The sequence below is a fragment of the Amycolatopsis pithecellobii genome (assembly GCF_009707865.1).
Taxonomy (GTDB): domain Bacteria; phylum Actinomycetota; class Actinomycetes; order Mycobacteriales; family Pseudonocardiaceae; genus Amycolatopsis_E; species Amycolatopsis_E pithecellobii.
The window spans coordinates 1-57,671 of the sequence record NZ_WMBA01000015.1; the positions used below are offsets into that span (position 1 = coordinate 1).

Below are 57,671 nucleotides of genomic sequence, written 5' to 3' on the forward strand. Positions count from 1 at the left end.
CCCGACAACAACCCATCCCCGACCCCGACGAGGCCTGATAGGCAAAAAAACTGCGGCGGCACAACCCTTCCGGGATGTGCCGCCGCAGTGAGAAGACGCTTACGCCTTGCGGTGGAACGTGATCGGCAGCTTCTCGACCGAGAGACGCGGCCACGTCTTGCGCTCGATCTCACCGGCGAGTTCGAACGATTCGGTACGCGCGAGGAGTTCCTCTACGGTCACGCGCATCTGCATCCGGCCCAGCGGCGCACCGGGGCAGGTGTGGGCGCCCTTGCCGAAGGCCATGTGGCGGCGCTTGTCCTCCCGGTCGATGTCGAACTTGTCCGGGTCGGTCCAGGCGTTCGGGTCGAGGTTCGCCGAACCGTAGCTCACGAACATCGGGCATTCGGCCGGGATGGTCTGCTTGCCGATCTGAACCTCGCGCTTGGAACGCCGCGGCTGGATCTGCTGCGGAGTGTCGATGCGCAGGCCCTCTTCGATGGCGTCCGGAATCCGCTCGGGGTGCTCCCGGAGGTACTGCTGCAACTCGGTGTCGGCGGCGAGCCGCAACACCAGGTTGGCGATACCACTCGCTGTGGTGGAACGGCCCGCGAGGATCAGCGCGATGATGAGGCCGACGGCCTGCTCGTCGCTGATCGGCTCACCGTCCAGCCCGGCGGTGACGATCCGGCTGATCGGGTCATCACCGGGGTTCTCGCGACGCTCCTTGACGAGCTTGGCCAGCCCGGGGACGGCGCTCTCGAACAGTTCGACCGGCAGGCCCTTGCCCGGCTTGCGCATACCCGACCTGGTCTGAACCTCCATTTCGGACGACCAGTTGTCGTAGAACTGCCATTCCTGTTCCAGCTCGATCAGTTCGACGAGCGTGCGGGTCGGGAAGGCGTAAGCGAACTCGGCACCGAAATCGGCGGTCCCGGAATCGATCAGCGACTCGAGCATCTCAACGGCGATCGGCCGCATCTTCGCCTCGACGTCGGCGACGCGCTGCGGTCGGAAGAAAGAGTTGAACAGGCGCTTGTACGCGGCGTGCTCCGGCGGGTCGGCCATCAGCGGCAGGATGCGCGGCATTCCCTCGGGCACGGTGACACTGCTGAAGGTCTCCGGGTCCAGCGCGGCCTTCTCGACCTCCTCATAGGTGAAGATTCCCCACAGAGAGCCGCCTTCGCCATCCTCGTAGAGGGCGACCGCGTCCTGCTCGATGATGGGTTCGTAAGCGGGCAGAGCGCTGTCCACGCGACCGTGCGCCAGATCGCTCATCGCCGTTTCAGGGGCCCATTTCAACGTCATTGTCGTTTTCTCCTGTTCGTTCACGCGGCGGTGGACGTGCCGCTCTGCAGGCGTCGCCGGTACTGCAGGTGCTTGTCGTTGGCGTTGACGGTGATCGCCCCCGTCAGTTCTCCCTCGCGGTGCAGCTCCACGACCAGCTTGTGCCGTTCCGGTTCGTCGAGCACGACCTCGGCCGTGTCGGCACCGCGCACCAGCCCGACCGCGCGCAGCTTGCAGTCGTACTGATCGGACCAGAACGTCAGAACAGGTTGGTAGCGCGTGGGTTCGTCACCGTAGAGGTTGGTCGCCGCCGTGATCGCCATCTCCGCGGCGTTGGTCCAGTGTTCGACCCGCACCGGCTCGTCACTGAGGGGATGCGGCCAGGCGGCGACGTCGCCGGCCACGCCGATCTCCGGGTGGCCGACCGCGAGACAGCGGTCGTCGGACAGCACGCCGCCGTTTTTCAGCGTCAGCCCGGAATCGAGCAGCCATTCGCTGTTGGGCAGCGCGCCGATGGCGACCACGAGGAGATCGGTCGGGAGCGTCTGCCCGTCCGAGAGCCGGACGCCGGTCACCCGGTCGCTGCCGAGCACCTCGTCGACACCGGTCCCCAGGTGCAGGTCGACGCCGGCGTCCCGGTGCCATTGCCCGGCCCGGGTCCCGACCTCCGCGCCGAGTATCGCCATCGGATATTCGGCCACGTCGACCAGCGAGACCTCCAGCCCGAGCCCGCGGAACGTCGCCGCGATCTCGCAGCCGAGGAAGCCGGCGCCGATGATCACCGCCCGCTGGTGGTTGTCGGCGGCCTTGCGCAACGCCAGCGCGTCGTCCAGCGTGCGTAGCAGATGCACCCCGTCGAGTTGCTGGGGAAGGGATCTCGGCCGGCACCCGGTCGCGATGAGCAACTTCTCGTAGGGCAGTTCCGTGTCGTCGAGCCGGACGACGCGGCGTTCGACATCCAGGCCGGTCGCGGTGCGCCCGAGCAGCCAGGTGGCATCGAGGGCGTCGACGTTGAAGAAGGCCCGCTCCTGATCGAGCGCACCACCCAGCAGTTGTTTCGACAAGGGCGGCCGGTTGTACGGGCGATGGGGTTCATCGCCGACGATCGTCACGTCGCCGGCGTAACCGAGCCGGCGCGCTGCTTCCGCGCCCCGCAGACCGGCCAGGCCGGCGCCGACGACAACGAGCCCCGCCACCGATCAGCCTTCCACGATCAGTGCGGCCACCGGGCACAGCGCCGCGGCTCGGGTGACCTTCTCTCGCAAGGCTTCGTCCGGCTCGGCCACGAGCAGCTCGACGGTCTCGGAGTCGTCGGGGAGGGTGAAGACTTCGGGGGCTTCGATCACACACTCGCCATGCCCGTTGCACAGTGCGGCGTCGACGGTGACCTTCATGTGGCACTCCTCTTCTTGCTTCGCAGGACCTGCGGCTGCGCTGCGGCGCCAGGCGTCGAGCTCGTTCCCACGATAAACTGTATACATATTTTTTGCCCGGTCAAGCTGCCAGGACCCGACGCATGAAGGGCTCCTAGATCCTCGTCGACCGGCCTTCAACCACCACTCATAACTGTATGCAGTTATAAGCCGCCGGGCAAGTGGTGCTTTGGCGCGGACCGGCCGACCGGCAAGCGTGGCCACGGCTTGCGTTCGATCTCGCCGGCGAGTTCGAACGATTCGGTACGCGCGAGGAGCGCAGGGCCATCTTCGATGGCGTCCGGGATTCGCCCGGAGTGCGGCGGTGACGATCCGGCTGATCGGGTCATCACCTGGGTTCGGGTGGCGCTCTCGATCAGTTCCCCGGGCAGGCCCTTGTCCGCCCGGTCATCGACGAGCGGGCGGGCCGGGAAGGCGTAAGCGAAATCGGCGCTCCCGGAGCTGATTAGCGATTCGAGCATTTCGACGGCGATCGGCCGCATCTTCGCCTTGATATCGGCGACGCGCTGCGGGTGGAAGAAAGAGTTGAAGGTGCTTGTAGGGCGTGTGTTCGGGCGCGTCGGCCATCACCGTTTTCTGCTGTTCGTTCAGGGTGGCGGACGTACGGTTTCAGGGTGGCGCACCACGTCGACCGCGTGGAGCTTGTAGTCGTATTGACCTCGGCAAAGCTGTATACATATTTTCGGGAGTTCCGAGAGTCTCGTTGACCGACCTCCAATTACCAGCTATAACTGTATGCAGTTATAGGGCGCGGCTTGAGCTGGGGGAGGGACCGTGACTGAACTGGCATATCCGCCGGGTCGCCGTGGGCGCAAACCCGTTCCGGTGCCGGACGGGATCCAGCCACTGGCCATCACGAACCGGCGGGAGTGCTCCCCCGCGGTACACGCCTACCTGCGTGACCTCATCCTGACCGGCGTGCTCCGCCCTGGCGACGTGCTGGCCCAGAGTTCGCTGGCTCCCGCGCTGGGGGTGAGCCGGACTCCGGTGCGGGAGGCCATGCGGATGCTGATGGAGGAGGGGCTGCTCGACGGTCAGGTCAACCAGCAGGCCAGGGTGAGCGGTTTCGACACGGACGATCTGGACAGCGTGTTCGCCGGCCGGATCGTGCTCGAAACGCTCGCCATTCGCGCCACCGCGGGGGATCTCGGGCCTGCGGACGCGGACGTGATGCTCAAGGCACTGGTGCGGATGGCGGAGGCACCGGACCGCCGGGCGTGGCATCTTGCGCACCGCGCGCTGCACGACCAGGTGGTGCGCTCGGCACCGCCGCGCCTTCGGGAGCTACTGGGATCGTTCGGCGACAGGTGCGAGCAGTACATCGAGTTGCTGCGCTCCAGTATGGATTCCGAGCAGCTGGACACCACCCGGTTTCGCGAACACCAGACGCTGGTCGAGGCGGTGCGGGAACGGCGTTTCCGGGACCTGGAAATCGAAACCGCGTTGCACCGCGCCCGGACGGCCACGTTGCTCCTGAGCGAGATCGCACCCGAGTTCGACCCCGTTTCGGTCGAGTCCGCGCTCGGCATCGTGCGCGGCCGGTGCCCCTGAACTCAGTCGGCCAGAACGCGGGTGAGGACCTTGAGCGCGCGGTCCCGGTGTGCGTCGAGCGCGGCGACGACCTCGTCGATTGCCTTGCGGCGCACCGCGTCGAGGATTCCGTCATGCGCCTCGACCGCGTTTTCCCGTTCCTCCGGCGAGTTGTAGTACATCGCCCGGTAGGCCTCGGTGGAATCCCACAGCAACCGGATCAGGCGCAGCGTGTGGGTCTGCTCCGGCGATTCCAACAGTCCGAAGTGGAATCGCCGGTTGGCCGCCAGCTCCGCGGCCACGTCACCACGCCCGGCCGCTTCGGCGCAATCGCGGGCGGCGAGGGCCACCCGCTCGATGGCGTCAGCGTCCAAAGTGGGCAGTGCGGTCCGGACGGCCCGCTCTTCGAGTAGCCGGCGCAGCGCGTAGATCTCTTGCAGGTCCTCGATCCTCAGCTCGGTGATGAAGTATCCGCGCCGTGGCCGGTAGACGACCTGGCCTTCCTGTTCCAGGGACCGCAAGGCTTCGCGGACCGGAGCGAGGCTCACCCCGAGGCTGCCGGCGATCTCCTCCTGCAGCACGCGCTGGCCCGGCCGGTAGCGGCCATCCACGATCGCCCGGCGCAGCTCGTCGAGCGCGTGCTGCGCGGTCGTTCCCGGGCCGGTCACCGGAACGCGTCGATGCCGGTGAGCGCGGCGCCGATGACGAGGGAGTGCACATCGGCGGTGCCCTCGTAGGTGACCACGGATTCGAGGTTGTTCATGTGGCGGATCACCGGATACTCCAGGGTGATCCCGTTGGCGCCCAGTATCTGACGTGCGGTGCGGGCGACTTCCAATGCGGAGTTGACGTTGCCCAGCTTGCCCATGCTCACCTGTTCCGGCCGCAGTTTGCCGGCGTCCTTGAGCCGGCCGAGATGCAGTGCGAGCACGGTCGCCCGGTTGACTTCGAGCGCCATCGTCGCGAGTTTCTGTTGCTGGAGCTGGAAACCGCCGATCGGCTTGCCGAACTGGACGCGGGTCTTGCTGTAGTCGATCGCGGCTTCGAGGCAGGCGCGTGCGGCGCCCGCGGCGCCCCAGATGATCCCGTACCGCGCTTCGTTGAGACACGACAACGGACCGCGCAACGACGTCGCCTCGGGCAGGATCGCCGACGACGGCAGGCGGACGTCGTCCAGCACCAGTTCCGAGGTGATCGACGCGCGCAGGGACAGCTTCTTGTGGATGTCGTTGGTCGTGAAACCCTTGGTGCCCTGGGGAACCAGGAACCCGCGGACGCCTTCGTCGGTGCGTGCCCACACGATCGCGACGTCGGCGAGTGAACCGTTCGTGATCCACATCTTCCGTCCATTGAGGACCCAGTCGGCACCGTCACGGCGGGCGTTGGTGCGCATCGATCCCGGGTCCGACCCGGAATCCGGCTCGGTCAGGCCGAAACAGCCGACCGCCTCACCGGCCGCCATCCGCGGCAGCCATTCCTGCTTCTGCTCCTCCGAGCCCCAGCGGTGGATGCCGTACATCGCGAGCGAGCCCTGCACCGACACGAGGCTGCGAATACCGCTGTCACCGGCCTCCAGTTCGAGGCAGGCAAGGCCGTATGCGGTGGCGCTGGTTCCGGCACAGCCGTAGCCCTGCAGGTGCATGCCGAGTACCCCCAGTTTGCCCAGCTCCCGGACCAGTTCGCGGGGAATCCGTCCCTGGTCGAACCAGTCACCGACCTCCGGCAGCACGTGCTCGCCGACGAACGCCCGGACCGTGTCCCGGATGTCGCGCTCCTCGTCGGCGAGCGCATGGTCGACGGACAGGAAGTCCAGCGGGGTGGTCATCTCGGTCGCTCCTTGACCTTGTGCTCACGGACCCTTAGCGTGCGAATCCTCGATTTTCGAAACTCGAGGGAGATGCTCGCATATGTCCGCCGCCCTTGCCAACCTCCGCGTGCTCGACTTCTCCCGGGTGCTGGCCGGGCCGTTCGCCACGATGATGCTCGCCGACCTGGGCGCGACGGTCACGAAGATCGAACGCCCGGGCACCGGCGACGACACGCGCGCGTGGGGGCCGCCCTATGACGAGCGTGGTCAGGCGACCTACTTCCAGGCCGCCAACCGGAACAAGGACACGCTCACGCTCGACCTCTCGGATCCGGGTGACCGGGCCGAAGCGCGGCGGCTCGCGTTGTCCGCCGACGTGCTGGTCGAGAACTTCCGGCCGGGGCTGATGGCAGAGTTCGGCCTCGACGAGGACCAGCTCCGGCCCGGCAACCCCGGCCTGATCTACTGCTCCATCACCGGTTTCGGGCGCGGCGCCGGGGCCGGTCTGCCTGGCTACGACCTGCTCGTGCAGGCGCTCGGCGGACTGATGAGCGTCACGGGTGAGCCCGCTGGGGAACCGCAGAAGGTCGGCGTGGCCATGGTCGACGTGCTCACCGGGCTGTTCGCGACCACGGGCATCCTCACCGCGCTGCATCACCGGACACGCACCGGCGAGGGGCAACGGATCGACGTCGATCTCCTGTCCTGTCTGCTCTCGGCGCTGGTCAACCAGGCCAGCGCCTACACCTCCGGTGGCGTCGTACCCGGGCGCATGGGCAACCAGCACCCGAGCATCGCGCCCTACGAGCCGATTCCTTGTGCGGACGGGGAAATCGTGCTCGCGGTCGGGAACGACCGCCAGTTCGCCGAGCTCTGTGACGTCGTGGGCGCACCGGAGCTGGCCGCCGACGAGCGGTTCGCCACGAACACTGCCAGGGTGCGGCATCGCGCGCGGTTGCGGGCGGAACTGGTGCGCCTGCTGGGGGCGAGGCCTGCCGCGGGCTGGGTCGAGGAGCTGACCAGCAGACGGGTGCCGGCGGGGACGGTCAACGATGTCGCCGGCGCGTTCGCACTCGCCACGAAGCTCGGGCTCGCGCCCGTCGTGGAGCTGCCGCGGGCGGATGGCAGCACGGTGAACTTGGTGCGCAACCCGATCGGTCTGTCCGTCACGCCGCCGGTGTACCGCACCGCGCCACCGGATCTCGGTGCCTGACGGCGCCGGTGTTTGTCCGGTTCCCGGCAAGGGGTAGACCTGAGTCGTGTCGAGTGATGTCGTGGTGGTCGGGTCGGGGCCCAACGGGCTGGCCGCCGCGGTGCTCCTGGCGCGCACCGGGTTACGGGTGGAGGTGCGCGAGGGCGCGGACCAGCTCGGCGGTGGGATGCGGTCGCAGGCGCTGTTCGATTCCGAGGTCGTGCACGACATCTGTTCCGCGGTGCATCCGCTCGGCGCCGCGTCGCCGTTCTTCCGCGAGTTCGACCTGGCAGGCCGGGGGGTCGAGTTGTGCCAGCCGGAGATCGCTTACGGGCACCCGCTCGACGGTGGTCGTGCCGGTCTCGCCTACCGGAGCTTCGAACGCACCTGTGAGGCGCTCGGCGTGGACGGGCCGCGATACCGGAAGCTGATGCGGCCTCTTGTCCAGAACTCACCGGCCGATGCGCTGATGTCCGATCAGCGTTCCGTGGCGTTGGCGCTGATTCCGTTCGCCGCCGGGGTTCTCGCACAGGGCACGCCGCTCGCCCGGCATTTCTTCCGCGGTGAGGCAGCGGCCGCGATGCTCGCGGGTGTCGCGGCACACGCCGGGGCGAAGCTGCCGGGATTGCCGGCCGCGGGGATCAGCCTGCTGCTCGGCCATCTCGCGCACACCACGGGCTGGCCCATCGTGCGCGGCGGTACCCAGCGGATCGCGAACGCGCTCGCCGACGATCTGCTCGCCCACCACGGGATGATCCACATTGGACAGCCGGTGAGCGATTTACGTGAGCTGGCAAACTTTCGTGCCGTGCTGCTCGATGTCGGCCCGCGGAACCTGCTCGACCTCGCCGGCGATCTGTTGCCCGATGGTTACCGGCGGCGGCTCGAACGGTACCGGTACGGGCCGGGGTCGGCGAAGGTGGATTTCCTGGTGTCCGAACCGATTCCGTGGACGAACACCGAGCTGCGCCGGGCTGGGACGGTTCATCTGTGCGGGAACCAGGCTGCGGTGTACGCGAGCGAAAACGCCACCGCGCAAGGGAAACTGGCGGGCGAACCGTATGTGCTCCTGTCGGAGCCGATGGTCGCCGACGAAACCCGTGGCCTTCCTGGGAAACGCCCGGTGTGGGCGTATTGCCATGTGCCGAACGGAAATCCGGTCGATCCGACCGCGCTGATCCGGCGGCAGATCGAACGCTTCGCGCCCGGTTTCGGTGACACCGTGCTTGCCAGTCGCAGCGTGAATGCCTTGGCGCAGCAGGAATACAACCCGAACTATGTCGGTGGTGACGTCGCGGCCGGTGCCGTCGATCTCCGGCAGGTTGCCGGCCGGCCGGTGCTCGCGTGGAACCCGTATCGGACCCCGCTGCCGGGCGTGTATCTGTGCTCGGCAGCCACCCCACCGGGACCGGGGGTGCACGGGATGGCCGGTTACTTCGCGGCGAAAAGCTTGCTGCGCAACGAGTTCGGCGTTCGCTCGCTGCCGTCACTCGCGCCGGACAAGGAACGGGTCCAGTAACCCGGGCACGGCGTCGTGGGCGAGCGCGATCGCCTCGGCGGCTGGCACCTCGGCGCAGGTGTAGTGCTGGCGTCCCGCCGCCGTGGTCGCGGTGAGCGAGACCAGTCCCGCGCGGCGTTGGAAAAACGAGCGGTGCACCACCCAGCCGATCACGCCGTCCGAGGACAGCATGTACCGGCGCCGCACCAGACTGCCGTGGCGGAACACCAGCCGGCGGTCCAGCAGCCGGTGGCCGAGGTTGCGGAACCGGTCCTCGGCGAGCAGGGCGCCGGCCGGGAACAACGCGAGCGACAGCTGCCACGGCCACGCAGGCCAGCGGGCGAGCCACCACAACAACACGAACATTCCGGTCACGATGGCCGCTACCAGGAACGCGCGGCTGTAGCGGCGTCGGTGGGCTTTGCGGCCGTGGCGAAGGAGTTCGTGCACGGGCGGGACGGCGTCGCCGATGACTTCGCCCGCGACCCGTTGCGCCTCGGCCAGCGGCGCGGGTGGGAGCAGGACGGTGCCGCCGTGCTCGGCGCCGCGGCCGACGCGCAACCCTGTGGTGATCGCCATGCAGCGGGCCCCACCGGCGGCACGCAGCAACAGCGGTTCACTGATTTCGGCGCCACGTAAGCGCCGGACCTCGATCGTCGTCGATCGGCTGGTGAGCAGCCCGCGTGTCACGTGCAGTGTGCCGTTCGTGCGCACCAGCCGGAAGTTCCAGAACGCCAGGATGTAGGCAAGCGCGGACAATACCGCGACGAGCACCACCACGAACGCGGTGATTTCCACGACCGCGACGGGAACCGGCAGCGACGAGAGCTGGTTGATGATCGAGCGCAGCAAACCGAACTCGCCCGGGGCGACGCGGGTTTCGTTGAACAGGTTCACCAGTGAGCCGGCCACTACCCCGATGGTCGCGATACCGGACAATGTGAACGGTCCAAATCGGACCCAGCGAGGTTCCAGGCGGGCCATAATTTTGGCGTCGGTTGTCGGCTGCTCGAGGGAAACCTTGCGGTGCAACAGTTCCTCGCGCAACCTGGCTGCTGCCGGGGCGGCGAGCGCGTCGAGGGTGACGCCCTCGTTGTGCCGATCGGACCGGCCGGTGCCGATGACGACCCGGCTCAGCCCGAGAATCCGTTGCAGGGGATGGGCGGTAAGGTCGACCGAACGGACTCTGTCGCGGGGCACGGAAAGTTCGCGGCGGCGCAGGAGTCCACGCCGGACGCGGATGTGAGTGGGCGTAACCTGGTAGGTGGTGGTGAACCAGCGGAGGAGCCCGCCGATAATGGCGATGCCAAGGCCGATGAGGCTCCAGATCGGGCCATGCCCCCCGCGGCCGATGACCAGCACGCCGAGCAGGACGGGCAGGAAGCGGATAATCTCCTGAACCGGGTGCACCGCAAGCATTTTCGGGCTGAGACGGTGCCAGGGTACGGTGGTTTCCAGGTCTGGGTGGCGAGTTGTGGTGCTGTGCTGGGGCACGCTCATGTCGCGTCCCCGACGGTTGCCTGTGTTCTGGCGGCAAGCTCGGCTGCAAGACGTTGTGCAGTATCAAGATCGAGACCGTGGATGTGCACAGGCCCACGTGCCGATGCCGTGGTAACGGTCAGATTGGCCAGCCCGAACATCCGTTCCAGCGGGCCACGTTCGGTGTCGACGGTCTGGATGCGGGAGACGGGTGCGATCCGGCGCTCCTGGTTGAACCAGCCGGACTGGGTGTACACGACCTGATCGGTGGTCTCCCAGCGGTGCACGCGGTAACGCCACTGCGGCATGATCAGCAGATGCGCAATGGCGACCCCGGCGGTGACGAATATTGCAATGGTCAGCGGAGCGCCGCCGCCGCCGAGAAGCAGCCAGAGCAGTTCACCGACCAGCGGAACAACCCACCCCAGCGCCGCCCGGGACGCCCAAAACAAGACGGCACGGCGAGCCACCAGGTTCACCGGCGGCCGCAGATCCAGCACAGGTTCGGTCACACCCCCACAATGCCAGCAAAAAGAGGGTAGGAACTACCCAACTCGACCACCTTGCCAAGGTGAGGTCCCGTTGGGCCAGTTATCCCGGAGCCAGCCCGCCGGCGAGGCAATCTTTTTTGTCGCGCTTCGCGCGATGCCTGTGGTCGCTTCACGTGCGGAGGTGACCGGGCGCTGGGCGCCCTCGTGGGGGGACCCACCCCCGCCCCACTTCGCCTGAGTGTTGCGGAGGCTTCGTGTTGGTCCGGGGGTGGGAGTGGACGGTGGGTCCGTTGGCGGCTTTTCGTTGCCAGGCGGTGGTTCTGCTCGCCAAAAAATACTGTCACCCCAGGTAGGCTTCCAGTGTCAAGTCCAATGTGGTCGGTAGGTCCCGGTCTACCAAACCGCCCCAGAGCCATAGTTCCGCTAAACCGTGCAGTGCTGCCCAGAGGGAGGCTGCCAGCGTTCGGGGTTCGGCGCCTGGACGCCAGCCTGTTGCTTGTGCGTCCGCGACGAGGGTGGTGAAGCGGGCGAACAGTGCCTGGTCCAAGGCTGCCGTATCAATGAGATCGTGCCGGAACATCAGCTCGAACATCGCCGGGTTTTGTTGTGCGAACTCGATGTAGGCCCGGCAGGCCGCGAGCAGTCGGGCTTGGGCGCCACCAGCCGGGAGGGTGACTTCGGCGAGTTCGGCGAAACCTTCGCTCGCAACCGCCGAAAGTAATTCGGCTCGACCGTTGAAATGGCGCAACGGTGCACCATGCGAGACCCCGGCCGCCCGTGCGATGCGCCGCAAAGTGACAGCTTCGACGCCTTCCGCGGCCAGGAGTGCGACCGCGGTCGTGATCAGGCGCCGCCGGGGATCGGGGTCCACGGGGTCATCTCATCGAGAACCGGCAGCAGCTCCGGACGTTTCGGCGTGAAGCCATCGCCGGGCGAGCGGCCCGTCAACCAGTTGCGGGTGCGGCTCACGGCTACCGGTACCACTTCCCGCCACATCCAGGATGCGTGCGCCCGCAATCCCGGGTGCAGCGGCTCTCCTGGCAGCGGTTCCAACCACGCCGGATCGAACGGGATTTCCAGTCGAGCCAGCAAATGCGCCGCCAGCCGACGGTGCCCGGGCTCGGAAAGATGCAGCCGGTCCGGGCCGAAATAGCGGAGATCCTGCACATCCTCATCGGCGAGATCCACCAGGATTGCACCATGGTCCGCCGCCGCGGTACGGATCGCCGCGTTCAATGCATCGATCCGCGGCCGGACCCGCAGCACACCCGGGATCCGGCTCGACACATCGCTCAGGGTGAAAACCACGACCGTCGGCACCGACCTGGTCAGAATGCGAACCGCCGCATCGACCCGTTTCGCCACGACCTCTGCCCGGAAGTTTCTCGTCATGACGTCGTTCGCGCCGCCGAACAATGCGACCAGATCAGGCTGAAGATCAAGCGCGGACGGGATCTGTTCGACGACGATCTGATCCAGTCGCCGACCCCGCACCCCGAGGTTGGCGTACCGGAGCTGGGGGTTGACCGTGGCGAGAGCCGCCGCGGCCAGGTCCGCCCAGCCCCGGTATGTCGTGCCGTCCGGATACGGGTCGTGCAGCCCCTCGGTGCAACTGTCCCCGAGGGCAATGAATCGTTCGTACTGCATTCAGGTCTCCGTCATGAGTTGTTCACCCAAGAAGACCTTGTTATCAAAAATTGTAGACAGTGTCTACAGTGCTCACTTCCAGTCGACCTGTGGTGACCGATAGAAGTCGATCCCCTCGGCCACCCAACGTGGACCCTGGCCGGCCAGCCGCGCCCGGTAGGAATCCCAGTCATGCGTGGACCGCGGTGACCAGCCGATCTCGGCGATCCCCGCCAGCCGCGGAAAGGCCATGAACTCGATCGCGTCGCTGTTGGTCAGCGTCTCCGACCACAACGGCGCCTCGACGCCGGCCACCTGTTGCTCGCTCACGCCTTGCACTGCCGTCGCGGGGTCCCAGTCGTACGAGTCCTTGACCTCGACGTACCCGGCCCAGTGCAGGCCGAGCGGGCTGTCCGGGTTGTACTGCATGTCGAGGTACGCCTTGTTCGCCGGCGACATCAGGATCTTGTTGCCACGCGCCGCCGCCGCGGCCGTCGCGTCGTCCTGGCCGTCGGTGTCCCAGAATTGTGGCACCGCGCTCACCGGCGGGTTGACCTTCGCGATCTCGTGCCAGCCTTGCGCGAGTTTCCCGTATTTCGCGACGATCGGCAGGACGTTGCCCATGAACTTCTGGTAGTCCGCGTCGGTTGTCGCATGCGCCTCGTCACCGCCGATGTGCAGGTATTTTCCGGGCGTGAGCGCCGCCAGCTCGCGGATCACGTCGTCGAGGAACTTGTACGTGATGTCCTTGTCCACACAGAAGGAGCTGAAACCGACGTCGATCCCGGTGTACAGCGGCGGTGCCACGCCGTCGCAGTTGAGCTCCGGGTACGAGGACAGCGCCGCGTTTGTGTGCCCGGGCATGTCGATCTCGGGGATGACCGTGATGTGCCGTGACGCGGCGTAGGCCACGAGGTCCCGGTACTGCTCCTGGGTGTAGTAACCGCCAGTGCCGCCGCCGACCTCGGTGCTGCCGCCGTGGATCGCGAGGTTCGGCCGGCTTTTGATCTCGATGCGCCAGCCCTGGTCGTCCGCGAGGTGCAGGTGCAACCGGTTGATCTTGTACTGGGCCAGCTGGTCGATGTACAGCTTGACCTGGTCCGGCGTGAAGAAATGCCGCGCCACGTCGAGCATCGCGCCGCGGTAGCCGAACCGCGGGTAGTCGGTGATGCTGCCGCCGGGCACGACCCAGCGAGCCCGCTGCACGGACTTCGACTCGATCGACGCGGGCAGCAGCTGCCGCAACGTCTGGACACCGGCGAACAATCCGTCGGTGGTGTTCGCGCGGATGGTCACGCCGCGCCTGGTGACGTCGAGCCGGTAGCCCTGGTCGCCGACTCTCGCGGTCGGGCCGAGGTCGAGCTCGATCTTCGAGCCGCCCGCGAACGGCACCACGGGCAACCGGTATCCGGTGGCCGGCCGCAGCAGGTCACCGAGATAGCCGGCGACCTGCCGGGCATCGCGGCCGGCGACGATGGCGGTCGCCGGGTCGAGCCGGAAATCGGCTCTGGGGTTGGGTTTCGCGTCAACGGGGATGGGGATGATGTCGGTCAGCTGCCGGCTGGGCTGGTCCGCGCTCGCCGGTCGGGCGAAAGCGGGGAGCGCCAGCAAAGCCGCGCCGAGCAAGATGGCCAGGGACACGCGTCTACGCATCGGGCACACTCCGGCTGTCGGGAGTAGCGGATGTCAAAGGTATAGACCATTACCTCCGCGTAGGCAATGCCTCCCCGATGCCCGATCGGGCAGCCGAAGCCGGATTCAACGCAGGATAGGTCGCAGCGCGTCCAGCACCGACGGGTCCTCGATGGTGGACGGCACCGGCTCGTTGCGCCCTTCCGCGATACCGCGCATCGTCTTGCGCAGGATCTTGCCGGACCGCGTCTTCGGTAGCGCGTCCACAATGGACACTTGGCGGAATGCCGCCACCGGCCCGATTTCACGGCGCACCGCGGCGACGAGCTCCTCGCGCAGCGCGTCCTCCTCGATGTCCGCCCCGGCCTTGAGCACGACCAACCCGCGCGGCAGCTGGCCTTTCAGCTCGTCGTGGACACCGATCACCGCGCACTCGGCCACCGCCGGATGTGCGGCCAGCACGGCTTCCATCGACCCGGTCGACAACCGGTGACCGGCCACGTTGATCACGTCGTCGGTGCGGCCCATGACGAACAGGTAGCCGTCCTCATCCTGGTAACCGGAATCGCCGGTCAGGTAGAAACCCGGGTACTGCGACAGGTACGAGTCGATGTAGCGCTGGTCGTCGCCCCACAACGTCGGCAGAGTGCCGGGCGGAAGCGGCAACCTGATCGCGATCGCGCCTTCGTGCCCGGCGGGCACCGGCTCACCGGCGGGGTCGAGTATCCGCACGTCATACCCCGGCAGCGGCACTGTCGCCGAACCCGGCTTCACCGGCATCGGCTCGACACCGCGCGGGTTCGCCACGATCGGCCAGCCGGTTTCGGTCTGCCACCAGTGATCGATGACCGGGGTGCCGAGTTTTTCGTGTGCCCAGTGGTAAGTCTCGGGGTCGAGCCGTTCCCCGGCCAGGAACAGGGTCTTGAAATGAGTCAGGTCATAGGCCTGCAACTCGCGGGCGTCCGGGTCGACGCGTTTGATCGCGCGCAACGCGGTCGGCGCGGTGAACAACGCCTTCGCGCGGTGCTCGGAGATGACCCGCCAGAACGCGCCGGCATCGGGGGTGCCGATCGGTTTTCCTTCGTACAGCACGGTTGTCGCCCCGATGAGCAACGGCCCGTACACGATGTACGAGTGCCCGACGACCCAGCCGACATCGGACGCGGTCCACCAGATGTCACCGGGCTGGATGTCGTAGGCCGCGCCCATCGACCACGCCAGCGCGACCGCGTGCCCGCCGTTGTCACGCACGACGCCCTTCGGTTTCCCGGTGGTGCCCGAGGTGTAGAGGATGTATAGCGGATCGGTTGCCGCGACGGGCACCGGGCCGACCGGCTCCGCGGACAGAGCAGCCCAGTCCACGTCGCGCGAGCCCAGCTCAGCGCGCGCCGCATCCCGTTGCAGCACAACGACTTTGTCCGGCTGATGCGTCGTCGTGGCGAGCGCAGCGTCGATGATCGGCTTGTACTCGACGACCCGGGTCGGCTCGACCCCGCATGAGGCCGCGACGATGACCTTCGGCTTCGCGTCCTCGACGCGGGCGGCCAGCTCCTTCGGTGCGAAACCGCCGAAGACGACCGAGTGCACGGCGCCGAGCCGTGCGCAGGCCAGCATCGCGATGACGGCCTCGGGCACCATCGGCAGGTAGATGATCACCCGGTCGCCTTTGCCCACCCCGAGCGAGCGCAGCGCACCGGCGAAACGCGCGACCTCGTCCCGCAGTTGCGCGTAGGTGTACGTCCGCTTACCCGACGTCACGGGCGAATCCCAGATCAGCGCCGCCTGTTCACCGCGACCGCGTTCGACATGCCGGTCCAGCGCGTTGTACGAGGTGTTCAGCTCGCCGTCGGGAAACCAGCGGTAGAGCGGCGGATTCGTCGCGTCGAGGGCCTGCCGCGGGGCTCGCACCCAGTCGATGGCTTTGGCCGCGTCGAGCCAGAACCCGTCCGGGTCGGTGAGGCTGCGCTGGTACTCCTCCGCGTAGGTGCCCATGAGACAGACCTCCTCGTCATTGAGCCGGTGCCTCCCACATCATGGCTCAAAGCGCGGAAATCAGCTCGTGTACCGCGGTGACGGTTTTCGTGACAGGGCCGCTGACCTCGGACACTCCGGTCAGCAGCTCCTTGATTTTTTCCCACCGTGACCGCACTTCCGCGGGTTTCGCCGCACCGGATGCGACGTCCTCCCGCAGCCGGGTGAGCTCCGCCTTCGCCTGAGGCGCTTCCTCACGCAACTGGCCGAGCAGTTCGGCGAGGCGCGGGTTGTGCACCGTCGCGCCGCTGAGATCGCCACTCACCTTGCCGCCGACGTTGAAGGCGCCGTAGTTGTCCCCGCCGATGTTGACGTTGTTCATTTCTCCGCTCCCGCCCGCACGGTCGCGCCGCTCATGTCCCCGCTCACCTTGCCGCCGACGTTGAACGCCCCGAAGTTGTGCTCGATGGTGACGTCGTTGTTCACGACCATCTCTGCCTGGCGTTCGAAGGTGGCGGGCGAGTAACCCGAGTCGCGCAGGATCCGGCTGATCGCCGGGATCAGCCTGCTGTGCATGATCTTTTCGTACCGCTCGATGTCGACGAGCTGGAAATAGTTCGGCACCTCGTTGGCCGCGGCCATCTCGCGCAACGTGCGCAGGGTGCCGTACGCGTCGGGGTTGATGATCTCGCGCTCGCGGCGCAGCGGGCGGATCAGCCCGAGGGTGTGCACGGTGCGGCCGAGGATCGACGCGGGCAGCTTCACCCAGCGCAGCAACGCCTGCCCGAGCGGCACGGCGATATTGGAGTTCAGCTTGTCGACCGCGCGGTATTCCTCGCGGACCGGCGGTAGCACACACGGCGTCCATTCCAGGTACAGCGTGGTCTCGTCGACCGCCGCGTGCAGGAAGCTCGACATCACCAGGTCGCGGTCCCACGTCTCGACCTGGAAGCACAGGTAGTAGCGCGCCCATTCGCGTGGTTGACGGCGCAGGGCTGCGACCTCCGTGGCCGGCAACGTCGAGTTCGGCGGAAAGTCCACATGGGACAGATAGAGATCCGTGGTGGAATCGGGCAGGTGGTCGATGAGCTCCGACGCCGACGCGTACACCGCGTCGATGATTTTCAGGCTGCGCAGGCGCTGATCCGGAGAAAGCGCGTTGCTGGCCTGGAGCGCCGACATCGCTTCGCGCACCCGGTCGTACAGGGAGATCGTGGTGAGCTCGTCGAACGGGGAGCCGTCCGGTTTCGTGTCCTGTGACAGTTTTTCCAGCGGCAGCGCCATGGACCACGGTTCGCGGTGCAGCCCGGCGCCGACGAACGGGTTGTAGCCGCGATGCACGATCAGCGGCGCGCCGCCGGCGGTCTGCGGTGCCGGTGTGCGGTAACGGTCGAGATTGCCGAGGAACCGGCGTGGACTCACCGCGAGCAGTTGCTCCTCCGCGTCGGTCGGGCCTGCTGGGGGCCGGTTCCTTGTGCCGTAACCAAAGCGGGTCCGCAGGACGTTCCACACGAACAGCCGGTCGAGAATCAGGACCACGCCGATCAGCACCAGCGGGATCAACGCGTACGGCCACAGTTGCGCGGGCGGCTCGTACGGGTAGACGTCGTCGTAGTAGTACCGGTCGCGTGAACTGGAGCCGAAGGCCCCCTGCAGCGCGCCGGAGGCCAGGCTGCCGATCAGCAGGATCCCCACGATGACCGCGATGACGCCGCCGGCCTTGCGCGTCCTGGCGGCGGTGGCGAGCTTGGTGCCGGTGCCGGTGCCGGACTTGCCGGCGGCGACCAGCATCGACGGGATCGCGGCGGCGACGCCCACGATGAGCCAGCCGTAGAGCAGCCAGGTGCCCCACGCCAGCCAGATGAACAGGCCGGCGAGGACGGCGAGCGCGCCGTCGCGGTACTTGCGGCGGGTGCGGGACGCGATGGCCTCGACGAGCACGTTCGCGGGCTGGAAACCCGGCGATGGCGGGACCGGCCGGGTCGGCTCGACGACGAACTCGCGGATCGCGGCATCCGCATAGCGGAAGTCGACGTGCGCGGCGGCGCACAGGTAGCGCGTCGTGTCGTCCTGCGGCACAGCAGTGTCGGGCACGGTGGACATCAGCTTCTCCCCAGTACTTGTCCGTGTGCGAACGAGCGCCGAACGTAACACGAGGAGCCCCTATGGGTAACCGCTATTGGGGGAAACCAGGGAGAATCCGGGCGGCAACCTGCCGGTCGGGCCCCGCGTCCCAAGGACGAATAGGGTGGAGGCCCGAAAGGAACCCAGCAGGAGGGACCGGCGGTGAACGCTTTCGCGAGCTGGTTGCTGTCGCTCGCGCACACCTTGTTCAACCCGGGGTTCTGCCCCGGGGACTGGGTGTGGGCAACAAGCGCGGCCGGCGCGCTCATCGCGTTGGTCCCGGTGCTGGGCGCCGTGATCGTGGCGATCATGCGCAAGTTCACCGGCAACACCTACGACGCGGCCACCATCAGCGTGATCGCGGTGGTGGGCCTGGTGACGGTGTTCCTGGTGCCGTGGCTGCTGGCCAACGGCGTTTCGGCCTCGTTCCGCGCCGCGGCCGCCGGGCAACCATCCGGGCTGTCCGGCGCCGAACTGGGCACGCTCAACCGGGACTACTGCGGTTTCATCGGGCGGCAGAGCGAGTACCTCGGCGGCGGGCAGAACGTGTTCGAGACGCTGTTCTACCCGTCGGGCAACAGACTTGCGTACGGCTACTACCTCGGTGCGCTCATCGGCCTGCCGGTGGTGACGCTGTTCTTCATGATCTTGCAGGCCAGGTCCGCGATGCGGCGCGGGCAGAAGTGGCCCGGCCGCCTGCTGTGGGTGCCGTACGTGCTGTTCGTGGTGCTGAGCTCGACGGTCGAGGCCAACACGGCGGTGCACCTATGGCTCGGTTTCCTGCCGGTCGCGATCCTGGGCCTGATCCCGATCGCACTGGTCGGGCCGCCGCCGTGGGCGGTGATCAACCGGCCGCGGCGGGAACGCAACCCGGAACCGCCGCCGCGGCCCACGCCGCCGCCTCAGCAACCGCCGCCTGCACCGCCGAAGAAGGACTACGCGCCCACGGCTCTCGCGCCCGCGGAGCAACTCGCGTCCGCGCCCGGTCCGGTGCCTGTCCCGCCAGGCTCGACGTCGAACGGCAGTGAACGGTACCGGCGGGTTCGCCGGCTCGGGCACGGTGGCTTCGGCACGGTGTGGGAGGCGGTGGACAACCAGCTGGGCCGCACGGTCGCGTTGAAGATCGCGCACGCACCGGACCGCGACACCGAGGAACGCATGCGCCGGGAAGCCCGCGCGCTCGCGATGGTGAGTCACCCGAACTGCGTCAAGGTGTACGACCTGGTGGAGGAGCCGGACGGGCTCGCACTGGTGATGGAATACCTGGAAGGTCAAGCGCTGGCCACGGCGGTGGACGGTCAGGGCCCCCTCGACGACGTCGCGGCCGCACGTCTGTGGGCGACCACGGCGGGAGCCCTTGCGGCTGCGCACGACAAGGGGGTGCTACACCGGGACATCAAGCCGTCGAACATCATCCTCGACCCCGGCGGTCTGCCACACTTGATCGACTTCGGCATCGCCCGCAGCCGCGGCGATTCGACGATGACCGCCACCGGCATGATGATCGGCACCCCGGACTTCGTCGCCCCGGAACAGGCAGCCGGTGCGGCGGCCTCGCCGGCTTCGGACGCCTGGCAACTCGCGGCGACGGTTTCCTATGCGCTGTCGGGCTATCCACCGCGCGGCACCCGCGAAAGCCCGATGGCGGCGCTCATGGCAGCGGCGAGGGGCGAACCGGCTTCCCGCCTGCCACAACGCTCCGCACACGCCCGGCTGCTCATCGCCTCCCTGGACAACGAACCTCGCCGCCGTCCCACCCTCAACGTCATCCAACGGGAAATCGAAGGCTGGCTGGCCCGAGCAGGAAAATCCCCAGACGGCCCAGTGACGAGAATCGTGCCAAGAAACCAAACCTCAGCAACAAGAGCCCTACCCCCGCGACGCTAACCCGCGCACCCGCGAGTTGCGCGTTCGCGACCCGCGAGTTGAACGTTCCCGACCCGCGAGTTGAACGTTCCCGACCCGCGAGTTGAACGTTCCGCGTTCGCGAGTTGCGCGTTCGCGACCCGCGAGTTGCGCGTTCCGCGTTCGCGAGTTGAACGTGCGGGCCTGCGAGTTGACCGTTCTTGGATCGCGAGTCGCGCGTTCCTGTCGCGGGCAACGCTCAACTCGCGCGTTCGCAACGCTCAACTCGCGCGCGGGCAACGCTCAACTCGCGGGTGAAGGGGTCAGTGCTTATCGCCAGCTTGGGAGCCATAGTTCGGCTTGCCAGTGTGCGCCTGAAATGGGGTCACCGTTCAGGATTGGCCATAGCCAGGCGAAGTTCGCGACGACCAGGCCGACATAGAGTGCCACCACCAATAGTCCCGTGCCTCGACGTTCGAAGCCGCGTTTTGCGCTGCCCAGTATTTGGCCTAGTGCGAGGGTGAGGCCGAGGGCGAGAAATGGTGCCATGGGCGTGGCATAAAAGTAGTACATCTGCCGGTCGATATTGGTGAACCACGGGAGGTATCCGGCGAAGTAGCCGACCAGCACGACGGCGTAGCGCCAGTCGAACCGGAAGAACCAGCGCCACAAACCCCAGCCGATCATGGGGAACGCCAGCCACCAGGTCGCCGGGGTGCCGATCAGCATCGTCGACTGTACGCAGTCCGAGGTGCCACAGACAGACGTGCCGGATTCGTAGTAGTACAGCATCGGGCGCAGGCCCATCGGCCACACCCACGGTTTCGACTCCCACGGGTGCGGGTCGTTCTTCGGGGTCACCAGTGTTTCGTGGAAGTGCAGCACGTTCATCGAGTAGTCACCGAGTGAACGCAAACTCGCCGGAATCCAACCCCAGAAACCGGGCGCGATGTCCTTGATTTCCACATAGTGCCGGTCGGTGGCGGACTCGCTCGCAAACCAAGCCCACCAGCTCGCCAAATACAGCAGTACCGGAATGGCGACCATCGCCCATAATGCAGGCGCGACATCACGGCGCAGTGTGCCCAGCCACGGGCGCTGCACACCCGCCGCGCGCCGGGCCGCGACGTCCAGGCCGACGACGAGCAAGCCGAAGAATGCCATGTAGTAGAGCCCGGACCATTTGACGGCGAACGTCAGCCCGACGCACACCCCCGCCGCGAACCGCCACCAGCGGAAGCCCAAGCGTGGCCCCCACGGGGACTCGTCCGCCCAGCCTTCCCGCACCGCAACAGCGAGCCGCTGCCGCACCTGGTCCCGGTCGACCAGCAGGCACGCGAACGCCGCGAACGAGAACAGTGCGATGAAAATGTCCAGCATCCCCATCCGCGACTGCAGGAAAAGTACGCCGTCACAGATGACGAGGATGCCTGCGATCCCACCGAGCAAAGTGGACCGAGTGAGCCTGCGCGCGGCCCGCACCACCAGTATCACGATGATCGTGCCCGCCGCCGCCGAGCTGAACCGCCAGCCCCAGCCGTCGTAGCCGAACATCCACTCGCCCAGCGAGATCAACTGTTTCGCCAGCGGCGGATGCACCACCAGCTCATACCCGGCGTTGTCCTCGAACCCGCCGTTCCGCAGCATCTGCCACGCCTGCGGAACATAATGCTTCTCGTCGAAGATCGGGGTGCCCTTGTCGGTGGGGAACCCCAGATTCTGGAACCGGGTGACCGCCGCGGCAAGGCCGAGCACGATGGTCACCATCCAGCCACGCAACCGGTCCGGCGGCATCGGGCGCCCGAGCAGCGTCGCCTCGCGGTCCGTCGGCGGGCGGGGCAGCTCGACCTGAGCAGGATGCGTCAACAGGGCGGTCACGGGAACCGATCGTAGATGCCGCCCCTAGAGTGGTCATGTGCCGCTCGTTCTCGCCGCCACGCCGCTGGGCGACTCGCGTGACGCGTCCCCGCGCCTGGTCACCGCACTGGCCGCGGCCGACGTCATCGCGGCGGAGGACACCCGGCGCCTGCGCGCGCTCGCGGCGGCGCTGGACGTCACACCCGGCGGCCGCGTGGTGAGCTTCTACGAGGACGTCGAGACAGCGCGGTTGCCGAAACTCCTGGAATCGTTGCACGCGGGCGAGACCGTGCTGCTCGTGACGGACGCCGGAATGCCCAGCGTCTCCGACCCGGGCTACCGCCTCGTCGCGGCATGCGTCGCCGAGGACCTGCCGGTGACTTGCCTGCCCGGGCCGTCCGCGGTGACCACCGCGCTCGCCGTGTCCGGGTTGCCCAGCGACCGGTTCTGCTTCGAGGGGTTCGCGCCGCGCAAGAACGGCGAGAAGGCCAGGTGGTTCGCGGCCCTGGCCAGTGAGCAGCGCACCGTGGTGTTCTTCGAATCGCCGCACCGGCTCGCGGCGACCCTGGCGGAGGCAGCCGAGGCGCTCGGCGAGCGCCGTGCGGCGGTCTGCCGTGAGCTGACGAAAACTTACGAAGAGGTCCGCCGTGGCACGCTCGCCGAACTCGCCGAGTGGGCCGCAGGCGGAGTGCGCGGTGAGATCACCGTCGTCCTCGAGGGTGCGCGCCCGGCGGCGGTCAGCGTCAGCGACCTCGTCGAGGAGGTCGCCGCCCGCGTCGCCGCGGGGGAACGGCTCAAGTCCGCCGCGGCCGAGGTCGCCGGTGTCGCCGGGGTTTCGCGGAAAGAGCTCTACGACGCCGTCCTCGCCGCCCGCCGCGGCTGACTCAGCAACCGCTCCAACGGCGCCGCCTTGTGGAGACATTCCTCCCACTCGGCGCGCGGATCCGAGCTCGCGGTGATCCCGCCGCCCACCCCGAGCGCGATCCGCCCGCCGGTGATTTCGAAGGTCCGGATCGCCACGTTCAACTCCAGCCCGGCGACCGGCGACAGGAGCCCGATCGCGCCCGTGTACACCCCGCGCGGTTGCGGTTCCAGCTCGGCGATGAGATCCAGCGCCCGAATCTTCGGCGCGCCCGTCACCGACCCCGGCGGGAACGCCGCTTTCAGGAGATCCTCGTCGGTGCCGCGCAGCCGACCCTCCACAGTGGACTCCAGATGCCACACCCCTGGCGCGGGCCGTACCGCGAGCAACTCCGGCACCCGCACGCTCCCGACCTCGCACACCCGCCCGAGATCATTGCGCACCAGGTCGGTGATCATGACATTTTCCGCGACGTCCTTCACCGACTCCCGCAACCGCGCACCCAGGTGCTCGTCGGCGGGACCGCGTCGCGGGAGGGTGCCCTTGATCGGCCTGGACTGGACGGAAACTCCGTGCCGTGCAAGGAAAAGCTCCGGAGACAGGGACACGACGGAACCCCAGTCGCCTTCGAGATAGGCGGCCCGCCGTGGGGCGAGGGTGTGCACCCCAGCGGCGAACAAGCCCGCCGGGTCGCCGGAGAAGCGGCCGGTGAACCGCGTGCAGATGTTGGCCTGGAACAGTTCCCCGGTTTCGATCGCGTGCATGCACGCCTTCACCGCCTCGATATGCGGCAGCGGCCGGTCGAGTTCCGTGGATTCCCACGTCAGCGGCGGCGGTTCCGCGGACACCAGATCCTCGAACTTCGCGGGGTCCACGTCGGGAGTCAGTGCTTCGAACCACCACTGGCCGTCGGCGTCGAGACGCAGCACATGATCGGCCCAGCCCCAGACCGCGCGCGGGATGCCCGTCGAACGGCCGGACGGGTCGGCCAGATCGTAGGACAGGTAGCCGAACCATCCGCCGCCCACGCCATCCCCCGGGACGGCGGGCAGGTCCCGCAGCGGCGCGAACGGATCGTCAGCCGGTTCCAGCCGTACCTCGGGGGCGAGCACGGCCTGCGCACCGAACCATTCGCCACACAGGCCGGCCGCCGTGCCGACTTTCCGTTCCCGCGCGCGTACCGTCAGTGACGCCAAGACTTCGCTCGCGGTCCGCTTACCTCGCAAGGGTTTCCTGACGAACCGCACCCGGACATTCTGACTGAAGAAATGCCCGGGTCAGCGGCGGGTCGTGTGAAATCGGTCCCATCGGCGGCGATGGCGCCGGGTTCCCGGGTGGAGGCGCCCCGAGGAGGTCGACGCCGCGAAGGCCGGGCATGGTCGCCCGGCCTTCGCGTTGGAACTCAGCCCTGTTTTGCCGCGGCCTCCACGAACTCCGTGGTGTAGGTCTTCGACAGGTCGATGGAATCCTTGCGCGGTTTGACGTTCGTCGAGAACGAGGACAGCACCTCTAGCACGTTCTTCGCGCCGTCGGCGTCCATCTTCCCGTCGGCGTTGAACATCCCGATGCTGTCCTTAATGGACTTCACATACAGCGCCTGGTCGCCACCGCGGTAGGACGGCGGCATCTTGGCGGCGATCTCCTCCGCGCTGTGCTGGCTGATCCACTTGAGCGTCGCCACGAAGGCGTTCGCGAGTTTCTGCACCACTTCCCGGTTCCGCTGCACGAAATCGCAGTTGAGGTACAGCGACGTCGCCGGGTACAGACCACCGAGCGCCGCCTTGGTGCCTTCGGCCGTGCGCATGTCGTAGAGCACCTTCGCCTTGCCCGTACCGGTCAGCTGGGCGATCGTCGGGTCCGTCGTCATGCCGCCGTCGATACCGCCGTTGTCCAGGCTCGCGATGAACGTCTGCCCGGCCCCGACCTTGACCGGCGTGTACTGGTCGGCCCCGACACCCGCCTTCGCGGCGAGCGCCTTCGTCAGGAAGTCGGTGGAGGAGCCGAGCGAGGTCACGCCCAGCTTCGCGCCCTTGAAGTCGGCGGAGCTGTTGATGGCGGCCTTCGTGCCCACCATCTCGGCCTCACCGGGAATGTTGGCCATCTGCACCACGCTCTGGATGCACTGACCTTTGGCCTGCAAGTCGATCGTGTGATCGTAGAAACCGACCACGCCGTCGACCTGCTTCGCCACGAGCGAGGTTTCCGCGGTGGCGCCCGACTGTTCACCCTGCAGTTCGACGTCGAGGCCCTGCGCGGTGAAGTTGCCCAGCTGCTGGGTCAGCATCGCGGGCAGGTAGATGACCTTTTCCAGGCCACCGACGATGATCGTCACCTTCGGCTTGCCACTCGCGCCGGTCTGCGCGGTCCGCGAGTCCTGGCACGCGCTCGCCCCGGCGGCGGCCAGCGCGAGCGCGACGATCGCGCCGGTGATACGGCGAATCCTCATTGATCCGGGTGTCCTTTCTAGACGGTTGAGCTGCCGGTGATCGACGGCCGCCAGCGCAGCAGCCGGTTCTCCAGGTGTCCGATGCCCCATTCCGCGAGCAGTGCGACCACGGTGATGATGATCATGGCGGCGTAGATGCCCGCCGAGTCGAACGTGCCTTGCGCATTCGCGATGAGGAAACCGATTCCGGCCTTCGACCCGGCGTATTCGCCGACCACCGCGCCGATCAGCGCGAAGCCGAACGCGGTGTGCAAAGAGGACAGAATCCACGAAGTCGCGCTCGGCAGCACGATGGACCGCAACACGGCCAACCGTCCCGCGCCGAGGATGCGCGCGTTGTCGATCAAATTGCGGTCCACTTCGCGAGCGCCGGTGAAGGCGTTGAAGAACACCGCGAAGAACACCAGCACGATCACGGTCGCGACCTTCGACGCGAGCCCGAGACCGAACCAGATCACGAACAGCGAAGCCAGCACGATGCGCGGCACCGCGTTGGCCGCCTTGATGAACGGGGCGAGCACATCGGCGAGATACTGGCTGCGGCCGAGGAGCACACCCAGCACAACACCGGCGAGCGCGCCGAGCACGAACCCGAACACCGCCTCCTCGACGGTCACCCAGAGCTGATACCAGATCGAGCCGAAGTCGGTGCCCGTGGTGAACCAGCCGGCCAGCCGGTTCCAGATCCGCGACGGCATCGAGTAGAAGAACGGGTCGATCCAGAACCGGGCGGCGAGCTCCCAGCTGCCGAGCCAGGCGACGACGATCACCAGCCGCAGCAGCCACGTGTTCGCGCGCCGCCGCCGGACGTTTTTCCGTTGCCGGGAAAGGATCATCTCCTCGGTCTCCGGCTGCACGAGCACCGGGATCACCGTCTCAAGCGACATCGGTCGTTCCCTTCGTGCGTGCCTTCTCCACCTCGCCGCGCAACGATTCCCAGACCTCGCGGTAAATCCGCAGGAAGTCCTCGGTGAGGCGGAGTTCCTCGACCTGACGCGGACGTGGCAGGCCGATCGTGAACACATCCTTGACGGTGGCCGGGCTGCTGGTCAGCACGACGACTTTGTCCGCCAGCGCAATGGCTTCTTCGAGGTCGTGGGTCACGAACACGACCGCCGCGTCGCTGCCGGACCACAGGCGCAGCAGTTCGTCCTGCATCAGCGCCCGGGTCTGCACGTCGAGCGCCGAGAAAGGTTCGTCCATCAGCATGATGCGTGGTTCGGTGACCAGCGTCTGGGCGAGTGCGACGCGTTTGCGCATCCCGCCGGAAAGCTGGTGCAGGTAGTACTTTTCGAAGCCGGCGAGGCCGACCCGCCCGACCCAGTCCGCGGCTTGCCGGCGCGCCTCGGATTTCGACATCCCGCGGAACCGCGGGCCCGACGCGACATTGTCCAGCACCGAACGCCACGGCATCACCGCGTCGTTCTGGAACATGTAGCCGACACCGTCCGGAATGGACGTTACCGGTTCGCCGTTGACCCGCACCTGCCCCGCGGACGCCGGTTGCAGCCCGGAGACCAGCGACAGCGTGGTGGACTTGCCGCACCCGGTGGGTCCGACGACGGCGGCGAACTCGCCGGGTTCGACGGTCAGGTTGAGATCACGAACCGCGGTGTGCACCGAGCCGCTCCCACTCGGGAACCGTTTGGTGGCACCGATCAGCTCGATCAGTGGTGAGGACATCGGGTGACTCCTTCGTCACTCGAGGGAAAACCGTGATACGCACGTTAAGAAATCGCTGCGCGCCGGTGAAGCTTGTCCGCGTTCTGCGTGCGCACTGCGCGTTCTCCACGTTTTGCGCATTTTCCTCATGGTCTTGACCAGCGCTTGTAGTCTGCGGCGCATGGACAACGGTGTCTTCGGCCGGATGCGGTTCTCGCGCCAGATCCTGATCCTGCAGATCGGCGTCGTGGTGCTGCTGCTGGCTGTCGGGCTCGGCCTGGTGAGCTGGTTGCTGTGGGGCACGTTGCGGGATCAGTACGGCGAGCGCGCGCTCGGGATCGCACACACGGTGTCGGTCGATCCGGGCGTGGTCGCGAACGCCGCCGCCCGGCGGTCGGGTGGTGAGCTCGAGGATCTGGTGCAGGCGGTCACGCGCCGCACCGGGGCGCTGTTCGTGGTGATCACCGACGACAAGGGCATCCGGCTGGCACATCCGGATCCGGGCCAGATCGGCAGGCAGGTCAGCACGGATCCCTCCGAGGCGCTCGCGGGTAACGACGTGGTCAGCGCCGTGCAGGCCGGCACATTGGGGGTGTCGGTACGCAGCAAGACGCCGATCTTCACCGCGGACGGGCGGGTCGTCGGCGAGGTCAGCGTCGGCTACGAAATCGGTGCGGCGACCGGAGACTTGGTGCGGCTCACGCTGACCAGTTCGGCGTTCGCGGCCGGCGCACTGGCACTCGGCGTGGCCGCTTCCGCGTTGCTGACCCGGCGGCTGAACCGCTTGACGCACGGCCTCGAACCGCGTGAGCTGACGGAACTGCTGTACGAGCGGGAGGCCGTGTTGCACGGGATAGGCGAAGGCATGCTCGCGGTGGACTCGGCCGGCCGGGTTTCGGTGCGTAACGCCGAAGCCGAGCGCCTGCTCGGAAAAGCGCTTCCGGTCGGAGAGAAAGTGTCCGAATTGGACCTTTCCCCGCGCCTCGGCAAGGCGGTCGAGGAAACGGTGGACAATCTCCTTGCGGTAGCCGGAAACCGGGTGCTGGTCGTCAACTCACGCGCGGTGCGGCACGACGACCGCGACCTCGGCACCGTGCTGACCTTCCGTGACCGCACCGATCTGGACGCGCTGACGCGTGAGCTCAGCGCCGTCCGGTCCCTTTCGGACGGTCTGCGCGCGCAGCGGCACGAGTTCAGCAACCGCCTGCACACCCTGTCGGGGCTGCTTCAACTGGGCCACCACGAAGAAGCCGTCGAATACCTGCAAGCGCTGACCGACACGTCGGTCAGCGCCGACGGGCTCGGAGACTCGGTGAGCGACCCTTATCTGCGGGCGCTGGTGTCCGCGAAGATCGAGCAGGCAAGGGAAAAGGGCGTGACACTCCGGTTGGCCGACGACTCCTGGGTGCCGGCGAAGGTGACCGACCCGATCGCGGCCAACACCGTGGTCGGCAACCTGCTCGACAATGCCGTGCACGCCGCACGGATGGGCACGCGTGACCAGGCGAGCGTCGAGATCACATTGCTGCGGAACGGGTCCACCCTCCATGTGTCTGTTGTGGACAGTGGAACCGGGGTTGCCGCCGAGGTCCGGAAAACTCTGTTCGACGAAGGTGCGTCGACGAAGCTCGCTCCCGGTCACGGGCTGGGCCTCGCGCTGGCCCGGCAGGCGGCACGGGTGCGCGGCGGAGATGTGTGGCTCGCGGATCCCGGCGGCACGGACCGGGGTGCGTTGTTCGTGGCGGCATTGCCGGAGACACTGGAGGACGCATGAGCGACAATCGCGAAGCCATGCTCATGCAGGCCGACCGGGTGCGGGTGTCCCGCAAGACACTGGAGGACGCATGATTCGCACGCTCATTGTGGACGATGACTTCCGGGTGGCGGGCGTGCATGCGGGTTTCGTCGCGCAGGTGCCGGGTTTCGCGGTGGCCGGCACCGCCCACACCGCGGCCGAGGCCCGCGCACGGGTGCGTGAGCTGGCGCCGGATCTGGTGCTGCTGGACGTTTACCTGCCGGATGAGCCGGGCCTGAACCTGCTGCCGGAATTGCGAACCGACACGATCATCCTTTCCGCCGCGACGGACACCCACTCGGTGCGCGCGGCGATTCGTGCCGGCGCGCTGAACTATCTGATCAAACCGTTCACCACGCGCCAGCTCGCCGAGCGCCTCGCGGGATACGCCCGATATCGCCAGCAGATCGCCGACGATCGCGATCTCGGGCAGGCTGACATCGACCGCGCGTTCCGGGTGCTGCACGAACAAGACCGTGCCACGGCACCGAAAAACCAGTCGAGCGCGACGGCGCGGCTGGTGGCCGAGAAACTGCGGCAGGCCGCGCGTCCCCTGTCGGCGGCGGAGATCGCGTCCGAACTCGGCGTCGCCCGCGCGACGGCGCAGCGCTACCTGACCGCGCTGGCCGAAGCAGGCACGGTCGAGATGCGGCTGCGGTACGGCGCCACCGGCCGCCCGGAACACGAATACGGCTGGAACGGGTGATTCACCCGGCGTGTCGTGGCAAGGCGCCTACCCTGGAGTGGCATGAAGATCGAACGGACGGAGCTGGTCGCCAAGATCACCGGGCCCGGGTCGGTCAATGCCACCGACCGGCGGTTCGCCGTGCACGGAACCGATCTCGGGATCCTGTGGGACGCCGGGGACGGGCGCGTCTTCGTGCTTTTCGGGGACACCTTCGGTGAGGGCCGTGCGCCCCATGGCGGAGGGCCGAACAGCGCGGACTGGCGCTGCAACGTGCTCGCGTTCTCCCGCACCCGCGATCTTTCCCATGGCCTGGCGCTGGACGGGTTCATCCCGCGCACGGACGGCACCGCGGCGCAGGTCATCCCGCGGGACAAGCGGCGCGACGAGATCACCGTGATCCCCAACGCGGGTATCGCGATCGACGGGGTGCAGTACGTGCAGTACATGTCCGTCCGCGAGTGGGGCCCGCCGGGGCGGTGGCACACCAACTACGGCGGCCTTGCCTACTCCGAGGACGGTGGCGTGACGTGGCAGAAGCCGCACGGTTCGCGATGGATCAACCGGGCCGAGCGCGACGATCCGTTCCAGCTGGGCGCTTTCGCCCGCGACGGTGACCACGTCTACCTGTTCGGCACCACCAACGGCCGCCACGGTGACGCCTACCTCGCGCGTGCCGAGATACCACAGATCCTCAACGCCGGTGCCTACGAGTATTTCACCGGCGGAGGCTGGGCATCCGACGAGTTCGCCGCCGTGCCGGTGTTACCCGGCCCGGTCGGCGAACTGTCCATTGCCTACAGTGTCTACTTGGGACAGTGGCTGGCCATGCATCTCGACGATCCCGGCGGCGCGATCCTGCTGCACACCGCCGACCGTCTCGAAGGGCCGTGGTCCACGGGCGAGGTCGCCGTCCCCGGCGCGGAATTTCCCGGCCTGTACGGCGGCTACCTCCACCCGTGGGCCCTCGACGGGCCGGACATCTACTATCTGATGTCCCAGTGGGGCCCGTACAACGTGTTCCTCATGCGTTCTCGCCTCGCACCTGGCTGACCACCGCGCGCGCGGCGGTGGCGAGCATCGTCGTGTCGTTGGACACCACGACGAATCCCGCGCCCTGCTTGATCGCGTCGACCGCCGGGGCGGCGGCGCCGAACGCGAGGCCGCACGGCTTGCCCGCCGCGGCCGCGTGCCGCACCGTCTGCGCGATCATCTCCTTGACGGCCGGGTCGGCCGGGGTGGTGCCCATGGACATCGACAGATCGGCGGCGCCGACGAACACCGCGTCCACCGCGGGCAACGCCAGGATCTCCGGTGCCGCCGCGATCGCCTTTTCGCTTTCCAGCTGCGGAATGCACAGCACGTGCTCGCCGAGGTACTCGGCGTTCGGCCGCAGCCCCCACCGCCCGGCCCGGCTCGTGCCGCCCGCACCGCGGTCGCCCTCGGGTGGGAACCGGGTCGCACGGCCGACCGCACGCGCCTCTTCGACAGTGTCCACATGGGGCACCAGAATGCCTTTCGCCCCGGCATCCAATATTTTTTGGATGGTCGACGGCGTCCCGTCCGGTACCCGCACGAGCGGGGTCATCCCCAGCGCGGACGCGCTGTTGATCAACCGGTACGCGGTTTCCAAGGTGAGCGGCGCATGCTCGAGGTCGACGATGACGAAGTCGAACCCGGCGTACGCCATGATCTCCACCGGTTCCGGCCCGGCGATCTTCAACCAGGTGCCGAGCGGAACCGTTCCCTGATCAAACATCCTGCGGGTACTCCTCGGCGTTGAGCACCCAGCCCGGCTGTGCGGAGAAATCCTTGCGGGGCGGGGAGAAGATGTCGATCAGCTGGTTGCGGCCGGGGTTCACCGCGGCCGAGGTGTGCACGGTCGGCGGCGGGATCACCGTCACCGAAGGGCTTCCGACATGCTCGTGGTCATCCTCCCGCCAAGTTCGCGAGTCCGTCGTCCACGGGGTGCGGATGTGGTGCACGTACTCGCCTTCGACGGCCAGCGAGATCTGCTCGAAGTCGTCGTGGTGATGCGGTGACAGCTTCGAAGGATCGCGCGGACCTTCTTGCAGGGGAAGGAAGTTCACCATGAAAGCGCGGGTGCGGAAGATACGCCCGAACCGTTTCGGGTCCTGGGGCACGTCCGCCAGCGGGTACACACGCAGCTTGTTCTCCGCCGGCGCGGGCCACGGGGTGAGCGGCGTGACCCGCGGATGTGGTGTGGCGTAAGAAGAAGCGTTGCGTGCGCGGTCAGCCCAGCCCGGTTCGTCCCACTGGACCAGCCGCACCAGGTCACCGTCACCGGCGGACACGACCTCGCTGACTCCGGGTGGGATCACGATCAATCCCTGCCCCCGCAACGAAACCTTCTCGTCACCGGCGACGACCTCCGCCGCCGAGTTGTCGTGCACCAGCAACAACACGTGCTCGAAGGTGAACTCCGCCCTGCCGAGTGACTCACCGACGGCAGGCTGGGTGTAGGCCAGGATCATGTTCTGTGCGCGGGTGATCCAGGTTCCCCGCTCCTGGCCGGAAAAATCGTCGTACTCCGGCGCGGCGATGTCCGAGACGGCCTCGTTGCCGCCGAGTGCCGCGCGCGGATCGTCCTTTGTGTACATGGCCACCGCTCTCAGTCGAGTCCGATGAGGTAGGACGGGTTGTCACGGGTCATCCGCTGCAGGTCCTTCTCCGGCAGGCCGAGGTCGAGCAGCGCCCCGCACACCCGCAGGTAGGCGTCGACCGGCGCCGGGTTCGTCTTCTGCCCGAGGTCGGAGGACAGCACCGTGTGCTCCGGCCCGATCCGCTCGATCCACTCCAGCAGCGACTTCGGGTCCCAGCGCATGTTCCCTTCGGGGTCGTACATGCCGACCTCGTGCTCGATGAACGCGCCGAGCTCCACGAACTCCAGGCACTGCTCGGGTTCCGCGCCGATCACGAAGTTCGGGTGGTTCACGATCAGCCGCCGGATGCCCTTGCGCTTGGCCTCCTGGAACAGCTGCCGGATGTACTCGGGGTACATGTGCCCGCCGGACAGCAGCGCGCCAGTCTCTTCGATGACGTCGAGGATCTCGCCGACCTCGGGCTTGAGCTCGCCGCGCTCGTCGATGATGTCGATCCGCTCGCAGGTCAGCGGCACGGTCTCGGTGGGGAAGCCGGCGCCCTCGGGGTGGCACTCGATGTGCCGCCCGGACGACATCGTCGGGAACCAGACGACCTTGCCGCCCATGCGCAGCGACATCCGCACCGCGTGCGGGTTCAGTCCGCCGACGAAGCTGTTGAGCGCGATCCCGCCGTACACCTCTGTCTTGAGTTCACGCAGCCGCGGCGCCATCGCCAGCAGGTCCATCACGGTGTTGTGGTGATGCGACTTGGCCACGATCGCCCGCATGCCGAGCCGTTCCTGCGCGTCGCGGGCGGCCTCGACGTGGTCGAAGCGACGCGGGAACGGGCTCGGCCCGGAGTGGCAGTGCAGGTCGACGCTGCCCTGCAGCACCTTGGCGACCGCGTCCGACGTCGTTGTCATCAAGTACTCCCTCTGTCAGTCCCCTTGCTGTTCACAATCCAGATTGCATTTTCGTATTACGAACGTCAAGGGGTCATTGCCCGGGAGTGGCCACGTATGTACAGTCGGGTCGTTCGCGATCCAAACCATGCTTGCGCGATGTGAACATCAATGGCGATCCTCATTGCAAGGAGCACCCATGACCGAGACCTCCGCCGAACGAGGCGCTCCGGCCATCAGAACCCACCCCAAGGCCAAGGCCGCCATCCGGGCAGGCGTGCTGGCCTACTTCGTCGACCAGTTCGACATCTACCTGCCCATTATCGCCCTCGCCCCGGCGAGCGCCTACTTCCAGTCCACAGGGGTGAGCGCGGGGACCGCGGCACTGCTCAACGCCTTCGTCTTCACCTCGACGCTCATCGCGCGGCCCATCGGCGCGGCGATCTTCGGCCACTTCGCCGACAAGCAGGGCCGCCGCCACACCACGTTGATCGCGGTCGCCGGATTCGGGATCACGACCGCCCTCATCGCGGCACTACCGGGCTACCAAACCGTCGGCATCGCCGCGTCCGCCCTGCTCATCGCACTGCGGTTCGTGGCAGGCATCTTCCTCGGCGGTGAGTACACGACCGCGGTGCCGCTGGCCATGGAATGGAGCCCGCGGCGCCACCGCGGCATCGTTTCCGGCACCATCACCGCCACCTCGCCCTTCGCCTACGGCCTGGTCGCCGCGATCACGCTGATCCTGCTCAACGTCATGCCCTCGGCCGACGTGCATTCGGCATACGCACAGTGGGGCTGGCGGATTCCGTTCGTGATCGGGGCACTACTGGCTGTCGTACTGTTCCGCGCCTACCGTCGCGAAGTCGAAGAACCCGCGACCGCGCGCACGCAAACCGGTTCGCCGCTGGTGTTGCTGTTCAAGGGTGAGCACCGGCGCGCCATGCTGCAGGTGTTCGTGCTGATGACCGGGACCTGGCTTGCCACGAACATCGCGGTGTCGCTGCTGCCGTCGCTGCTCAAGTCGAAGGTGGGGCTGACCAGCAAGCAGGTCACGTTCACGATGATGATCGCGGAAATCGTGGTCACCGTGATGTACCTGGTGGTGGCGACGTTGTCCCAGCGCATCGGCCGCCGCCCGTTCTACATCGGGTACGGGCTGGCCATGGCGATCGTCGGATCGTCGTGCTACGCGCTGATCCAGCACATGCGTGGCAGCGGGCTGTTCGCGGTGATCGTGGTGACCGCGGTGATCCTCGTGTTCACGATCTGCACGTTCGCGCCGATCGCGGCCTACCTGACCGAGCGCTTCCCGGCGAACATCCGGGCCAGTGGTTACGGTGTCGGCTACAGCCTCGCGCTGATCATCCCCGCGTTCTACGCCTTCTACCTCGACGGGCTGCAGAGCTTCATGTCCGCGACGCTCGCGCCGGTCGTGCTGCTCGTGATCGCCGGTCTCCTGATCAGCATCGGCGGATTCGCCGGGCCAGAGACCAAGAACGTGGACATGGGCCATACGGTGTGAGGCAACAGGTGGCGGAGAGGGAGTTCGCAGTGATCGACGGTTCGGCGTCCTCGGGCGATATCCAGGCGGTCAGCCGGGTGGGGCAGATCCTGGGACTCTTCTCCGTGGAGCGCCCGACGACGACGGTCGCGGAAGCGGCCGAGCAGCTGGGCCTCAACCGCAGCACGACCCACCGGTACTTCACCTCGCTCGTCGCCGCCGGTCTGCTCGAACGCACTCAGGAGCCGTCGCGGTTCGCGCCCGGCGGCCTCCTGATGCAGCTGGGCGCGGCGGCGCTGGCGCGGCGGCGCGTGCTCGACATCGCGCCGCCGTTCCTGCGGCGGGTCAGCCAGTCGACGCACCTCACCACGGTCATCAGCCTGTGGGGCTCGTCAGGGCCGGTCGTTTCGCGAACCGAGGAAGACCACACGCGGGCGGTGCTGGTGACTGTGCGGGTCGGCACTCAGCTGACGTTGCGCTCGGCGCAGGCGAAGGTGTTTCTCGCGTTCCTGCCGGACCAGCTGCGCGTGGAACGGTTGCTGGCGACCCTGTCGGAGAGCGAACGCGACGAGCTCGTCACGCAGCTCGACGAGGTCCGGCGCACGGGCGTCGCGACCGATCACCTGGCGGACTCGGGGATGAACGCGGTCGCGACGGGCGTGTTCGACGAGTACGGCATCTGCGCGACGATCGCCGTCGTCGGCACCACACGGACCCTGCCCCTCGACGGCCCGTACCGCCACGACCTCGTCACGGCGGCGGCGCAAATCTCCGAACGCATGGGCGGCGCCATCCCCGTCGCCCAATCCGAACAAGGCACAGTCGCCTAGAGACCGTTTCGAAGTGGTTTGCATAGCGGTGCGGGTAGCGGAACCCCAGTCCCGCGCGAGTTGCGCGTTCCCGCCGCGCGAGTTGCGCGTTCCGGCCGCGCGAGTTGACCTTTCCCGCTGCGCGAGTTGCGCGTTCCCTGCGCACGCAACGCTCAACTCGCGCGCTCCGAACGCTCAACTCGCGCGCACGCAACGCTCAACTCGCGCGCTCCGAACGCTCAACTCGCGCCGGCCGGCCAAGCTAGATCAAGACGTCGGCGATGGTCAGCGGGTAGACGATCGCGTCGAGTCCGATCGGGCCGGTGAGCCCGGGTGCGACCGGGGCGGCGCCGTGTTCGTGCATGCCGAGCCGCGGGTGGAACCAGCCGGGGCGGCCGGGAATCCCGTTGTGCCGCCGCACCCACAGGATGACCTCCGAGTCGGCCCATTTGTCCGGATGCAGGTCGTGCAGCCAGGCGTCATGGGTGGCGTAAACCAGCACCCGCCGGATCCCGGCCGCATTGCGCACCGCCTTGATCCACGCCTTGATGAACCGGTCGTTCACGCCGACCGCGTCCACGTCCAGCGCCGGCGCGAGCGAGCCCGGCCCGAACACGCCGAGCTGCTTGCCCAGCCGGACACAGTGTTCCGCCTGGTCCTGCGGCGCGCCGGGGCGGGCATAGTGCCGGATCCCGGCTCGCACCCCGGCTTGCTGCGCCGCGGCGATCTGCTTTTGCGCGCCGGTATCGCTCCAATTGACGTTCTCGGTCACCGTGATCGACGCGAAAACGATCGCCGCGGAACGGACCATGTCCCAATCGGCCACGGTCGCGTGCAGCGACAGGTTGATCCCACGCCCGTTTTCGTCCTCGCCCAAAACCTCCACCCTCGCACTCCCCAGAGCGTTGTCCAGCCACTCTAGGTGCGAAAACGGCGAGATGTGGGAATTTGCGACTGGCGCGCCAGTCGTGGCGGGTCCTCGGCTCAGCCGAACCATTCCTGGTGAAGCGAATTCAACCAGTTCGCCACGTCGGTGGCGCTGGAAAACCTGCGCGAGGTCAAGTATTCGAAGTCATCCGGCGGCAGTAAGTGACCACGAATTGCCGCATCCAGTTCCGGTCGCAGCCATCGGGCGAGTTCGCTGTCCGGCGAGCTGCGCAGCACCCGGGCCGTCTCGCCGAGATCTTCGTCAGCGCCACAGAACCCGGTGAGGAAATCTTGCAGCCGCTGACTGATCCTCATCGGTCGCTCCTTCGCACACGCATCATCGTAGGGAGTCACGGGTTGCCCGCTCTCGGAACGGGATAGCACGTGTGCAGCACCCAGCCGCCGCCCGGCCGGGCCCGGTAAACGGCGACGACCTGCGCGCCGGCGCCGAACCGGGTCGGCTGGACACGGGTGGCGTCCGCCCGGTGCCCGGCGACGCCGCTGCGCCAGGCCGGGCCGAGTACGTCGGCCAGCCGAACTCGGACCACCGGACGCACGGTCTGCGGCGGCTCGCCGCGCCGGATCGCGTCTTCCGCGGAGGCGAGCCGTTTCCGGTACTCCGGCGAGCGTTCGACGCCGCCCACCGCGCGCGCCAGTGCGTGTTCGCTGGTCCACCGCGTCGCGTCGCCCGCCCGGTGGCAGCCCGCGCCGTCGTGCGCGGCGAGGATCCGCAACGCGCGTTCCCGCGTCCCCGCGGGTCCGATGTCTACGTGCCGCTGGAAGGTGTGGCCGCCGTAGGCGCGTTCGTCGGCACGAAGTTTGGCCACACGTTCGCGGTCGGGACGGTCGCTTCTGGACCGTCCGTCGTCCCGGTTCATGCTTCGAGGTCGACGAGAAACGGGGCGGCAAGGGTGGATTTGGCGTGCACCACCGCGGGCCGGCGGCCGAACGGGATGGTCATGATCTCCCGTTCGCCGAGGACGGGCACGGTTTGCTGGGTGGTGGACGCCGTTGTCTGATATCCCCAGCCCTGCGCGGTTTTCCCGACCGTTGTGACCGGGACGACGTGCTTGCCGAGCCGCTCGGAGAGGAATTTCGCCGATTCCTGGGAAACGCCACTGAACGACACGTAGGTGTCGCAGTTGCCCACCGCGATCGAGCGTTCGGACGCGTCGGAGAACTGGGCGATGTCCTGGAGTGCGAGGACGATACTCATTCCCGCCGACCGCGCCACGCTGAGCACGTTCTTGTAGTCGACCCGGTCCGCCAGCTGCGCCGCCTCGTCCAGTACCAGCATGACCGGCGGACCCTGGTAGCCGGAAAAACGACCGTATACGCGGAAAAGCAGGTCGTTGACGAACAGGCTGGACAAGGTCTGGGCCATTTGCCCGTCCTGCAGCGGTGCCACGACGGAGACGATCTGCCGCTCCTGAAGAATGTCCGGTGTGGTCAAGGTGCCGTTGGTCGTCACGGCTTCGACAGTCGGCCGGGCGAGCGCGTCGAGGCGCACGGCGACGCCGGTCACGCGCTTCGCGAAATCGTCCGGGGAAAGGTAAGGCAGGTCCCGGAGTCTGCCGGCACCGGGACTGTTCGGATATCGTCGCAGTGCGATTTCCAGCTGTGCCTGGTCTTTCAGCAGGCTGAGCATGCGTCCCGCGGTCCACAGGTGACGTTTCGGGGACGCCTGGGCGAGTTCGAGCAGGCCGCGCAGGATCTGGCCGTCGAGGTGAAAGAAGTACGGATCCGCTTTCGCCGGTGGGTGCCTGCCGATGATCGACTGCACCGCATTGTCGACCGCGCGATCGGAATCGATGGTCTGCAGCCAGTTCCAGCGGACCGAACGTCGCGGGTCGGTGTAGTCGAGCTTTCGCGCTCGAACATTCAGTGGCGCGCCCTGCCGCCCCACCTCGTCGCGGACGAGGTCCAGCAGATCTCCCTTGACGTCGATGGTGACCACGCTGTACCCGGAGCGCACGGCTGCGACGATCCACGGGACGATGATCGAGCGGGTCTTGCCCGCGCCCGACGGTCCGACCACGCACGCGTGCAGCCGTATCGCCTGTTCCGGGATCCCCACCGGTGCGCCGATCTTTCCGGTGCTGGAAAGGAAGCGCCCCAGGGGAAACTCACTGTCCACAAGCCACCGAGGTGGTCTGGACCCCTGTAGTAGCCCACGAAAGTCGAATCCGCCGGCCGGCACCTGGTGGCGTGCCGCGAGCTGCGCGCTGGCGGCACGTTCCGCGAGACCGCGTCCGACCGCCCGCGAGGTGTGCGCGACCCCGCGCAGCATGGACAGGTACATCGACATGATCCCGGACATCGTCAGTTTTTCCCGATGATGTCGAGCAACTCGTCGAGCAGATCCTCGTGATAGTGCAGGAAATCGGTGCCGATGTCGGTGAGCCGGGCCGGGACTGTCGCTTTTGGACCGGAAATCCAGATCGTCTTGGCTTCGGCCTGGAGCTCGGCAAGCCGTTGGGCCAGCTCGGCACCGTCGTCGGGGGCCGGCCCGGACAGGAACACGACGACGGCCTGCCGAGGTTGTCTTCTCCGCCGGACGAACGAGGCCTTGTCCTGGCTGAGGCTTTCCGAAAGGTCGGCGATCACCTCGTAGAGATCGGGGTGCTCACCCCAGCGCTGAGGAAAGTCCTTGTGTCGTAAGAGATCCGGCTCGGGGAGTGGCCGTCCGGGATGCAGTTCCCGGCCCGCGGCGAATGCCCGGACGTACCAGGGTATTTCGCCGGAGCCGGACCTGAGCGCGTGGGTCAGCGTCAGCGCCACCTCGGCCCGGCGGTTACGCTGCTCGCGGGACGGCCGGACCGGCTCCGAGACCTGCACCAGGTACAGCAGTGACATGCTGTCGGCCCGGGCACTCAGCTCGTTGATAACCTCGATGTTGCTGGCGGGCACGGGTCTCGGGGTCAGTAGCGACCGGACCGGCGCGGCTACCCGCCCCAGCGCGGCCAGGCGCGACACCCGGCGCGGCGCCAGGATTTCCGGTTCTGGGGCGGCCGGCGGAACTTCCTCGTCGATCTCGGGAATCGGCACTTCCAGGAGCGCCTGTGGCTCGGGCTCCGGCCGGCGCGGAGGTTGCGCGTGGCGGGGCGTGGTGAGGTCGGCGAGTTGCCCGGCATCCAGACAGAAACCCGGCGTCCGGTCGACTTCATGGGCCGTCGCAGTCGCCGCGTCGAGGATCATTCGCGTGATGTCGACCTGCTCGTCCGATGTCTCCGGCGCGAGACCGCCGACGCGGAACACGATCGGCAACTTCGACAGCGCGCTCGTCGCGGCGAGATCGCGGGCGAGGCGCTCAGCTTCGGACACGTTGGAGTGCAACAGCAGGATGCAGAAAGCCAAGCGCGGCGCGGGAATCCGCGCCGGTGACGTGGCGGCCCCGACGAGTTCGCCGTAGAGCGTGAGTGCGATCTCGTCAAGGTCGCCGCCGAGTGGATCCGGGTTGGCCGCCTTGACGACCCTCGCCATGTCGACGAGCACGGGGTCGCCGAAAATCGCGCTTTCCGCCCGGTCGATCGCATCGCCGACATAGTCCACATGGGACTTCGGCGCGACCGCGAGGACAAGGCAGCCGACCCAGTCCGCCGCCACCTGCTCATCCGTCACGATCTCGCTCACGGCTTGTTTCCGTTCGGTGGCGCCAGTTTGCTCCCAGACGGGAGATTGAAGTTGCTGCGCACATTGGGCTGGGTGGGCTGGTGGCCGTTATGCGGCGGCGGCGGTGGTGCGGCGTGACCGTTCTGGTGACGCTTTGCGGAGAGGGTCCGTTGCACGTCCTGCGCCCACTGGGCGAGCGCGACATCGAGCACGCCTTCCATCTCCTTGGCCACCCGCTCGTTGGCCTTGATGCCGAGATCGCGTTCGCGGTTCCGCATATCGTCTTCGATGTCTTCGCGCTTCTTCGTTTCCTTCGCCATCCTGCGTTCCACTTCGTCGCGATCCCTGGTCCGGCTGCGGATTTCGGCCTTGGCGTCGTCGACGTTGGTGTTCTCGAAGTCCCGCCGGACACGTTCATATGCGGTTTCCGGGCCGAAGCTGGTGAGAATCTTCACCGTGACCGGAAGCAGTTCGATCATGAAGAACAGCAGACCGACGGCGATATGGGCGAGCCGCGCTTCGGCACTGTGGGCGCCGAGGTCGTCGAGCGCGACGATCTGCGCGAGGAGACCGGTGTTGTCCTGGTTGGTCTTGGTGCCGAGATCGACGGCATCGTTGTACTGCCGCTGAAGTTCGGCCTCGCGGGCACGGAGGCCGGGAAGTTCGGTGTTCGCTGTGTCCTGGGCGTGTTTGAGCGCGGCGCCTCCCTGGTTCGACGCGGCATCCCGGGCTTTGGCAAGTGCCGTCTCGGCGCTCGTGACATCCTGTTGCGCGTCGTTGGTCTGCGCGAGCGCGTCCTGGTACTCCTTTTCCCGCGCTTTGGCCAGGTTCCCGTTTCCGGCGACGTTCGTGGAGCCTTCACAGGACGAGCCATACAGTTCGCATTGCCAGGCACGGTATTTCTGGTCGGATATCGCGCGACGTGAGTTCAGGGTGTCCTGCGCCTGTTTGAGGTATTGCTCGCGAGCCTGCATTTCCGGGGTGACGGCGGCGGGAATCTGGCCGCGGAGCGCGGCCTCCTGCGTCGCGATATCCGCGCGCACCTGGTTCAGGTCGTTGACCAACGGCGTGGTGTTCAGCGCGTCGCCGAACGACTTGCTGTTGGTGGCGTTCGCCACCACCATCTGGGCCTGGATTTCACGCTGGAAAACCTGGAGCACGAGCGGCGTCGAGATGATGAAACCGAGCAGCGCCGCGATGACGATGCGAATGCCGATGACCGTCGCGACCCGCCCGAACCCGCCGCGGAGGCTGAGGCTGGTGATCAGGAACCGGTCGATCACCCCGATCACGCAGCCCCACACCAACCCGCCGAGCACGGCGAGCACCGGGTGCAGATGAAGTCCGCGGTACAGCGCGAAACCCATGGACAGCACGCCGAGCCCGGCGGTGGCGAGCACCACGAGTCCCATTTGGACGAACTGGTTCCGCCCGCTTCGCGCCAGCGCGAGGATTTCGCGGTCGGCACCGCCGAGCCAGGTCAGTCCGTCGCTGATCCGCCGTGACTTGCGCCGTGCGGCCGGAACGGGGGTACGAACAGTCACAGTCGGGACACTCCTCGCCGCACGGCGGCGTCCACCTTGCCTGCCACGTGGGCACGAAGTCGTTGGCGCGCCTGGTCGAACATCTCTCGGACACTTTCGGTGGTTCGTGCCGCCGCCGCACCCAGCTCGGGATGAGCCGGTGCCGTCGGCAGGATCGTCTTAGTGGTCTGAACCAAATTCGAGACGGGCTCCAGTGAGGGAAGCTCGATTCGCGGGGCGGGATGCGCGGCCGTGGACACCGTCGGCACCGACGGGAGAGCGTGCAGCACCGGCGGGACCATGACCGCCGGCACACCCGACATGACGGGCCGGGGCAACGAGTCCAGCTCGACGCGGAAAGCCGGCAGGTCGTAGACCTGGACGCTGCCCGCAACCGTTCGCACGGTGCCGTGTGCGTTGCGGACTTCGACCGAAATCTCCCCGGACGCCGGCGGCGTGATCACATACGTGGCCACCGGCGTACCCGGATCCGGCAGAGTGACTTCGAAACCGTTCGGCCCGAGGACGCACACTTCCTTGCCGCCACTGGCTTCCCAGCTGACCTCGAGGTCCAGACCACGTGGCACGGCGGTGCGGTTCAGGCTCGCGGACCGCAGCGTCGGCGGGGACGCTTTCGCCAGCAGGTTCTGTTCCAGGCAGTCGAAAAGCTCCTTCGCGGTCGGTCGCCGGCCCCGGTCCGCACCCACGGCTCTGGTGATGACGTCGAGGGCCGGCGCGTCGAGCTTCCCGGCGAGGCCGGCTGGGTCCCGAGTCTGCGTGACACCGCGACCTTGTTGCAGGCCACGGATGACGCACAGGGCGAGTTTGTAGATGTCGGTGCGATCGTCCTGCACCTTCTGGGCGCCACTGGCGTTCTCCGGCGGGGTGAAGGCCGGCGAGTGCAGCTGCACCCGTGCCGGGTCGGAGAGTTCGGCGGCCGCGTCGCAGTCGAGCAGTTTCACCCGCGGCGGGTTGACGGCGAGCGCCGCGTTTTTCAGACTCAGGTCGCCGTAGACGATTCCGTGCCGGTGCAGCCGTCCGACCGCGTAGACGAGCTGGGCCAGCAGCGCTATCCGCACGAGCAGGTCGCGGTACCCGGAGCGGTCGATGCCTTCGTTCTGTGCCTGGGATTCCTTGGCGCACAACCATGACAGGTCGACCACGAGGTCCCTCGGGTTCCCGGCCCTGGGACTGCTCCGGACGAAGAAGTCCGGCGGTATCAGGGGCATGACCATCCCGCACGGGGCGCCGTTGTCCTCGACCATCTCGATCGGCCAGGTGGTGTACTCGTCGAGATCGCCGCGGTCGGCCTGGCTCAGCCCGGCTCGGAACGCGACCGTTTTCGCCATGGCATCGAGCGCCTCCTGGCGGTTCCGCGCCGAGAACTCGCCGGGCGCGATGTCCCGGACTTCCTTGTACGCCAACGGAGGGCAGCCCGGAATAGTGAAGTTCGGCAGCCGGTAGACGTTGCCAACGGCACCCTTCGCGATGAACTCGAGCGTGCCGAGGTCCTTCTTACGGATCATGCGTGGTCCTCGCCCGTAGCCCAGACACCCACGACGGTGCGGTCGTCCAGGTGGGTCTTGCGGGCGAAACCGACCTGAGCGCCGAAATCGAAGATCGCCGGAGGCGATGTCCACCAGGTGGCAAGGGTTTCGCGGACCTCGGCCGCGCCGCGCAAAGGCACGTCGACTCCGTCGGTCATCACGAACAGGGCGCCATCGGTAAGCGTGGTTTCCGCGTGGTGCAGGCGGGGTGAGTCAGTGGGCAATGCCCGTACCGATCCAGTGTGGACGGTCGCGTCGCCGTCCGTCGTGGCCGAAACGTCGGTCCAGCCGCCCTCGCGGGACAGTGCCCACACCGTGCTGTCGTCGCTGCGCACGATCTCCACGCGGCGGCCCTGGTGTCCTGGCGAGATCGCGACCGCCACCACCGTGGTCGCCATCGCGTTCGCGTCCCACTCGGCCGGGCCGAGCTCCGCCCGGCGCCGGGCCACAAGCTCGTGCAGCTCGGCGTTGACGGATTTGACCGCGGCCGCCCAGTTCCGGGCCGCCCAGAAATGCGCCGGCAGGCGATCCGTCACGAAAGCAGCGGCCTCGTGCGAGCGGGGCAGCGAGCCCACTCCGTCACACACGATGACGAGGGTCGTGTCACTCGCCTCGTCGTACACGACGGAGAACGCGTCCTGCCGCGGCCCGCCACGGTAGCGATGCATGAGCCCACGAATCGAAGCGCCGCGGATCTCCAGCCCCGGGCCGGAGAACTCGGACAGTTCGTGGTCGGCCACCGTCGGCGTGGCGGGCGGGTGGCCGGCGGGGAGTTCGCCGGCCGCCCGCCCTGGCGCACCGATGGCCGGCACACCGCGTCCTCCCGCGGACTTGCGGTCGGTCACATCCAGTCCTCGGCCTCGCCGAACTGGGCGTCGAGATTCGCGGACGGGGCCGGCGGCACGATCTGCGGCAGCCCCTGTGACGCGGACTGCCCCGAGCTGATCACGGTCTTGCCGATGACCTCGGTCATCGCTTTCAAGACCTCTTTCACGCTGTTCGAGCGAGACAAGAACCACCGGCCTTTGGTCCGGCCGAAGTTGGGATAGGCGAGCTTTCGCATGACTTCTTCGGGTGCGCTGCGAAAACCGAAGGGCACGAAGTAGGGGAAGGCCCGGTTCCCGGTTTTCTGCTCGGGATCATAGGCGAACAGCGACTGGAACGTTTCCGCGTAATTCCCGTCGCCGGGCGCGCCGTCGGTGAGGAAGAAGACACAGGGCCGGTACATCTTGATGCGCTGACTCTTGAGCTTGGCCCGGTCCTGCTCGAACACCTGGTGGTATTCGCGAAACGCCGCGCCGTAGTTCGTGCCACCGCTTGCCGTGACGGTCGGCGGAGTGAGTGAACTCGGACTGTCCAGCGGCACGATCGTCTGGGCATTGTGGTTGAACGTGATGATGCTCAACATGACAAGGTCGTCTACGACGGGATCATCACAGATGTCCCGAATCAACTGCTGAATCGCTTCGTTGAGCTCCTGAATGTCACCGGACATCGACGAAGACACGTCGACAATCAGGTAGAACGGCATGATCACCTGACCGTCGGTCAACGTGGACTCGGAGACCTCGTCGGCGGTGGATTGCGTCATCGAATCCTCGTTTCGATTGCCTTTGATGAGAAAGCTCGCGGCCTAGATCGCTGTGCCGACACAACCCGTTACGCATTGAGTAGCCGTTGACCCAAAAAGTGATGAACGCACTGAATTTGTGCGCTGAGTAACAGAATTCGGGTGCCCATTTACCAGCTGGACAGGCGCCCGGCGGGGAAATTTCCGTGGAATTCGGTGCGACGCGCGGCCGGGGCCGCCGTGTCAGAGCTTCGCGACCCCGCCGACCCAGCGCTGGGGTGCCGACGCTCGCCCCCGTACGCTGATAAAGCATGAGCACCAATGTGTTGACGGCGGTGGCCTGGCCGTATGCCAACGGCCCCCGTCATATCGGCCACGTATCCGGGTTCGGGGTCCCCTCCGACGTCTTCTCGCGCTACCAGCGAATGGCCGGCAACCGGGTGCTCATGGTGTCCGGGACCGACGAGCACGGCACCCCCATCACTGTGCAGGCCGACAACGAGGGCCTGACCCCGCAGCAAACGGCCGACAAGTACACCCGCCAGATCGGTTCCGACCTGCAGGGCCTCGGGCTGAGTTACGACCTGTTCACCCGCACCACCACCGGTAACCACGCCGAAGTCACCCAGCAGATCTTCCTGGCGCTGCACCGCAACGGCTACGTCGTGCCCAAGACGACAAGGGGCGCCATCAGCCCCTCCACCGGGCGCACGCTGCCCGACCGCTACATCGAGGGCACCTGCCCGATCTGCGGGTACGACGGCGCGCGCGGTGACCAGTGCGACAACTGCGGCAACCAGCTCGACCCGGCCGATCTGATCAACCCGCACTCGCGGATCAACGGCGAGACGCCGAAGTTCGTCGAGACCGAGCACCTGTTCCTCGACCTGCCGGCGTTCACCGAGACCCTCGGTAAGTGGCTGTCCACTCGCACGGACTGGCGGCCGAACGTCCTGAAGTTCACCAAGAACCTCATCGACGATATGCGGCCCCGCCCGATCACCCGTGACCTGGACTGGGGGGTGAAGGTGCCGCTCGACGGCTGGCGTGACCAGCCGCTCAAGCGGTTCTACGTCTGGTTCGACGCGGTGATCGGGTATTTCTCGGCCAGCGTCGAATGGGCCCGGCGCAGCGGGCAGCCCGACGCGTGGCAGGAATGGTGGAACAACGGAGACGCCCGCACCTATTACTTCATGGGCAAGGACAACATCACCTTCCACGCCCAGATCTGGCCCGCGCTGCTGCTCGGGCACAACGGCGCGGGGGACCGCGGTGGCGAGATCGGCCCGTACGGCACGCTGAACCTGCCGGACGAGATCGTTTCCAGCGAGTTCCTCACCATGAGCGGCTCGAAGTTCTCCACGTCGCGCGGCACGGTCATCTACGTGCACGACTTCCTGCGCGAGTTCGGCCCGGACACGTTGCGGTACTTCATCTCCGTGGCCGGTCCCGAGACCCAGGACACCGACTTCACCTGGGACGAGTTCGTCCGGCGCACCAACTTCGAGCTCGCCAACGAGTGGGGCAACCTGGTCAACCGGTCGATCTCGATGGCACACAAGAACAACGGTGCGATCCCGGCCCCGACCCGGCCCGCCCCGGCGGACGAGGACCTGAAAACCCTGTCCCGCAAGGCTTTCGAGACCGCGGGGGCGCATCTACAGCGCTCGCGGTTCAAACTGGCCGCCGGCGAGGCCATGCGCGTCGTCACGGCCGCGAACCGGTACCTGTCGGATCAGGAGCCGTGGAAGCTCAAGGACGATCCGGATCGTCGTGACGCGGTGCTGCACACCGCGTTGCAGGTGGTCTCGGACGCGAACACGTTGCTCACGCCGTTCCTGCCGCATTCGGCGCAGAAGGTGCACGAGGCACTCGGCGGCACCGGGGTGTGGGCGGCCCAGCCGGAGTTGCAGGAGGTCGATGACCTCGACATTCCCGGCCGCACCAACCCGATCCTCACCGGCGACTACGCGGCCGAGCAGGCGCGCTGGCAGTCCACGCCGATCGAGGTCGGCAGGCCGCTGGCGAAGCCGACGCCGCTGTTCGCGAAGCTCGACCCGAAACTGGGCGAGACCGGCCCGGAGTGGGCACCGATCGAGCGTGCCGAATAAGAAGGAACGACCGCCGGTGCCGGAGCGTTTGCCGGCGCCGGTGGTCGACGCGCACACGCATCTGGACGCCTGCGGCGCGGTGGACGCGGCCGGCGTCGCCGAGATCGTCGACCGCGCCGCGGCCGCCGGCGTGACCCGCGTGGTGACGGTGGCGGACGACCTCGCGTCGGCCCGCTGGGTTACCGAAGCGTCCACATGGGACAGCCGGGTGTTCGCCGCGGTGGCCATACATCCCACGCGTACCAAGGATTTCAGCGATACCGAACGGTCCGAAGTGGAGCGTCTCGCGCGCGCCGACCGGGTCGTCGCGGTCGGCGAGACCGGGCTCGACTACTACTGGGACTACGCCCCGCACGACGCGCAGCAGGAGGCGTTCCGCTGGCATATTGATCTCGCCAAGCGCGTCCGCAAGCCGCTGATGATCCACGACCGCGACGCGCACGAGGACATCCTGCGGATCCTCGCCGAGGAAGGCGCGCCCGAGCAGGTGGTGTTCCACTGCTTCTCCGGCGACGCGGACTTCGCGCGCCGTTGCGTCGACGCCGGTTACGTCCTGTCGTTCGCCGGCACCGTCACGTTCAAGAACGCGCGGGCGCTGCAGGACGCGGCGAGATTGGTTCCTTCGGAGCAATTTCTCGTCGAGACCGACGCGCCCTTCCTGACCCCGCATCCGTTCCGTGGCAGGGCGAACGAGCCCTACTGCACGGCCTACACCGTGCGTTACCTCGCTGAGCTGCGACAACAGCCGGTCCAAGAGATCGCAACGGCGGCTTGCCGAAACGCTGAACGTGTGTTTCAACTTCCTTCTGTCACAACGAGTTGAACGGATTGCGACAGTGGTGCGCCCGATACCCCCACACGGACGAGTGACGCACGCCACTAGATTCCACGGGGTGTTTGCGCAACCTCGCGGGACCCGTTACTGTCCCGTGATCGTGCCGACCGATTAATCGGCTGGCACATACCGCGGTCAGGTCAGTGCAGGTCGGGGTCGGGGGATGACATCGACTGCGGTTGCCGATAGTGCGAAAGGGAACGACCTGCTGTGACTGGTAGTAGACAGGCTTACGCGCGCCTCGACGACACGATGGACTGGTATGGGTCCGCCCGTGGCGGGGTCGGCACGCTGGACTGGCCGGCTCCCGAGGACGACTGGGACTTCTCCGACGACCTCGCCATCACTGAGCACGACGTGCGCACGGTCCTGGGACCCGACGCCGACGACCTGATGGCGGAAGCCGAGCTCGATGTCGACGAGCTCATCCGGCTGATCAACGCCGAGACGACCATGCTGCCCGCGCTCGCGCTCCCGGACGCCGTGTCCGAGGACCGCACGGCGAGCGCCGAGGCGGAAGCGCAGCCCGAGCGGGCACTCGTCACCGCGGTCAAGACCTGGAAGAAGCGGTTCCTCCGCGGCTCGGTTCTTGCCCTGCTGATCAGCATCACCGGCGGCGGCGCGGCCGCGCTGGCCATGAACAAGAGCGTCACGGTCGACGTGGACGGCCACGAGCAGACCGTGCACAGCTTCGGCAAGACCGTCGGCGAGGTACTCAAGGACGCGGGCGTGAGCGTCGGCGAGCACGACGCACTCTCCCCGTCCCCCCAGGCGCCCGTCGGCGATGGCGGCGTCATCAAGCTCGAGCGCGGCCGACACCTCAGCCTGGTCGTCGATGGCGTCGCGAAGGACTCCTGGGTCCGCGCCGACACGCTCGCCGAGGCGCTCGACCAGCTTGGCCTGAGCGGCAAGTTCGCCAACGGCAGCTTCTTCTCGATGGCACCGACAGCCGCACTCCCGGTCGAGGGCGCGACGGTCACCATCAACACCGTCAAGCACGTCACCGTTTACGACGGCGACGCCGCGCCCCGCCAGGTCAGCACCACCGCGCTCACCGCCGCGGACTTCCTCAAGGACCAGAACCTGTCGCTGGGCCCGGACGACACGATCGACGGCGGGCTCGAGTTCAAGATCGCCGACGGCGCCGAGGTGCACATCAGCCGCACCGGCATCTCCGTGATCAACCAGCAGGAGTCCATCGACCCGCCGGTCCAGCAGGTCAATGACGACACACTGGACTCGGGCAAGCAGGTCGTGCAGGACCCGGGCACGCCGGGCCAGCAGCTGGTCACCTACCGGATCACGAAGAGGAACGGCAAGGAGACCGCGCGCGAGCAGCTGTCGGTCAAGGTGCTGACCGACGCCAAGCCGAAGATCATCCGCATCGGCACCAAGCAGCCTGCGATCAGCAACGCCGGGATCTGGGACAAGATCGCGCAGTGTGAGTCCACCGGAAACTGGGCGGCGAACACCGGCAACGGTTTCGAGGGCGGTCTGCAGTTCACCAACAGCACCTGGCAGGCCTATGGCGGCGGTGCCTACGCTTCGCACGCCTACCAGGCGAGCCGCGAAGAGCAGATCGCGGTCGCGCAGCGGGTCCAGGCCGGGCAGGGCTGGGGCGCGTGGCCGGTGTGCTCCAAGAAGGCCGGCGCTGCCTGATCGACGGGTGGCCGCGACGGAGGTGCTGCGCGCCGCAGTAGTCTTCCGGGCGTGGTTCAACTGCTCGGCCCGGCCGAGATCCGGGGGCTGGCGGCCGAGCTGAACGTGCGGCCGACGAAGAAGCTCGGCCAGAACTTCGTGCACGACCCCAACACGGTGCGCCGTATCGTCGAGCTGTCCGGGGTGGGGCCGCGGGATGCCGTGCTGGAGGTCGGGCCCGGGCTGGGTTCGCTGACGCTGGGGCTGTTGGCCGCCGGTGCCCGGGTGTCGGCCGTCGAGATCGACCCGGTCCTGGCGGCTCGCTTGCCGGTGACGGTGCGGGAACGTGCGTCTGAGACCGCGCAACAGCTGACAGTGCTGGAGCGCGACGCGATGAAGGTGGGCGCCGGCGAGTTGCCCGTGCCGCCCACGACACTGGTCGCGAATCTGCCCTACAACGTCGCCGTGCCCGTCGTACTGCATCTGCTGGCCGCGTTGCCGTCGCTCACTCGCGCGCTCGTGATGGTGCAGACCGAGGTTGCCGATCGGATGGCCGCCGGGCCGGGTAGCCGGATCTATGGTGTGCCGAGCGTCAAACTGGCTTGGTACGGGAAGGCGCGGAAGGTCGCCGCCGTGCCGCGCGCGGTGTTCTGGCCGGTGCCGAACGTCGATTCCGCGCTCGTGGCGTTCGAACGCGCGACCGCACCGGCTTCGGACGTCGATCGCGACGCCGTTTTCGCCGTCATCGATGCGGCATTCGCGCAACGGCGCAAGACACTCCGGTCCGCACTCGCCTCGTGGGCGGGTTCGGCCGAACAGGCGGGCGCTGTACTCCGGGCGGCGGGTGTCGACCCGGGCACGCGCGGTGAGCAACTCACCATCAATGAGTTCGTGCGCGTAGCTGAGAGTGCTCGGCTACGGCCATCCGTGTGATTGCTTCGTGTGATCTGGCCCGGGGCACTTGCGCTCAACGCAGGACATCCGTTCTACTTTTGACGTTATCCATCCCGAGCGACCGAGAGACCTGGCTCGCCGAAGTCGCAGCAACCACCCCCGTCGGGCAGGTGCTACCGCCAGGATCGATGGAGGAAGCTGTGTATCGCACGCGAATGCTCACCAGGCGCCGAGTCGTCGATGAGTGCCGCCGTTCCGTTTGTGCATGTCGTCGCTGACCGTTCTCATCCGCTGAGTTCGAGTCCTTTCGCAACTGTCCTTTTCGGACGCGTTAATTCGATGACGTCCGCGCGTTCTGCGCGCCCGCACTTGGAGCTTTCGTTGATCACAGTAGAAAATCTGACCAAGTCCTTTCCTGGCAAGGGTTCCCCGGTGCTCGCCCTGCGCGAGGTGAATCTGGAAATCAGCGCCGGTGCGCTGTACGGAGTAGTGGGCCCGGCAAGGTCCGGTAAGTCCACACTCGCCAAAGTTGTTGCCCTGCAAGAGAAACCCGACCGCGGCACGGTGCGGTTGGACGGGCTGAACACGGCCGGTCTCGATGGCCGCCGGCTACGGGAGGTGCGCCGTCAGGTTGCGGTTCTGGGTACCGCTCCGTCGCTGCACGCCGAACGCACCGTCGCTGGGAATGTCGCTGCGCCGCTGGAGCAGCTCGGTGTCGACGGTCCGCAGCGGCGGAGCCGGGTGGGCCGGGTGCTCGATCTCGCCGGCTTGACCCAGCGGGCCGCGCAGCACCCGGGCGAGCTGACCGAAGGCCAGCGGCGCCGGGTTGCCCTCGCCCGTGCGGTGGCGACGGGCCCGGCGGTGTTGCTCGCCGATGACCCCACGGCCGGCCTTGCCGCCGAAGAAGCCGGTACGGTGCTGACCGTTCTGGACCGGGCGCGCGCTGAGCTGGGTGTCACGGTGGTGTTGACGTCGCAGGACCCGGCTGTTGCCCGCCGCGTCTGCGATGAGGTTGCGCTGCTGGACTCCGGCCGGGTCGTCGAACATGGCTCGCTGTTGGACCTGCTGGCTTTGCCGGGGAGCCAGACGGCCGATGCGCTGCTGCCGGCGATTGATACACCTCGGGCGCAGAGTGCCGCTTACGATCGGGCCGCCGATGTGGTGCTGATCGGCTTCGCCGCGGTTGGTGCGCTGCTGCCGGAGGCCGCGACCCGCTTCGATGTCGAACTCTCCACCATCGGTGGCGGCCTGACCCGCGTCGGCGACACCCCGGTGGCCCGCTTCCGAGTCGGCGTCCGCGGCCGGCAAGCGGATGCGGTGCTCGCATGGATCGGCGACCACGGTGCACACGTGACACACCTTGCCGGGGGCCCCCGAAGCATCGCGGCCTAACTTCATCACCAGAAAAGGTTGCCCGGCAAGTCTCTTACCAGGCAACCTTTTCTGTGGCAGATACTGCCTGCCTCGCCCTTCGCAGTGCCACCGAGCGCTTTGCCGCCGCCGGCCCGCTCTGCTCGCGCGGCTTCGCCACCGCGGCTTCGCCACCGCGGCTTCGCCGGCGAACGCTGCGCCAGCGCACCGAACGGGTTCGTCGCCACTGGCAAACGTCGCCCCTACTCACGTTTCTCGGGCTCGAGCTGCCCAGTCTCTGCCGCGTCGACTTCGTCGGTGGAAAAGGTTGCCGGGCAAGAGACTTACCAGGCAACCTTCCCATTCCACGCACCCCTGGTCGCCACCCCGAAAGCCGGAGCGGGAAGACCCGCAAACCACCCGGTGGGCTCCTACTTCTTCGGGCCCGCGAGCAGGCCCACACCGATGGCAGCCCCGGCGATGATCGCGGCTCCCCAGCCGTTGGCGACGGCGTATCCGTGCACCGTCGCGGCCGCAACACCCAGTCCGGCGGCCGAAGCTGTCACACTCGACGCGATGCTGTTCAGCGTCGCCGTCCCGAGCGAAGCGCCGACCTGTTGCGAGGTGGTGACAAAGGCGGACGCGACGCCGGCATCCGCCTCGGCGACCCGGCCGGTGGCGGTATTGATCACGACCGGCATCGAGAGCCCGGCCCCAGCGCCGATCACCAGTTCGACCGGCATGATCAGGCCCCAGTATGACGCATCCGGCGTCAGCTGCGTGAGCGTCACCATCCCGGCGGCCATCAACAGCATCCCGATCACCAGCAGCGGCCGCGGACCGGTCCTTGGCAGCAACCGCCGCGAGAGCAGCATCGACACGACCACGTTCCCCAGCAGAAACGGCAGAAAAGCGAGCCCGGCCGGCAGTGGCCCATAATGCATGATCGCCTGCAGCTGGAAAGTCAGGAACAGGAACATCCCGAACATGCCGAACGCCACCGAACCGATCGTCAGGAACGCGGCCGCCCGGTTGCGGTCGGCGAGAATTCGCAGTGGCAGCAAGGGGTTCCCGACCCGGGTCTGCCGGTAGAGGAACGCCCCGAGCAACACCACGGCCGCACCCGCGAAGCCCAGCACGATCCCCGAACCCCACCCGCGCGTCGCGGCCTCGGACAATGCGTACACCAGCGACACGATGCCCCCGCTCCCGAGGAACGCGCTGGTCCAGTCCAGTGGGGTCTCCCGGTGCCCGGCGGGATTCGGCAGCACGAACCAGCCCAGGATCGCCGCGACCGCGGCCAGCGGCAGGTTCACGTACAGGCACCAACGCCAGTCGAGGTACTGCGTCAGCGCGCCGCCGGCGATGAGGCCGACCGCCGCACCGGACATCATGATCGCGCTGAAAATCCCGAACGCCTTGGCCCGCTCCCGTGCCTCGCTGAACGTGACGGTCAGCAGCGCCAGCGTCGACGGCGCGAGCAGCGCGGCGAAGACCCCTTGCGCTGCCCTCGACGCGATGAGCATCCCTGGCCCGGTCGCGGCGCCGCCGACGGCGGACGCCAGCGCGAACCCGATCGCCCCCACGATGAGCGTGTTCCGCCGCCCGAATCGGTCACCCATCCGGCCGCCGAGCAGCAGCAACCCGCCGACCGCGAGCGTGTAGGCGCTGATTGCCCACTGGCGGGCGGCATCGGACATGCCGAGTTCGTGCTGCGCCGATGGCAGCGCGATGTTGACGATGGTGGTGTCGATGACGACCAGCAGGTGGGCCAGCCCGATCGCGAGCAGCGCCCACCATTTTCGCTGCTCCGTACGCGCCTCGGAAGGCGCGCTGAGTGCCGTTGTCATCGTGATCCCCTGCCGGTCGACAAGTCAACTGGTCAGTTGTAAAGTACGGCGGGGTGTCGCAGCGACACGAGGGAGCGCATTCAGCAGGTCGCGCTGGACCTGTTCGCCGAGCAGGGCTATGAGAAGACCTCGTTACGTGAGATCGCGGAGAAACTCGACGTCACCAAAGCCGCGCTGTACTACCACTTCCGCACCAAAGAGGACATCATCGCGAGCCTGCTCGACGATCTTGCGGGGTCCTTCGACGAGGTGCTGGCATGGGCGCGTGAGCAGGACAACCACGTCGCGACGCGTCAGGAACTCATCCGGCGGCTGGCGAAGCTCGCCGAGGGCCAGTTCGGTCCGCTGATGCGGTTCATGCAGGAGAACCAGCCCGCACTCAAGAGCTTCCAGGACCGCAATCCGCTGTCGAGCCGGATGACGGAGCTGTTCACGATCATCGCCGCCGACGAAAAGGACCCGCACGCTCAGCTGCGGGCACGGCTCGCGCTCGTCGCGCTGCTACTCGGCAACAACCCCGTGTACCACGCGGAGACGCCGGGCGCGGCCCACGCCGACGTGGCGCTGGAGGTCGCGCTGGAACTTGTTTCTCCTCGCGGGCGGAGCGCGGGCAAGGCCACGTAGTCTTGACGGGTGCTAGCCGTCGTTCCGCCTCCAGTCACCGTGCGGGTGCCGTCGAAGATCAACCTGCACCTGTCCGTCGGCGATTTGCGCGACGACGGGTACCACGATCTGACCACGGTGTTCCATGCCCTGTCGCTGTCGGACGAAGTGACCGTCGCGGTCGCCGAGGAGCCCGGGATCGAGGTCTTCGGCGAGGGGGAGGACGCGGTACCCACCGACGCGAAGAACCTTGCCTGGCAGGCGGTCGAGGCACTGGCGAAACACGCGGACAGGGCCGATCCGAAGGTGCGCGTGGTGCTGCGCAAGGGAATTCCGGTCGCGGGCGGGATGGCGGGGGGTAGCGCGGACGCCGCGGCGACGCTGGTCGCGCTGACCGCGCTGTGGAAACTGGAACTCGGCAGGGACGAGCTCGCGGAGATCGCGGCAAAGCTCGGCAGCGACGTCCCGTTCGCCCTCTACGGCGGGACAGCGCTCGGCACCGGACGTGGTGAGCAGCTCGTGCCCGTGCTGTCCCGGCACACCTTTCATTGGGTCCTCGCGTTCGACCATCGTGGACTGTCCACTCCGGGCGTGTTCCGTGAGCTGGATCGGTTGCGGGAGAACGGGTCTCCGCCACGCGTCGGTTCGCATGCGCCCGTGGTCGAGGCGCTCGCGTCCGGTGATCCGCGGCAGCTCGCATTGTTGCTCGGCAACGATCTGCAGGCCGCGGCCGTTTCGTTGCGCCCGGGGCTGCGTCGCACGCTGCGCGCCGGTGTGAACGCCGGCGCCCTCGCCGGGACGGTGTCCGGCTCCGGCCCGACGTGTGCGTTTCTGTGTGAGGACGCAGAAGCCGCGCTCGAAGTCGCGGCGGAGCTGGCCGGCGCCGGGGTCTGCCGCACGGTCCGGGTGGCGCACGGACCCGTGCCCGGTGCCCGCTTCGTTGGCGGTGACGATGTCAATCGCCCCACTCCTCCTCCGCAGGTTCACGCGTAAATGGCCAACTTGATCAATCTCGAATCCGTCAGCAAGTCCTATGGTGTCAAGCCGTTGCTGGACAACGTCTCGCTCGGGGTGGCCGAAGGCGAGCGCATCGGAGTCGTCGGTCTCAACGGCGGCGGCAAGACGACGTTGCTCGAAGTGCTCGCCGGGATAGCCGAACCGGACTCCGGCCGGGTCAGCCGCGTCCGTGATCTGCGGATGGCGGTTGTCACGCAGCGCACCCAGCTGCCCGCCGGAACAGTGCGGGATGCGGTGCTGTCGCACTATTCCGCCGACCACGAATGGGCCGCCGACGCGCGCGTTCGGTCCATTGTGGACGGGCTGGGGCTCACCGCGCTGGGCCTGGATTCCCCGACCGCCAACCTGTCCGGTGGGGAACGCCGCCGCATAGCGCTGGCCGCCGCGCTCGTCGGTGAGCTCGACCTGATCGTGCTGGACGAGCCGACCAACCACCTCGACATCGAGGGTGTCCGCTGGCTCGCCGATCACCTGCTGGCGCGGCGCACCGCGCTGGTCGTCGTCACGCACGACCGGTGGTTCCTCGACACGGTGTGCGGGCGCACGTGGGAAGTCGCGAACGGCGATGTCGAGCAGTACGAAGGCGGTTACGCGGACTGGATCTTCGCGCGCGCCGAGCGGGCGCGGCTGGCGGCGAGCGCCGAGGAGAAGCGGCGGAACCTGGCACGCAAGGAACTGGCCTGGTTGCAGCGCGGTGCGAAGGCGCGGACCTCCAAGCCGCGGTATCGCGTCGAGGCGGCGGAAGCGCTCATCGCCGACGTTCCGCAGCCGCGAGATTCCGTGGAGTTGCTGAGTTTTGCGCGGCGCAGGCTCGGAAAAACCGTGCTGGAGCTGGAAGACGTGACGTTGCACGCCGGCGACAAGCCCGTGCTGGACCAGGTCACGTGGCGGATCGGGCCGGGTGACCGGATCGGGCTCGTCGGGGTCAACGGTTCGGGCAAGACCACGTTGCTGAAACTGCTCGCGGGTGAGTCGTCGCCGGAATCGGGGCGGCGCGTCGAAGGCAAGACGGTGCGGTTGGCGCATCTGTCGCAGGAACTGGAGGAGCTTCCCGGGCAGTTGCGCGTACTCGAAGCCGTCGAGGAGATCTCCGGCCGGGTTGTGCTGGGCAAACAGGAGATGTCGGCGTCGCAGCTGGCCGAGCGCCTCGGTTTTCCCGCGGCACGCCAATGGACCCCGGTCGACGATCTGTCCGGCGGGGAGCGGCGGCGACTGCAGCTCGCGCGGCTGCTGATGGGGGAGCCCAACGTGCTGCTGCTCGACGAGCCGACGAACGATCTCGACATCGATACCTTGCAGCAGCTGGAAGATCTGCTCGACTCGTGGCCCGGCACGCTGGTGGTCGTCTCGCACGACCGCTATCTGGTCGAGCGCGTGTGCGACGGCGTGTACGCGCTTTTCGGCGACGGCCGGGTGATGCATCTGCCGGGCGGGATCGACGAGTACCTGACGCGCCGCGCCCGTGCCGTGCAGGCCATCGCGCCCGCCCCGGCCCCGGCCCGCAGCTCGAGTGCGGCGGAGCATCGTGCGGCGATGAAAGAGCTGGGCCGCCTTGAGCGTCGTCTGGACCAGCTGTCCCAACGCGAAACCCAGTTGCACGAACAACTGGCCGCGAACGCGACGAACCCGGACAAGCTCGTCGAACTCAACGCCGAGCTGAAAAACGTGCTCGTCGAGAAGGACGACGTCGAGGCCCGCTGGCTGGAGACATCCGAACTGGTCGATTAGTGCGCGCGAGTTGAGCCTTGGGCGTGCGCGAGTTGAGCTTTCCCGTCGCGCGAGTTGAGCTTTCGGTGCGTGCGAGTTGAGCTTTCCAGTCCCGCGAGTTCCCTGCTTCCCCGGTGGGGTATCGCTCGGCCGCTGACGCAATGGCGGTCGGCGCAGTGAACGGCGCAGGCAGCGCGCAACTCGCGCGCTGGCAACGTTCAACTCGCGCGTGGGCAACGTTCAACTCGCGCGTGGGCAACGTTCAACTCGCGCGTGGGCACACTAATGTTCTGCAGCATGAGCAGGTTCGTCGAAACGCTCGTCGCCACCGCGGCCGGCGGCGGTCAGCAGCGCGGAATGGTTACCGGAGAACCGAAGGAGCCGGTCCGGCGGACGTGGGCGGAGGTTCACGAGCAGGCCAAGCGTCTGGCCGGCGGGCTGGCCGAGGGCGGGCTGCGGCCGGGCACGCCCGTCGCCGTGCTGGCCGCGGCGCCCGCGCTCATCGCGCCGACCGTGCAGGGTGTGTGGCTCGCCGGCGGCAGTGTCACGATGCTGCACCAGCCGACGCAACGCACCGATCTCGCAGTCTGGGCCGAGGACACCGTCAAGGTGCTCAACATGATCGGCGCCGGGCTGGTCCTGCTCGGCGAGCCGTTCGACGCGCTCGGGCCGGTGCTCACCGAGCACGGCATCGCGTTCCGGATGATCACCGAACTCCTGGACGCCGAACCGCTCGCCGAACCCGTGCCGATGGGCGAAGACGATCTCGCGTTGCTGCAGCTGACCAGTGGCTCGACCGCGGAACCCAAGGCCGTGCGGATCACCCACGGCAACCTGTACGTCAACATCAAGGCGATGGTCGAGCGCGCTGAGTTCGTGTTCGACTCCGACATCATGGTGTCCTGGCTGCCGACCTTCCACGACATGGGCATGGTCGGCTTCCTGACCGTGCCGATGACGTTCGGGGTCGAGCTCATCAAGATCACCCCGGTCGAGTTCCTGACCGGGCCGCTGATCTGGCCGGCGCTGATCAGCAAGTACGGCGCGACCACGACAGCCGCGCCGAACTTCGCGTACGCGATCGTGGGCCGGCGCCTGGCCGGCGTCGAGGACGACGACACCTATGACCTCTCGACCCTGCGGATCGCGCTCAACGGAGCCGAACCGATCGACCCGTCCGCGGTGAAGGCGTTCACCGACGCCGGCGCGCGGTTCAAGATGCCGGCCGAGTGCGTGTTCCCCGCGTACGGCATGGCGGAGGCGACGCTGGCGGTGTCGTTCGCGCCGCTGTTCACGGGGCTGACGCTGGACTACGTCGAGGCAGACGCGCTGGAAGGGGAGGACCGCGCGGTGCCGGTGCCCGAAGGCGACCCGCGCCGCGGCACCGACGACGCGCGTTCGTTCGCGGTACTCGGCCGCCCGCTGGACGGGCTGGAAGCCCAGATCGTCGACGGTGACGGGAAGGTCC

General features: G+C 67.6%; 51 protein-coding genes, 1 pseudogene and 1 riboswitch (1 of these 53 running past the window's edge). Of the genes and pseudogenes, 20 read left to right on the forward strand and 32 right to left on the reverse strand.

The window, feature by feature from the left end; translation table 11 throughout:
* Nucleotides 1-99: 99 nt before the first annotated feature.
* The 4 genes from GKO32_RS12295 to GKO32_RS12310 all read right to left on the reverse strand — a co-directional run bounded on the left by GKO32_RS12295 (nt 100) and on the right by GKO32_RS12310 (nt 3,181).
* Entirely contained in the window at nt 100-1,287 is a 1,188-nt protein-coding gene (locus tag GKO32_RS12295; RefSeq protein ID WP_154756976.1) for a cytochrome P450, read from the reverse strand.
* 20 nt (nt 1,288-1,307) lie between these two features.
* On the reverse strand, nt 1,308-2,462 hold the full coding sequence (locus GKO32_RS12300; protein WP_154756977.1) for an NAD(P)/FAD-dependent oxidoreductase: 1,155 nt from the start codon (nt 2,460-2,462) through the stop codon (nt 1,308-1,310).
* A 3-nt stretch (nt 2,463-2,465) separates the two neighbouring features.
* On the reverse strand, nt 2,466-2,660 hold the full coding sequence (locus GKO32_RS12305; protein ID WP_154756978.1) for a ferredoxin: 195 nt from the start codon (nt 2,658-2,660) through the stop codon (nt 2,466-2,468).
* A gap of 182 nt (nt 2,661-2,842) precedes the next feature.
* Nucleotides 2,843-3,181, reverse strand: a complete 339-nt coding sequence (locus GKO32_RS12310) for a hypothetical protein (protein WP_154756979.1) — start codon at nt 3,179-3,181, stop codon at nt 2,843-2,845.
* Nucleotides 3,182-3,473: 292 nt separating this feature from the next.
* On the opposite strand from GKO32_RS12310, the gene GKO32_RS12315 reads away from it, so the two are divergent.
* A complete protein-coding gene (locus tag GKO32_RS12315) occupies nt 3,474-4,250 on the forward strand; it encodes a GntR family transcriptional regulator (protein WP_154756980.1) in 777 nt (258 codons plus the stop codon).
* A 2-nt stretch (nt 4,251-4,252) separates the two neighbouring features.
* On the opposite strand, the gene GKO32_RS12320 is transcribed toward GKO32_RS12315, so the two are convergent.
* Together GKO32_RS12320 and GKO32_RS12325 are read right to left on the reverse strand one after the other, a co-directional pair.
* Nucleotides 4,253-4,897, reverse strand: a complete 645-nt coding sequence (locus GKO32_RS12320; RefSeq protein ID WP_208024385.1) for a GntR family transcriptional regulator — start codon at nt 4,895-4,897, stop codon at nt 4,253-4,255.
* Nucleotides 4,894-6,054: an acyl-CoA dehydrogenase family protein gene (locus tag GKO32_RS12325; RefSeq protein ID WP_154756981.1), complete on the reverse strand. Its 1,161-nt coding sequence runs from the start codon at nt 6,052-6,054 to the stop codon at nt 4,894-4,896. Before GKO32_RS12325 ends, GKO32_RS12320 begins: the two co-directional genes overlap by 4 nt.
* 82 nt (nt 6,055-6,136) lie before the next feature.
* Here GKO32_RS12325 and GKO32_RS12330 point away from each other — a divergent pair, with 82 nt between their 5' ends.
* On the forward strand, nt 6,137-7,249 hold the full coding sequence (locus tag GKO32_RS12330) for a CaiB/BaiF CoA transferase family protein (protein ID WP_154756982.1): 1,113 nt from the start codon (nt 6,137-6,139) through the stop codon (nt 7,247-7,249).
* Nucleotides 7,250-7,295: 46 nt separating this feature from the next.
* Entirely contained in the window at nt 7,296-8,747 is a 1,452-nt protein-coding gene (locus GKO32_RS12335; RefSeq protein ID WP_312867822.1) for a phytoene desaturase family protein, read from the forward strand.
* Here the strand turns inward: GKO32_RS12335 and GKO32_RS12340 are convergent.
* From GKO32_RS12340 to GKO32_RS12375, 8 genes are all read right to left on the reverse strand, one after another.
* A complete protein-coding gene (locus GKO32_RS12340; RefSeq protein ID WP_246243584.1) occupies nt 8,715-10,145 on the reverse strand; it encodes a PH domain-containing protein in 1,431 nt (476 codons plus the stop codon). The two genes, GKO32_RS12335 and GKO32_RS12340, sit on opposite strands and share 33 nt — an antisense overlap.
* Nucleotides 10,146-10,222: 77 nt before the next feature.
* On the reverse strand, nt 10,223-10,717 hold the full coding sequence (locus GKO32_RS12345) for a PH domain-containing protein (protein WP_312867823.1): 495 nt from the start codon (nt 10,715-10,717) through the stop codon (nt 10,223-10,225).
* Nucleotides 10,718-11,036: 319 nt separating this feature from the next.
* Nucleotides 11,037-11,567 carry a TetR/AcrR family transcriptional regulator gene (locus GKO32_RS12350; RefSeq protein ID WP_312867824.1) on the reverse strand — a complete coding sequence of 177 codons (531 nt, stop codon included), beginning with the start codon at nt 11,565-11,567 and terminating at the stop codon, nt 11,037-11,039.
* Nucleotides 11,540-12,343, reverse strand: a complete 804-nt coding sequence (locus tag GKO32_RS12355; protein ID WP_154756984.1) for an SGNH/GDSL hydrolase family protein — start codon at nt 12,341-12,343, stop codon at nt 11,540-11,542. Before GKO32_RS12355 ends, GKO32_RS12350 begins: the two co-directional genes overlap by 28 nt.
* Nucleotides 12,344-12,415: 72 nt before the next feature.
* The gene (locus GKO32_RS12360) at nt 12,416-13,975 is read right to left on the reverse strand and encodes a beta-N-acetylhexosaminidase (RefSeq protein WP_154756985.1); all 1,560 of its coding nucleotides are present in this window, start codon (nt 13,973-13,975) and stop codon (nt 12,416-12,418) included.
* 105 nt (nt 13,976-14,080) lie between these two features.
* Nucleotides 14,081-15,946, reverse strand: coding sequence for a propionyl-CoA synthetase (locus GKO32_RS12365; protein ID WP_154756986.1), 1,866 nt, complete (start codon nt 15,944-15,946; stop codon nt 14,081-14,083).
* Nucleotides 15,947-15,992: 46 nt separating this feature from the next.
* A complete protein-coding gene (locus tag GKO32_RS12370; protein WP_154756987.1) occupies nt 15,993-16,307 on the reverse strand; it encodes a hypothetical protein in 315 nt (104 codons plus the stop codon).
* Entirely contained in the window at nt 16,304-18,028 is a 1,725-nt protein-coding gene (locus GKO32_RS12375; protein ID WP_154756988.1) for an AbeC-like domain-containing protein, read from the reverse strand. The genes GKO32_RS12370 and GKO32_RS12375 overlap by 4 nt, the downstream gene beginning before the upstream one ends.
* 183 nt (nt 18,029-18,211) lie before the next feature.
* On the opposite strand from GKO32_RS12375, the gene GKO32_RS12380 reads away from it, so the two are divergent.
* Nucleotides 18,212-19,936: a serine/threonine-protein kinase gene (locus GKO32_RS12380; protein WP_312867825.1), complete on the forward strand. Its 1,725-nt coding sequence runs from the start codon at nt 18,212-18,214 to the stop codon at nt 19,934-19,936.
* 288 nt (nt 19,937-20,224) lie between these two features.
* Here the strand turns inward: GKO32_RS12380 and GKO32_RS12385 are convergent, their stop codons facing one another.
* On the reverse strand, nt 20,225-21,772 hold the full coding sequence (locus GKO32_RS12385) for a dolichyl-phosphate-mannose--protein mannosyltransferase (protein WP_312867826.1): 1,548 nt from the start codon (nt 21,770-21,772) through the stop codon (nt 20,225-20,227).
* Nucleotides 21,773-21,809: 37 nt separating this feature from the next.
* On the opposite strand from GKO32_RS12385, the gene rsmI reads away from it, so the two are divergent.
* The gene (gene rsmI, locus GKO32_RS12390; protein WP_312867827.1) at nt 21,810-22,634 is read left to right on the forward strand and encodes a 16S rRNA (cytidine(1402)-2'-O)-methyltransferase; all 825 of its coding nucleotides are present in this window, start codon (nt 21,810-21,812) and stop codon (nt 22,632-22,634) included.
* On the opposite strand, the gene GKO32_RS12395 is transcribed toward rsmI, so the two are convergent.
* The 4 genes from GKO32_RS12395 to GKO32_RS12410 all read right to left on the reverse strand — a co-directional run bounded on the left by GKO32_RS12395 (nt 22,601) and on the right by GKO32_RS12410 (nt 26,742).
* A complete protein-coding gene (locus tag GKO32_RS12395; protein ID WP_376765949.1) occupies nt 22,601-23,860 on the reverse strand; it encodes an aminodeoxychorismate synthase component I in 1,260 nt (419 codons plus the stop codon). The two genes, rsmI and GKO32_RS12395, sit on opposite strands and share 34 nt — an antisense overlap.
* A gap of 155 nt (nt 23,861-24,015) precedes the next feature.
* The gene (locus GKO32_RS12400; protein ID WP_154756989.1) at nt 24,016-25,059 is read right to left on the reverse strand and encodes an ABC transporter substrate-binding protein; all 1,044 of its coding nucleotides are present in this window, start codon (nt 25,057-25,059) and stop codon (nt 24,016-24,018) included.
* Nucleotides 25,060-25,076: 17 nt separating this feature from the next.
* Nucleotides 25,077-25,946, reverse strand: coding sequence for an ABC transporter permease (locus GKO32_RS12405; protein WP_154756990.1), 870 nt, complete (start codon nt 25,944-25,946; stop codon nt 25,077-25,079).
* A complete protein-coding gene (locus GKO32_RS12410; RefSeq protein WP_154756991.1) occupies nt 25,936-26,742 on the reverse strand; it encodes an ABC transporter ATP-binding protein in 807 nt (268 codons plus the stop codon). The genes GKO32_RS12405 and GKO32_RS12410 overlap by 11 nt, the downstream gene beginning before the upstream one ends.
* Before the next feature lie 160 nt (nt 26,743-26,902).
* Between GKO32_RS12410 and GKO32_RS12415 the strand changes: the two genes are divergently transcribed.
* The 3 genes from GKO32_RS12415 (at nt 26,903) to GKO32_RS12425 (ending at nt 30,254) form a co-directional block, all read left to right on the forward strand.
* Complete coding sequence (locus tag GKO32_RS12415; RefSeq protein WP_376765950.1) at nt 26,903-28,495, forward strand: sensor histidine kinase; 1,593 nt, start codon at nt 26,903-26,905, stop codon at nt 28,493-28,495.
* A gap of 70 nt (nt 28,496-28,565) precedes the next feature.
* Nucleotides 28,566-29,222 carry a response regulator gene (locus tag GKO32_RS12420; protein ID WP_154756992.1) on the forward strand — a complete coding sequence of 219 codons (657 nt, stop codon included), beginning with the start codon at nt 28,566-28,568 and terminating at the stop codon, nt 29,220-29,222.
* A 42-nt stretch (nt 29,223-29,264) separates the two neighbouring features.
* Nucleotides 29,265-30,254, forward strand: a complete 990-nt coding sequence (locus GKO32_RS12425; protein ID WP_154756993.1) for a glycoside hydrolase family 183 protein — start codon at nt 29,265-29,267, stop codon at nt 30,252-30,254.
* Here GKO32_RS12425 and GKO32_RS12430 read toward each other — a convergent pair.
* From GKO32_RS12430 to GKO32_RS12440, 3 genes are read right to left on the reverse strand one after another with little or no spacing between them, the layout of a single operon-like run.
* Entirely contained in the window at nt 30,226-30,960 is a 735-nt protein-coding gene (locus tag GKO32_RS12430) for an HpcH/HpaI aldolase family protein (RefSeq protein ID WP_154756994.1), read from the reverse strand. The two genes, GKO32_RS12425 and GKO32_RS12430, sit on opposite strands and share 29 nt — an antisense overlap.
* Nucleotides 30,953-31,822 (reverse strand): cupin domain-containing protein, encoded by an 870-nt coding sequence (locus GKO32_RS12435; protein ID WP_154757061.1) that lies wholly within the window; start codon nt 31,820-31,822, stop codon nt 30,953-30,955. Before GKO32_RS12435 ends, GKO32_RS12430 begins: the two co-directional genes overlap by 8 nt.
* A gap of 11 nt (nt 31,823-31,833) precedes the next feature.
* A complete protein-coding gene (locus tag GKO32_RS12440) occupies nt 31,834-32,727 on the reverse strand; it encodes a DUF6282 family protein (RefSeq protein ID WP_154756995.1) in 894 nt (297 codons plus the stop codon).
* 178 nt (nt 32,728-32,905) lie between these two features.
* Here GKO32_RS12440 and GKO32_RS12445 point away from each other — a divergent pair, with 178 nt between their 5' ends.
* On the forward strand, nt 32,906-34,231 hold the full coding sequence (locus GKO32_RS12445; protein WP_154756996.1) for an MFS transporter: 1,326 nt from the start codon (nt 32,906-32,908) through the stop codon (nt 34,229-34,231).
* Nucleotides 34,232-34,260: 29 nt separating this feature from the next.
* Nucleotides 34,261-35,040 (forward strand): IclR family transcriptional regulator, encoded by a 780-nt coding sequence (locus GKO32_RS12450; protein ID WP_208024386.1) that lies wholly within the window; start codon nt 34,261-34,263, stop codon nt 35,038-35,040.
* Between the two features lie 241 nt (nt 35,041-35,281).
* Here GKO32_RS12450 and GKO32_RS12455 read toward each other — a convergent pair whose 3' ends face one another.
* The 9 genes from GKO32_RS12455 to GKO32_RS12495 all read right to left on the reverse strand — a co-directional run bounded on the left by GKO32_RS12455 (nt 35,282) and on the right by GKO32_RS12495 (nt 44,219).
* On the reverse strand, nt 35,282-35,896 hold the full coding sequence (locus tag GKO32_RS12455; protein ID WP_166459516.1) for a GH25 family lysozyme: 615 nt from the start codon (nt 35,894-35,896) through the stop codon (nt 35,282-35,284).
* A 107-nt stretch (nt 35,897-36,003) separates the two neighbouring features.
* On the reverse strand, nt 36,004-36,261 hold the full coding sequence (locus GKO32_RS12460) for a hypothetical protein (RefSeq protein WP_154756998.1): 258 nt from the start codon (nt 36,259-36,261) through the stop codon (nt 36,004-36,006).
* A gap of 35 nt (nt 36,262-36,296) precedes the next feature.
* Complete coding sequence (locus GKO32_RS12465; protein WP_154756999.1) at nt 36,297-36,824, reverse strand: hypothetical protein; 528 nt, start codon at nt 36,822-36,824, stop codon at nt 36,297-36,299.
* On the reverse strand, nt 36,821-38,266 hold the full coding sequence (locus GKO32_RS12470) for a type IV secretory system conjugative DNA transfer family protein (protein WP_154757000.1): 1,446 nt from the start codon (nt 38,264-38,266) through the stop codon (nt 36,821-36,823). The genes GKO32_RS12465 and GKO32_RS12470 overlap by 4 nt, the downstream gene beginning before the upstream one ends.
* Before the next feature lie 2 nt (nt 38,267-38,268).
* Nucleotides 38,269-39,579: a hypothetical protein gene (locus GKO32_RS12475; protein WP_154757001.1), complete on the reverse strand. Its 1,311-nt coding sequence runs from the start codon at nt 39,577-39,579 to the stop codon at nt 38,269-38,271.
* Nucleotides 39,576-41,102, reverse strand: coding sequence for a DUF4407 domain-containing protein (locus GKO32_RS12480; protein ID WP_154757002.1), 1,527 nt, complete (start codon nt 41,100-41,102; stop codon nt 39,576-39,578). Before GKO32_RS12480 ends, GKO32_RS12475 begins: the two co-directional genes overlap by 4 nt.
* Complete coding sequence (locus tag GKO32_RS12485; protein WP_154757003.1) at nt 41,099-42,607, reverse strand: hypothetical protein; 1,509 nt, start codon at nt 42,605-42,607, stop codon at nt 41,099-41,101. The genes GKO32_RS12480 and GKO32_RS12485 overlap by 4 nt, the downstream gene beginning before the upstream one ends.
* On the reverse strand, nt 42,604-43,473 hold the full coding sequence (locus GKO32_RS12490) for a protein phosphatase 2C domain-containing protein (protein ID WP_154757004.1): 870 nt from the start codon (nt 43,471-43,473) through the stop codon (nt 42,604-42,606). The genes GKO32_RS12485 and GKO32_RS12490 overlap by 4 nt, the downstream gene beginning before the upstream one ends.
* Entirely contained in the window at nt 43,470-44,219 is a 750-nt protein-coding gene (locus tag GKO32_RS12495) for a vWA domain-containing protein (protein ID WP_154757005.1), read from the reverse strand. The genes GKO32_RS12490 and GKO32_RS12495 overlap by 4 nt, the downstream gene beginning before the upstream one ends.
* Before the next feature lie 290 nt (nt 44,220-44,509).
* Between GKO32_RS12495 and metG the strand changes: the two genes are divergently transcribed.
* The 5 genes from metG to GKO32_RS12520 all read left to right on the forward strand — a co-directional run bounded on the left by metG (nt 44,510) and on the right by GKO32_RS12520 (nt 51,068).
* The gene (gene metG / locus GKO32_RS12500) at nt 44,510-46,309 is read left to right on the forward strand and encodes a methionine--tRNA ligase (protein ID WP_154757006.1); all 1,800 of its coding nucleotides are present in this window, start codon (nt 44,510-44,512) and stop codon (nt 46,307-46,309) included.
* A 16-nt stretch (nt 46,310-46,325) separates the two neighbouring features.
* A complete protein-coding gene (locus GKO32_RS12505) occupies nt 46,326-47,132 on the forward strand; it encodes a TatD family hydrolase (protein ID WP_312867828.1) in 807 nt (268 codons plus the stop codon).
* A 264-nt stretch (nt 47,133-47,396) separates the two neighbouring features.
* Complete coding sequence (locus GKO32_RS12510) at nt 47,397-48,803, forward strand: resuscitation-promoting factor (protein ID WP_154757064.1); 1,407 nt, start codon at nt 47,397-47,399, stop codon at nt 48,801-48,803.
* 51 nt (nt 48,804-48,854) lie between these two features.
* Nucleotides 48,855-49,715 (forward strand): 16S rRNA (adenine(1518)-N(6)/adenine(1519)-N(6))-dimethyltransferase RsmA, encoded by an 861-nt coding sequence (gene rsmA / locus GKO32_RS12515; RefSeq protein ID WP_312867829.1) that lies wholly within the window; start codon nt 48,855-48,857, stop codon nt 49,713-49,715.
* A gap of 66 nt (nt 49,716-49,781) precedes the next feature.
* A riboswitch (SAM riboswitch) is annotated at nt 49,782-49,871 on the forward strand.
* Between the two features lie 186 nt (nt 49,872-50,057).
* Complete coding sequence (locus GKO32_RS12520) at nt 50,058-51,068, forward strand: methionine ABC transporter ATP-binding protein (protein WP_154757007.1); 1,011 nt, start codon at nt 50,058-50,060, stop codon at nt 51,066-51,068.
* A 389-nt stretch (nt 51,069-51,457) separates the two neighbouring features.
* Here GKO32_RS12520 and GKO32_RS12525 read toward each other — a convergent pair whose 3' ends face one another.
* Complete coding sequence (locus GKO32_RS12525) at nt 51,458-52,876, reverse strand: MFS transporter (protein WP_154757008.1); 1,419 nt, start codon at nt 52,874-52,876, stop codon at nt 51,458-51,460.
* A 93-nt stretch (nt 52,877-52,969) separates the two neighbouring features.
* Between GKO32_RS12525 and GKO32_RS39760 the strand changes: the two are divergent.
* The 5 genes and pseudogenes from GKO32_RS39760 to GKO32_RS12545 all read left to right on the forward strand — a co-directional run.
* Nucleotides 52,970-53,080: pseudogene (locus GKO32_RS39760) on the forward strand (helix-turn-helix domain-containing protein); the annotation flags it as partial.
* A 45-nt stretch (nt 53,081-53,125) separates the two neighbouring features.
* A complete protein-coding gene (locus tag GKO32_RS12530) occupies nt 53,126-53,500 on the forward strand; it encodes a hypothetical protein (RefSeq protein WP_246243571.1) in 375 nt (124 codons plus the stop codon).
* Nucleotides 53,501-53,509: 9 nt separating this feature from the next.
* Nucleotides 53,510-54,472, forward strand: coding sequence for a 4-(cytidine 5'-diphospho)-2-C-methyl-D-erythritol kinase (locus GKO32_RS12535; RefSeq protein ID WP_312867830.1), 963 nt, complete (start codon nt 53,510-53,512; stop codon nt 54,470-54,472).
* On the forward strand, nt 54,473-56,224 hold the full coding sequence (locus GKO32_RS12540) for an ABC-F family ATP-binding cassette domain-containing protein (RefSeq protein ID WP_154757010.1): 1,752 nt from the start codon (nt 54,473-54,475) through the stop codon (nt 56,222-56,224).
* Nucleotides 56,225-56,500: 276 nt separating this feature from the next.
* Nucleotides 56,501-57,671, forward strand: the 5' portion of a protein-coding gene (locus GKO32_RS12545) for a fatty acyl-AMP ligase (protein ID WP_154757011.1). Its footprint extends 518 nt past the window's final position; only the first 1,171 of its 1,689 coding nucleotides appear in the window; the start codon lies at nt 56,501-56,503; its stop codon lies beyond the right edge, outside the window.

Bases quoted from the DNA above. Each gene is read 5' to 3' on its own strand.
- GKO32_RS12295 (WP_154756976.1), bottom strand. From the start codon at position 1,287: ATGACGTTGAAATGGGCCCCTGAAACGGCGATGAGCGATCTGGCGCAC.
- GKO32_RS12305 (WP_154756978.1), bottom strand. From the start codon at position 2,660: ATGAAGGTCACCGTCGACGCCGCACTGTGCAACGGGCATGGCGAGTGT.
- GKO32_RS12310 (WP_154756979.1), bottom strand. From the start codon at position 3,181: ATGCGGCCGATCGCCGTCGAAATGCTCGAATCGCTAATCAGCTCCGGG.
- GKO32_RS12325 (WP_154756981.1), bottom strand. From the start codon at position 6,054: ATGACCACCCCGCTGGACTTCCTGTCCGTCGACCATGCGCTCGCCGAC.
- GKO32_RS12330 (WP_154756982.1), top strand. From the start codon at position 6,137: ATGTCCGCCGCCCTTGCCAACCTCCGCGTGCTCGACTTCTCCCGGGTG.
- GKO32_RS12340 (WP_246243584.1), bottom strand. From the start codon at position 10,145: ATGCTTGCGGTGCACCCGGTTCAGGAGATTATCCGCTTCCTGCCCGTC.
- GKO32_RS12355 (WP_154756984.1), bottom strand. From the start codon at position 12,343: ATGCAGTACGAACGATTCATTGCCCTCGGGGACAGTTGCACCGAGGGG.
- GKO32_RS12360 (WP_154756985.1), bottom strand. From the start codon at position 13,975: ATGCGTAGACGCGTGTCCCTGGCCATCTTGCTCGGCGCGGCTTTGCTG.
- GKO32_RS12365 (WP_154756986.1), bottom strand. From the start codon at position 15,946: ATGGGCACCTACGCGGAGGAGTACCAGCGCAGCCTCACCGACCCGGAC.
- GKO32_RS12370 (WP_154756987.1), bottom strand. From the start codon at position 16,307: ATGAACAACGTCAACATCGGCGGGGACAACTACGGCGCCTTCAACGTC.
- GKO32_RS12375 (WP_154756988.1), bottom strand. From the start codon at position 18,028: ATGTCCACCGTGCCCGACACTGCTGTGCCGCAGGACGACACGACGCGC.
- GKO32_RS12400 (WP_154756989.1), bottom strand. From the start codon at position 25,059: ATGAGGATTCGCCGTATCACCGGCGCGATCGTCGCGCTCGCGCTGGCC.
- GKO32_RS12405 (WP_154756990.1), bottom strand. From the start codon at position 25,946: ATGTCGCTTGAGACGGTGATCCCGGTGCTCGTGCAGCCGGAGACCGAG.
- GKO32_RS12410 (WP_154756991.1), bottom strand. From the start codon at position 26,742: ATGTCCTCACCACTGATCGAGCTGATCGGTGCCACCAAACGGTTCCCG.
- GKO32_RS12415 (WP_376765950.1), top strand. From the start codon at position 26,903: ATGGACAACGGTGTCTTCGGCCGGATGCGGTTCTCGCGCCAGATCCTG.
- GKO32_RS12420 (WP_154756992.1), top strand. From the start codon at position 28,566: ATGATTCGCACGCTCATTGTGGACGATGACTTCCGGGTGGCGGGCGTG.
- GKO32_RS12425 (WP_154756993.1), top strand. From the start codon at position 29,265: ATGAAGATCGAACGGACGGAGCTGGTCGCCAAGATCACCGGGCCCGGG.
- GKO32_RS12430 (WP_154756994.1), bottom strand. From the start codon at position 30,960: ATGTTTGATCAGGGAACGGTTCCGCTCGGCACCTGGTTGAAGATCGCC.
- GKO32_RS12435 (WP_154757061.1), bottom strand. From the start codon at position 31,822: ATGTACACAAAGGACGATCCGCGCGCGGCACTCGGCGGCAACGAGGCC.
- GKO32_RS12440 (WP_154756995.1), bottom strand. From the start codon at position 32,727: ATGACAACGACGTCGGACGCGGTCGCCAAGGTGCTGCAGGGCAGCGTC.
- GKO32_RS12445 (WP_154756996.1), top strand. From the start codon at position 32,906: ATGACCGAGACCTCCGCCGAACGAGGCGCTCCGGCCATCAGAACCCAC.
- GKO32_RS12460 (WP_154756998.1), bottom strand. From the start codon at position 36,261: ATGAGGATCAGTCAGCGGCTGCAAGATTTCCTCACCGGGTTCTGTGGC.
- GKO32_RS12465 (WP_154756999.1), bottom strand. From the start codon at position 36,824: ATGAACCGGGACGACGGACGGTCCAGAAGCGACCGTCCCGACCGCGAA.
- GKO32_RS12470 (WP_154757000.1), bottom strand. From the start codon at position 38,266: ATGTCCGGGATCATGTCGATGTACCTGTCCATGCTGCGCGGGGTCGCG.
- GKO32_RS12485 (WP_154757003.1), bottom strand. From the start codon at position 42,607: ATGATCCGTAAGAAGGACCTCGGCACGCTCGAGTTCATCGCGAAGGGT.
- GKO32_RS12495 (WP_154757005.1), bottom strand. From the start codon at position 44,219: ATGACGCAATCCACCGCCGACGAGGTCTCCGAGTCCACGTTGACCGAC.
- metG (WP_154757006.1), top strand. From the start codon at position 44,510: ATGAGCACCAATGTGTTGACGGCGGTGGCCTGGCCGTATGCCAACGGC.
- GKO32_RS12510 (WP_154757064.1), top strand. From the start codon at position 47,397: ATGGACTGGTATGGGTCCGCCCGTGGCGGGGTCGGCACGCTGGACTGG.
- GKO32_RS12525 (WP_154757008.1), bottom strand. From the start codon at position 52,876: ATGACAACGGCACTCAGCGCGCCTTCCGAGGCGCGTACGGAGCAGCGA.
- GKO32_RS12540 (WP_154757010.1), top strand. From the start codon at position 54,473: ATGGCCAACTTGATCAATCTCGAATCCGTCAGCAAGTCCTATGGTGTC.